Below are 56,147 nucleotides of genomic sequence, written 5' to 3'. Positions count from 1 at the left end.
TGGCGTCGCCGCGGCCGTCCTCACCGGGACCGTTGCCACCGCACCGCCTGCGCTCGCCGCGACCTCCTGGACCGCGGGCGTCTGTAAGGTCGCCGACACCACGAAGGTCACGGTGGTCATCGACGTGCAGAACCTGAACAACCCGCTGACGGCTCCCGTCGTCAGGTGCGTCAGCGGTCTGACGGCGACCTCGACCGGTCTGGCAGCGGTGCAGGCCGCCGGCGTCAATCCCGTCGGCACCGCGCAGTACGGCCTGGCGTTCCTCTGTCGGCTGCTGAACCGTCCGTCTGCCACCGAGTCGTTGACCGTCGGCGGGAAGCCGTACACGGAGAGCTGTGGACGGACCCCTCCCACCGCGGCCTACTGGGGGTACTGGCAGGCGACGAACGGCGGAGCCTGGGCGTACTCGAGCTACGGGGCCTCCACCGCGAAGGTGAAGCTGGGTGGCTTCGAGGGCTGGTCCTTCTCGTTGAACAAGTCCGCCTCCACGAACCCGGCACCGCGATTCACCGCGAAACGCGTCGGCTGACCACGGACACGGCGCAGGCTGAGCGGCGGCCGCACTCCGATGCCGGATTGACAGCTGACGACCGGAGATGTGTATGGTTCGGCCGTGCCCGAGCAGGGCACGTCCCGATCCGTTCTCAGGGAAGCCGGTGTGAATCCGGCGCTGTCCCGCAACCGTGACCACCGAGCAGTCGGTGGAAGTCGGATCACTGAGGATCGGGCTCGCTCTCTCTGTCGTGGAACGCAGGGTGGGCCCGAGCACCGGCTGTCGGTGCGCGTGCCGACCCCGCCCTCCGGGTTTCCGATTCCGTCGGAAGTGCCTGTGAGCAGCGGGGTTTCGTCGTCCTCCGCGGGCGCGGCCGCCGACGACCAGCCGCGCGCGGGACCAGTCGGCCTCCGCCCGCGAAAGGTCCGCCCGTGCTCAACGTCCGCAACCCCACCGTTCCGCGAGTGGGCAGCCACCGCGCCGCGCCGCACTGGGGTGCACCGCTGACCTCGCTGCTCAGCACCCTGGTGCTGATCGTCGGGCTGCTCGTGCCGTCCGGGCCGGCGAACGCCGCAGCCCCGTCGGACATCGCAGTCCCATCGAACGCCGCAGCCCCGTCGGATGTCGCAGCCCCGTCGGACGTCGCAGCCCCGTCGACCGTCGTGGGCGCCGCCTGCGCACCCGGCAGCGGGGTGACCGCGGTGGTCGACTTCGCGGTCACGGACGCCGACACCGCAGCGCCGGTGAAGATCGGCTGCGCGCCGGGCGCCCAGCCGAACATCCGGGCCGCGTTCGTCGCGGCCGGCTTCGACCTCGGGTCGGCTGCCTTCGTCTGCGAGATCGACGGGGCACTGCCGTCGCCGTCGGACTGCACGACCTACCGCGGCGCCTACTGGAGCATGTTCACCTCCACCGACACCGGCACCTTCCCCGGTGCGGAGGTCACCGGCTGGAACGACGCCTCCACCGGCGTCGACAACGGTGCACCCGTTCCCGTCGGCAGCGCAGTGCTGTTCCAGATCCAGCCGGACGCACCGAACCGCACCCCACGTATCGCGTTGGCCGAGCTCGGCGACCATGCGGCGGCGCCCCCATCGGAGGGATCGTCGGAGGCGCCGTCGACCAGCAGCTCACCGACGAGCAGCACATCCGCGAGCTCCGGTGCGTCCGCCGGATCCAGCACATCGAGCCCGCCCGACACCTCCAGCGCCTCCGACACCTCGAGCAGCGCCCCCAGCACTGCTCCGTCGATCGAGCAGTCCACTGCTGCGTCATCGGTCTCGAGCACCGGCACGACCTCGACGTCGCCCGTCACCACCCCCGGCACCTCGGCCACTGACCCGACCCTCCCGCCGACCACGACCACCACCGACGCCCGCCCGTTGGCCGCGGCGCACTGGCTCGGTCAGCAGCTGGCGAACGCTCCGAACGGGTTGTTCGGGAACGTGGACTACCCCGACTACGGCCTGACGATCGACGCCCTGCTCGCCCTGTCCGCAGCCGGCGTCGGCGGCAATCTGATCACCTCGACGGCCACCCGCATCCGGAGCTCAGGAGAGGACTACCTCGGCGCTGCGGACGACACCGCGAACAATTCCGGCCGCATCGCCAAGACCGCACTCGCTCTTCAGGTCGCCGGCCTGGACCCGACCACGTTCCCGTCGACCGCCGGCCCTCGCGACCTGATCGCCGAGCTGCGCGGCACCCTGAACACGGACGGCAGCTTCGGCAGCTCCGACTTCCCGTTCGTGCACTCGCTCGCCGTGCATGCCCTGGCCCGCACCCCCGAAGGCGTCCCGGCATCGGCCGTCAGCTGGCTCCAGGACACGCAGTGCAGCACCGTCGGCGACGAGAACTTCGGCGCCTACGGCTACGACGGCATCGATCCGTGCGCGGGTGTCGACGGCGACGGGACGGCGCTGGCGATCCAGGCTCTGGCGGCGGCGGACGTCCCGGCCGCCGACCCGTCGATCAAGGACGCCGGCGCCTATCTGCTGTCCATCCAGGGCGCCAACGGCGGCGTGCCGTCCAGCTTCGGCGGGATCAACACCAACAACACCGGCCTCGCTGCGCAAGCACTGGACCGGGTGCAGATCGCACCCGGAGCAACAGCCAGGATGACGGTCTTCGTCAGCTCGTTGCAGGTGCAGTGCGCCACGCTCGCCGGCACCGGCAATCGCTTCTCCGACAAGGATCTCGGAGCGATCGCCTACTCGAACGAGGGTGGCTTCGACTCACCCATCACCACGCCGGACTTCGACAACCGGGACCAGTGGATCCGCGCCACCACCCAGGCGATCTTCGCCTACCACCTGCCGTCCCTCGACCGGATCACCGCCGTCGCAGCTCAGCCGGCCCTGCCGGCTGCTCCGATCTGCGCGCCCACGACCACGTCCTCGGCCCCCAGCACGACTCCCACCACGGCCGGTTCGATGACAGCCCCGTCCACCGGTGCACCCGTCACCACCGCATCCTCCACCACCGCACCCGTCACCACCGCACCCGCCACCACCGCACCCGCCACCACCGCACCCGCCACCACCGCACCGTCGGCCACTGCGCCCTCCACCACCGCACTTTCCACCGCTGTGCCCTCGGCCACTCGGACGGCGCCGACCACCTCGAGCCCGGGTGGGGGGACCAGCAGTGCTGCGCCGTTCCCCGGATCGATCTCGCTCAGCACCGGCACGGTCGTCGCCGGCGGCTCGGTGACCGTCACCGTCACCGGTGCGTTCATCGGAACCCGGCACCGGGTGGAGTTGCACTCGACCCCGGTGCTCCTCGGGACGCTGGTCACCGACGCTGTCGGCGACGGCTCGCTGACGGTGCGCATCCCCGCGGGGACCGCCCCAGGACAGCACGAGATCGTCCTCACCGCAGGAGGTTTCGTCGCTGCCGTGGCGCTCACCGTCACGGCCGCGACTGCAGCGACGGACAGGATCGCATCATCGACGCCCGCCCCGATCACCACGCCCGTCGACCCGGCGAGCACCCCGCTGCCGAACACTGGAGTGTCGGAGGGGCTGCACACCCTGCTGATCATCGGAGGGCTGCTGGTGCTGTTCGGAGCAGCACTACTGGTGCTCGGCCGACGACGGACGCGCTCCCGCTCCGGTGGCCACCTGTCGTGATACTGGGGTCCTGCAACAGTTCTCCCGCATTCCCTCGGTGCGCGCGGAGGGCGTCCGGAGCCGCGCTCCGACTTCTTGCTGCTGCCGTGCTGCTGATCGCTCCCCTGCTCGCAAGCTCAGCAGGGCTCGGGCCCGTCGCCGTCGCCTCGCCGGTGCCGCAGGTGCGCGTGGCCGCCTCCTTCTCCGACGGGCGCTGCACATCCGGCGACACCTCCTCGGTGACGGTGGTGATCGACTTCCAGGAGCTGGGCGGCAGCACGGTCGTTCGCTGCGCGCACGGTCTGCAGGCGGACGCGAACGGCATCGCTGCGCTGCGTGCGGCAGGCATCGCCTTCGACGGCAACGCCCGTTTCGGTTCGGCGTTCGTCTGCCGGATCCTCGGTCGCCCCAGCGCTTCCGAGTCGCTCCCGGTCAACGGTGGCGGCTACCACGAGCAGTGCGTCAACACCTCGCCGGCGCGGGCGTACTGGGCGTACTGGCAGGCGTCGGAGAACGGCTCCTGGGCCTACAGCTCGTTGGGCATTGCCTCGTCCAGGGCCCGGCTGGGCGGCTTCGAGGGCTGGTCGTTCTCCCTGAACAGGACCGCCGACACGAACCCGCCGCCTCGCGTCGACACCACCCTGGCGGCTCCCGCGCCGCCGACGACGACGGCGCCGGCTCCCACCACCCGACCGGCTCCCACCACCCGACCGGCTCCGCCCGCGACGACACCACCGACGACGACACCACCCACGACGACACCGCCCACGACGACACAGCCCACCACCCCGCGCGTCACGACAGCGCTCCCCACCCCGGCACTCACCTCGACAGCACTCATCTCGACAGCCCGGCCCACGACTGCGCGCCCCACCACCACCTCCCGGACGACGATTCTGCAGCCGACGACCCGCGTCACGACCCCTCCCCGGGCCACGGGCGACCCCGGTGCAACACCGACCGCCCCGAGACCGACTCCGGACACCAGCGCTGGTGGCGCTGATCCGACCGCGGCCGCGCCGCCATCCGCCGATCCCCCCGACACCGACGCCCCGCCGACGATGACGAGCTCGCCGGGTGCGGTGACCAGGGCATCACCGACCGGCGGCTCCGCGACCGCAGCGCCGTCGCCGTCGCCGTCGCCGTCGCCGAACAGAGTCGTTCCCTCGGGTTCGGCGACCGACTCCGGTAACCCCTCCGACAGCACGTCGCTGTCGCGACCCACCGCCGACTCCGGCTCGGGAGCCCCGAGCCGCGGCGGAGTGCAACCCTCCACCGGATCGGGAGGTGTCTCCGGTACCACGCTTGCAGTCAGCAGAACCCCCGGTCCCGCAACGAATCCCGACCTGGCGGCCACCCGGACAGCGCCCGGGTCGTCCTCGCCCTGGCCGGTGATCGGTGTCCTGGTCCTTGCCCTGATCGCGGGCGGCGCAGCCTTCGTCATCGCCCGGCGGCGTCGCGGCGACGGTGCCTGAGTGTCGACAACGACCCTCGCCCGGCCGCTCCCACGTACCGTGCATCCCGGTGCGTGGTGGCTCTGGGCGTTGGGTTCGGCGACCGCCGCCAGTCGCACCACCAACCCGGCGCTGCTGCTGCTGATCATCGGAGTGGCCGGGCTGGTCGTCGCCCTGCGGCGCAGCAGCGCACCGTGGGCACTGTCGTTCCGGCTGTACGTGATGGCCGGGGCGTTCATCGTCGTGCTGCGGGTGGTCTTCCGGATCGTCTTCAGCGCCGACGGTGCCACGATCCTGTTCACCCTGCCCACTCTCCAACTGCCGCAGTGGTTCTGGGGCGCCACTCTGCTCGGCGATGTCAGCGCCGAGGCGGTCGTCTCCGCGGCGTACGACGGCCTGCGGCTGGCCACCATGGTGATCTGCGTCGGCGCGGCCAACGCGCTCGCCAACCCCAAACGACTGCTGGCCGGGCTGCCGGCGGCACTCGGCGAGATCTCGACCGTGCTGGTGGTGGCGATGTCGGTCTTCCCGCAGTTGGCCGAATCGGTGCAGCGGGTGGGTCGGGCCAGGGCCCTGCGCACCACCGCCGTCACTCCCGAAGGCCGCAGGGGCGGCCGGGGTCGCCGACGCCGGCAGGTGGTGCGGGCCGTCATCGTGCCCGTGCTGGCCGATGCGCTGGACCGCTCGCTGGCGTTGGCCGCCGCGATGGAGTCCCGCGGCTTCGGCCGCCGGCTGGCCGTCCCGCGCGCCGCGCGGCGACTGTCGGCGCTTCTGCTGACCCTGGGCGTGCTGGGCCTGCTCGTCGGCGTGTACGCGATCTTCGACACCGACGCACCCGCGTATCTCGGCGCCCCGATGATGCTGGGCGGCCTCATGATCGCGGCCGGCGGCATCCACTTCGCCGGTCTTCGTTCGCCGCGGACCCGGTACCGACCGGACCGGTGGCGACTCGCCGAGGCCGGTGTCACGGCCAGTGGCGTGCTGGTCGCGGCGGGGATGATCACCGTCGAGAGCAACGATCCGGTGCAGGTCCATCCCAGCCTCTTCCCGCCGGAGTGGCCGGTCATCGGCTGGGCATCGGTGCTGGCCGTTCTGGTGGGTCTGCTCGCGCTGGCCGCACCCCCGGCTCCCGATGCCCCGACCGGCGTTCCGCGGGCACGGACGCCGACCAGGATCGAGGAACTCGCCCGATGACGATCCGGTTCGATCACGTCACCCTGCAGCATGCCGAGGCTCCCACGCCCGTCGTCCGCGACCTCCACCTGGAGATCGGTGAGGGTGAGTTCATCCTCGTCACCGGTCGTACCGGCGCCGGCAAATCGACTCTGCTGCAGGCGATCAACGGACTGTTCCCACACTTCACCGGCGGCACGCTGCACGGTCGGGTGGTCATCGACGGCCGCGACACCCATCAGCATCCGCCGCGCGAGCTGGCCGATCTGGTCGGCATGGTCGGGCAGGACCCGCTCGCCGGTTTCGTCACCGACACGGTGGAGGAGGAACTGGCCTATGCCATGGAACAGATCGGCATCCCCCCGCAGGCGATGCGGACCCGGGTCGAGGAGACCCTCGATCTACTGGGTGTCGCCGACCTGCGGGACCGACCGCTGCGGTCGCTGTCCGGTGGCCAACAGCAGCGGGTGGCCATCGGGTCCGTACTCACCGCCGGTCCCCGGGTCCTGGTGCTCGACGAGCCGACGAGCGCGCTGGATCCGACGAGCGCCGAGGAGGTGCTGGCCGCACTGCTGCGACTCGTGCACGACCTCGGGGTGACGGTGATCGTCGCCGAGCACCGGATGGAGCGGGTGATCGGGTATGCCGATCGGATGCTCTCCCTGCCCGGTGACGGCACCGTCCTCGACGGATCCCCGGCGACGGTGGCGCTGACGGCAGCGCTGGTACCGCCGCTGGTCGGGCTCGGTCGCGCTGTCGGCTGGGATCCGTTGCCGCTCACCATCCGGGCCGCTCGGACGCGGGCGGCCGACGTGCGGTCCTGGCTGAGTGGTCTCGATCCGGAGTCCTTCCCCCGCCTGCTGGACGCTCCTGCAGCTCCTGCCGTCGAGCGGAACCTGCTGTCCGGGCGGGCGATCACCGTGACCTACGGCGCGGTCGTCGCGGTGCGCGGTGTGGACGTCGCACTGCACGGTGGTGAGGTCGCAGCGGTGATGGGGCGCAACGGATCCGGCAAGTCCAGTCTGTTCTGGGCGCTCACCGGTGTCGGTGCACGGCGCGCGGGCACCGTGACGGTGGACGGTGAACGCCTCGGCCCCGGAACCGGCCTGACCGGACGCGGCCGCGCCACCCGCGGGCTCGTCGGGCTGGTGCCCCAGACAGCGAGCGACCTGCTGTACCTGGAGTCGGTGGAAGCGGAGTGCGCGGCCGCCGACGTCGAGTCCGGGGCGACGCCCGGTACCTGCGCGGAGCTGATGCGCCGGCTGACGCCCGGCATCCCGCCGGCGCGCCATCCCCGCGATCTGTCCGAGGGACAACGACTGTCGCTGGTGCTCGCCGTCCAACTCACGGCGCGGCCACGGGTCATCCTGCTCGACGAACCGACCCGCGGGCTCGACTACCCCGCCAAATCCGCCCTGGCGCGCACCCTGCGGGCGCTGGCCGCCGACGGTCATGCGATCGCGGTCTCCACCCACGACGTCGAGTTCGCGGCAACCGTCTCCGACCGGACGCTGGTGATGGCCGTCGGCGAGATCGTCGCCGACGGCCCGACCGCGCAGGTGCTCGCCGCGTCACCCGCGTTCGCGCCTCAGGTGGCGAAGGTCCTGGCGCCGCAGCGCTGGCTGACCGTCGACCAGGTGACCGCAGCCCTGCACACCGTCGGAGCCCCCTCGTGACGACTCCCGACGTCCGCGCACGGGCCATCCGGATCACCGGACGGACCGCCAACCTCCTTGCCGTCGTCTCGGTCCTGGCGCTGGCGATGTTCCTCTGGCCGCTGTTCATCGGGGCGGCACCGTCGTCCAGTCAGCACACCAACGATGCACCGTTCATCTTCATGGCGATCCTGCCGGTGCTGGTGTTGATCGTGCTGGTGCAACTCTCCGATGGCGGGATGGACGCCAAGGCACTGGCCATGCTGGGCGTGTTGTCCGCGGTGAACGCCGCGCTCCGTCCGCTGGGCGCGGGGACCAGCGGTATCGAGACGGTGTTCTTCCTGCTGATCCTGGCCGGCCGGGTCTTCGGGCCCGGGTTCGGGTTCGTGTTGGGTTGCACCTCGTTGTTCGCCTCGGCGCTGCTGACCGCCGGTGTCGGACCGTGGTTGCCGTTCCAGATGATGACCAGTGCCTGGGTCGGGATGTTCGCCGGCCTGCTGCCGGATCGGATCGGCAGCAGGTTGATCCGCGGCCGGCGGGAGATCGCGATGCTGGCGGCCTACGGCGTCCTCTCGGCACTGCTGTTCGGCGCGCTGATGAACATGTGGTTCTGGCCTTTCATCACGGGCGGGACCATGGGCGACAACGCCGCCTTCGCCTACCTGCCGGGCGCTTCCATCGGCGAGAACCTGGAGCGGTTCCTGCGCTTCACCCTGATCACCTCGACCCTCACCTGGGACATGGGCCGCGCCATCACCAACACTGTCGCGCTGATCGTCCTCGGGCCCCCGGTGCTGGCAGTCCTGCGCCGCGCGGTCCGCAAGGCCCGCTTCGACCCGAGCCCGCAATTCCTGCCTGCCCTCCCCCGGTGACGAACTTCCACCGGTTCCGACACGACGCGGTCTCGGCCCCTGCGTCGCTCGACCGCCGTCACATCCGGTGATCGAGCAACCGGGGAACGAACGCGTCGAGATCCTCCTCGACCGTCGACGGGTCCCGTCCCTGCTGGGGGCCACTGTCGGACCCTGCGAGCACGATGTGGGGATGGCAGGCGAGCGCTTCATCGACCGGGATCCGGCCGCCCGAACGAGTGGCGGAGCGACGCTCCGTCACGGACCACCGCCCTCTCGGGCGACGGGGCGCACCACGGACAAAACGATGATCTTGGGGTGTTCCCAGTCCGGCACCACTAGGTGTAGTGTCATCCGGACCACCAAGCATGTAATTTCAGCGCTGTGATTCCAACGGGACCAGGCGCACGGGGACCGCACACTCGCACCGGCCAACACCAGTGTCGATACGCCGTCACCACCCCGGTTCGCTCCCACGGCCACCCCGCCAGCCAGCAGCACGCAGTCACCGAAAGGCTCTCCATCATGTCCATCACCGTCTTCACCAAGCCGTCCTGCGTGCAGTGCGACGCCACCTACCGGGCCATGGACAAGGCCGGCCTGAAGTACACCGTCGTGGACATCACCCAGGACGAGCAGGCCCTGGACTCCATCAAGGCCCTCGGCTACGTGAGCGCCCCGGTGGTGTTCGCGGATCGCGACCACTGGTCCGGCTTCCGCCCCGACCGGATCAAGGCACTCGCCGCAGTCGCTGCCCCCGCGGCTGCCCTCTCCGTCGCCTGACATCCGTCCCATGTCCGGCCTCGTCTACTTTTCGTCGGTGTCGGAGAACACCCGCCGGTTCGTCGACAAGCTCGACCTCGAAGCCCGGCGGATCCCCGTGCGCAGCATCGACGAGGAACTGCACGTCGATGACCCCTTCGTCCTCGTCACCCCCACCTATGGGGGAGGCGACGGGCGGGGTGCCGTACCCAAGCAGGTCATCCGCTTTCTGAACCACACCGGCAACAGAGCTCTGGTCCGCGGCGTCATCGCCGCGGGCAACACCAACTTCGGCAGTACCTACTGCCTCGCAGGCAGGGTCGTGGCGCACAAGTGCCAGGTCCCGCACCTGTACAACTTCGAACTGATGGGCACCCAGGACGACGTCCTGCGGGTCCGCGAGGGATTGGAACAGCTGTGGTAGCAACAACTGCGGTCGACAACACCGTCACAGACGTCACCACCGGTGGCTCGGCTTTCGACGGCGACACGATCGGCGACGAGACCGAAACCGTGGTGCCGGCCGCCATGGACTACCACTCGCTGAACGCGATGCTGAACCTCTACGGGCCCGACGGCAGCATCCAGTTCGACAAGGACAGGGAGGCGGCGCGGGAGTACTTCCTGCAGCATGTCAACCAGAACACCGTCTTCTTCCACAACCTCAAGGAGAAGCTGGAGTACCTGGTCGAGCACGGGTACTACGAGACCGAGGTCCTGGACCAGTACTCGCCCCAGTTCGTCCAGCAGCTCTTCGATCACGCGTACGGCAAGAAGTTCCGCTTCGAGACCTTCCTGGGCGCGTTCAAGTACTACACCTCGTACACGCTCAAGACGTTCGACGGGAAGCGGTACCTGGAGCGGTTCGAGGATCGGGTCTGCGTCGTAGCGCTCACCCTCGCGGCCGGCGACGAGGCGTTCGCCACCACCCTGGTCGACGAGATCATCTCCGGCCGGTTCCAGCCGGCCACCCCGACGTTCCTCAACTCGGGTAAGAAGCAGCGCGGCGAGGCCGTCTCCTGCTTCCTGCTGCGCATCGAGGACAACATGGAGTCGATCGCCCGCGGCATCAACTCCGCTCTCCAGCTGTCCAAGCGCGGCGGCGGCGTCGCGCTGCTGCTGTCGAACATCCGCGAGCACGGCGCGCCGATCAAGAAGATCGAGAACCAGAGCTCCGGCGTCATCCCGGTGATGAAATTGCTGGAGGACTCCTTCTCCTACGCCAACCAGCTCGGGGCTCGGCAGGGCGCCGGCGCGGTGTACCTGCACGCACATCACCCCGACATCATGCGATTCCTGGACACCAAGCGGGAGAACGCGGACGAGAAGATCCGCATCAAGACCTTGTCGCTGGGCGTCGTCATCCCCGACATCACCTTCGAGCTGGCCAAGAAGAACGAGGACATGTACCTGTTCTCGCCGTACGACGTCGAGCGCGTCTACGGGGTGCCGTTCGCCGAGATCAACGTCTCGGAGAAGTACCACGAGATGGTCGACAACAAGTCCATCCACAAGAAGAAGATCAAGGCGCGCTTGTTCTTCCAGACGTTGGCCGAGATCCAGTTCGAGTCCGGCTACCCGTACGTCATGTTCGAGGACACGGTGAACCGGGCCAACCCGATCGCCGGCAAGATCACCCACTCGAACCTGTGCAGCGAGATCCTCCAGGTCTCCACCGCCTCCACGTTCAACGAGGACCTCTCGTACTCGCACGTCGGCAAGGACATCTCCTGCAACCTCGGCTCGCTCAACATCGCCAGGACGATGGACTCGCCCGATTTCGGCCGGACCATCGACACCGCGATCCGCGCGCTCACCGCGGTCTCCGACCAGACCCACATCTGGTCGGTGCCCTCGATCGAGCAGGGCAACAACGACTCGCACGCCATCGGTCTGGGCCAGATGAACCTGCACGGCTATCTCGCCCGGGAGCGGATCCACTACGGCTCCACCGAGGGCATCGACTTCACCAACATCTACTTCTGCACCGTGCTGTTCCACGCGCTGAAGGCCAGCAATCAGCTGTCGATCGAGAGAGCACAGCGCTTCAAGGGCTTCGACGACTCGCAGTACGCGACCGGCGAGTTCTTCGACAAGTACACCGACCGGGACTGGGCGCCGGAGACCGACCGCATCCAGCAGCTGTTCGCCGAGGCCGGCGTGCAGATCCCGACGCGTGAGGACTGGGTTGCGCTCAAGGCGTCGGTCCAGGAGCACGGCATCTACAACCAGAACCTGCAGGCCGTTCCGCCGACCGGCTCGATCTCCTACATCAACAACTCCACCAGCTCCATCCACCCGGTGGCGTCGAAGATCGAGATCCGCAAGGAGGGCAAGCTCGGGCGCGTCTACTACCCGGCCCCCTACATGACGAACGACAACGCCGAGTTCTACGAGGACGCGTACGAGATCGGCTACGAGAAGATCATCGACACCTACGCGGCGGCCACCCAGCACGTCGACCAGGGCCTGTCGCTGACGCTGTTCTTCAAGGACACCGTGACCACCCGCGACCTCAACAAGGCGCAGATCTACGCGTGGCGCAAAGGCATCAAGACGCTGTACTACATCCGGCTCCGCCAGATGGCGCTGGAAGGCACCGAGGTCGAGGGCTGCGTCTCCTGCATGTTGTGACCGCAAGCAGGTCGTGATCCCGGTCGATCGGTGCCCGCGCACCGGTCGCTCCGGGCCCCCGGCTCCGTCTGCACCGCCATTGAGCTCTTCCGTCTCATCCCGTTCACCGCAAGGAGTTCCGTCCCATGTCCGAGAAGCTCGCCCTGGCCAGCAGCGTGTCTGCGATCAACTGGAATCGTCTCCAGGACGACAAGGACCTCGAGGTCTGGGACCGCCTCACCGGCAACTTCTGGCTGCCGGAGAAGGTGCCGCTGTCCAACGACATCCAGTCGTGGCACACCCTCAAGCCGCACGAGCAGCAGGCGACCACCCGGGTCTTCGCCGGCCTGACGCTGCTCGACACCCTGCAGGGCACTGTCGGCGCCGTCAGCCTGATCCCCGATGCGCTCACCCCGCACGAGGAAGCGGTCTACACCAACATCGCGTTCATGGAGTCGGTGCACGCGAAGTCGTACTCCTCGATCTTCTCGACGCTGATCTCCACCGGCGAGATCGACGAGGCCTTCCGCTGGTCGGAGGAGAACGAGAACCTGCAGCGCAAGGCCGCGATCGTCTCGGAGTACTACCGCGGTGACGACCCGCTGAAGCGCAAGGTCGCCTCCACCATGTTGGAGTCGTTCCTGTTCTACTCGGGCTTCTACATGCCGATGTACTGGTCGAGCCGCGCGAAGCTCACCAACACCGCTGACCTGATCCGACTGATCATCCGGGACGAGGCCGTCCACGGCTATTACATCGGCTACAAGTTCCAGAAGTCGTTGGAGCGCAGCAGTCCTGAGCGCCGACAGGAGCTCAAGGACTACACCTTCGAGCTGCTCTTCGAGCTCTACGAGAACGAGGAGCAGTACACCGAGGATCTCTACGATCCGATGGGTCTCACCGAGGACGTCAAGGCGTTCCTGCGGTACAACGCCAACAAGGCGCTGATGAACCTCGGCTACGAGGGTCTGTTCCCCAAGGATGCTGTGCAGGTCAACCCCGCGATCCTGTCGGCGCTGTCGCCCAACGCCGACGAGAACCACGACTTCTTCTCCGGCTCCGGCAGCTCGTACGTGATCGGCAAGGCCGTCGTCACCGAGGACGACGACTGGGACTTCTGAGCCCGAGCACCACGACAGCACCGCCCCACCTGCTCGACCACGGCCCGATCCGGTGGTCCCTTCGACTCCTTCGTCGCTCAGGACAGGCGACCTGACGAAGGAGTCGAGACCCCTGTAGGGGCGATGACCCCGGTCGGGCAACCGATTGCAGGCCCGTCACCGTCTTCCGGACGGATCGTCGGCCATCTCCGGTCGGTGGCCGGCCCGGACGGTGGGAAGTTCGACATGATGCCTCGCGCGGCTGTTCGCCTGATCGTGATGAGCGCGGCCACCGTTGTGGCGCTGGCCGGATGCGGCACGGCGCCTCCTCCCCAGAGCAATGGGGTCGCCGCCGCCTCTCCGAGTGCCGAGAGCGCACCTGTCGCGACCACCTCGATCGCGACGCTCACCACGAGCACGCCGGCGCGCACATCCTCCAGTCCGGTCCCGTCCCGCAGCACGCCGAAGTCGCGGGCCGACGAGGCGTTCGAGCACTGGACGTCGCAGGTGCCGGTCTACCCGGGAGCGGTGCCATGGGAAGCGGGATCGAGATCACCGGCGCTCGGCACCGCGCAGGTCGAGGGATTCTTCACCCTCACCACGAGCTGGAGCACCGCCGATGACGTGCTCGACGTCGTCAGGTGGTTCCGCAGCCGGGTGCAGATCATCGGCTTCAGCGGATCGAAGGACGGTCCCGTCCAGCGGTGGAGCCTCGCCTTCACCTCCACGCCCGCCGACAGGGACGCAACCACCGCGGTGAGCCTGTCGCTGCTGATCGGCACCGGAGCGCAGGGGACGCTCGTCAGCGTGGTCGCGGCCGGCGCGCCCATCCCGGATCGCAACGGTGCGAACCGGATCGATGCGGACCGGGTCGTCAGTGCAACTGTTCGCGTCACGCCGTCGGGCACGGTGCCCGACGGCTGGGAGCCCCGGCAGCCCAAGACCGTGACGCTCAGCCGGACCGACCGGAACAAGCTGATCTCCGTGCTCGACGACCTGCCGGTGCAACCATCGATGCTCTCGGGAGGAGTCCCGTTCGGCTATGCCTTCGTCGTGGCGCTGCGCGGCGACGACGGATCCGTCACCACGGTCAGCTCAGACACCAACCACTCGTTGCAGGGCCCGGTTGTGCACTTCGGCGACGGCCGCCAGGTACAACTCGACACAGCCAGGTCGGCGTATCCGTTGCTGCTCAACACCCTCTGCGGCGTGAGCATGCCCTGATGGGTCCTCGGTGTTCGACCGGCGGCGGACCGATCACTCACAGAATCGGTCGCGGGTGAACGAGAAAGCGTTCCAGGAGCCCGCGAACGCTCACTGGAGACCACTTCTGTGAGCAGACCCCGTGCGATCGACACCGCTGCCTCCGCCAGCGCGCACCCGGCCAGTGCCTGATCCGAGAGTGCTCGTCCGCAGGTCCCGCGCGCGGCGGTCAGGCGGACAGCCAGACCACTCCGGCCGCTTCACGGGTGATCAGGTAGGGCTTGCCGTCGCAGGTCACGGCCACGGCAGGCGGACCGATCAGGTCCACCCGCAGCCGCGTCCCGGGACCGATCCCGACGTCCCGCAGCGCGCGGAGCAGTTCCGGATCTCGGTCGCTGACCCGGATCACCTCCCCGGTGTAGCCGCTCTCGCATTCCAACAACGGTCGGGTGGCCGCCTGCCGGATCGCGCCGTCGGCGTCCGGGATCGCATCTCCGTGCGGGTCGACGTGCGGGTGTCCCAGGCGTTCGTCGATGGCATCGAGCAGCCGGTCGGAGATGGCGTGTTCGAGCACCTCGGCCTCGTCGTGCACCTCCTCCCAGCCGTAGCCCATCTCGCGCACCAACCAGGTCTCGATCAATCGATGACGTCGCAGTACCTGCAGCGCGTGCCGCGCACCGGCAGCCGTCAACCGGACCGCGCGGTAGGGCTCGTGGACCACCAGGTCCCTGGCGGCCAACTTCTTCACCATTTCCGTGACGGTGGACGGAGCCACCCCCAGCGTGCCGGCCAACTGCGACGGGGTGATCGGCTCGGTCTGCCATTCGGTGTGCGAGTAGATGGATTTCAGGTAGTCGTCGGCAGCGCGGGCGGCATCGGCCGTGCGCCGTTCCGCTCCCAGACCAGCGCTCGGAGCGCCTTCTGCACTGCTCATCTGTCCCCCGTCGGGATCAGTGATGCTTCGATGCGTGCGCCCCGCGACCTGCGCCGGATCAGTCCCCGCGGCCCGAACAGGTAGGCAAGCGTGAACATCGCACCCATGGCCAGCACCACGGTACCGCCGGGCGATGAGTCGAGGTAGTAGCTGATGTACACCCCGGCAAATGCACAGATGACGGAGATCAACGGCGACAGCCAGAGCATCGAGAAGAAGCTGCGGGTCAGCAGGAAAGCCGTGGCACCCGGCGTGATCAGCAGCGCCACCACCAACACGACGCCGACCGACTGGAGTGCGACCACCACCGTCAGCGCCAGCAGACCGAGCAGCAGCGCACCGATGCGTTGCGGCGAGATCCCGATGGCGTGCGCATGCGTCTTGTCGAAGGCGTACAGCGTCAGGTCGCGTCGTTTCGCGACCAGCACCGTCAGCGTCAGACCACCGACGATGAGCACCTGCCACAGATCCGGGATCCCGACGCCGAGCAGGTTGCCGAACAGGATGTGGCCGAGATCGATCTGACTGGGCGTCACGGACACCAGCACGATGCCGAGCGCGAACAATGACGTGAACACGACGCCGATGGTGGCGTCCTCCTTCACCTCCGTTGTCCCCCGGACCACCCCGATCAGCACCACCGCCAGCACCCCGAACACCAACGCGCCCACCGCGAACGGAGCGCCGGTGATGTAGGCGAGCACGACACCGGGCAGCACCGCGTGCGACACGGCGTCGCCCATCAACGACCAGCCGATCAGCACCAACCAGCAGCTCAGCACACCGCACACCAGCGCCGCGATCACGGCGACGATCACCGCGCGGGCCATGAACCCGTACTGCAGCGGCTGCAGGATCGCGTCGATCATGACGCCTCGCCCAGCTGGCGACGGCCGGCACCGGCCAGCGGATCGACCCCGAACGCGAGCGCCAGGTTCTCCGGTCGCAGAATGACCTCCGGGGTGTCGTGCAGCAGGATCCTGCGGTGCAGCAGCACCGCCTCGTCACACAGTTGACCCAACGCATGCAGATCGTGGGTGGCCACCAGAACCGTTGCGCCACCGGCTGTCAGCTCGCGCAGCAGCGACACGATCGTCGCCTCCGACTTCTTGTCGACGCCGGCGAACGGCTCGTCCAGCAGCAGCACGCTGGCTCCCTGCGCCAGACCGCGCGCCACGAAGGCCCGCTTCTTCTGCCCCCCGGACAGGGCGCCGATCGGACGGTGCGCGAGGTCCGAGAGCTCGACCCGCTCCAGCGCCTCCTGCACCCGTTGCCGGTCCATCGCTCTCGGACGCCGGGTGATGCCCTGGTGCCCGTAGCGACCCATCATCACGACGTCCCGCACCGACAACGGGAACGTCCAGTCGACGTCCTCCGATTGCGGCACATAGGCGACGGCACCTTCCTTGCGGGCGGCCAGCGGTGCCCGGCCCAGGATCCGCACACTGCCGCTGCGTGGGGTCACCATGCCGATGATCGACTTGATCAGGGTCGACTTGCCGGACCCGTTCATGCCGACCAGGCCGCACACCGTCCCGCGTTCGAGGCTCAACGATGCCGACTGCAGCGCAACGGTTTCCCCGTAGGTGACGGTCAGGTCGGTGACCTCGACCGCGGGTGCAGGCTGATTCATGTGAGCGTCCTTCCGGTGAGACCGCTGACGATGGTGGCCGCGTCGTGACGCAGCAGGTCGAGATAGGTCGGGACGAGTCCGTCGGCCTCGGACAGCGAGTCGACGTAGAGTGTCCCCCCGAACCGGGCGCCGGTGGCGCTGACCACCTGCTCCATCGGCTTCGCCGACACGGTGGACTCGCAGAACACGGCAGGAACGTCGTTCTTCTCTACGAACTCGATCGCCCCGGCGATCTGCTGCGGGGTGCCCTGGCTGTCGGCATTGACCGGCCACAAGTACTTCTCGCTCAGGCCGACATCCCTGGCCAGATAGGAGAACGCCCCCTCGCAACTCACCAGTACCCGTTGCGGAACCGGCAGCCCCCGCACCTCGGCGCGCAACTGCTCGGTCAGCGAGACCAGCTCGGAGTTGTACCGTGCCCCGTTGGCCGCATAGTCGGCGGCGTGCGCCGGGTCCAGCTCGGAGAACGCCCGCACGATGTTGCGGACGTAGATCTGCGCGTTGACCGGCGACATCCAGGCATGCGGGTTGGGCTTGCCGACGTAGGCGTCCTCGGCGATCGCGATGGGAGTGATTCCGTCGCTGACCACGGCGTGGGGGACGTCGATGTCGCGGACGAACCGGGAGAACCAGCGCTCCAGGTTCAGCCCGTTGTCCAGGATCAGCGCGGCACCGCCGGCCCGCACGAGATCGCTCGGTGTCGGCTCGTAGCCGTGGATCTCCGCGCCGTACTTGGTGAGCGACTCGACCGTCAGGTGGTCGCCGGCGATGTTCTGCGCGATGTCCTGCAGCACGGTGAACGTGGTCAACACGATCGGCTTGCCGTCGGCGCTCGTGCGGCGTGCGGAGGCATGGGTGAACGCCGCGCAGCCGGAGAGCACGAGCACCAGCAGCAGCGCGGTGCCCGACACGACCCCACGACGAAAATTCGGCACACCGAAAACATAGCAGCTGATTTCGGTCTGCCGAAAGATTCGGTTCCTGTTTCACCCGGTCGGGCACGGATACCGTCATCCTGTGGCTGATTCGATCCTGTGGTTCCGGCGCGATCTGCGCCTGTCCGACCATCCCGCGCTGGTAGCGGCGGCGGCAGACGGAGCGGTCCTGCCGCTGTTCGTGCTCGACGACACGTTGCTGCGGACCGCGGGCGACACCCGCCGCAACCGACTGCTGGCGTCGGTGCGCGCACTGCACGAAGCCACCGACGGCGCCCTGGTGATCCGGCGAGGCAAGGCCGAAGAGGTGGTTCCTGCGGTGGCACAGGAACTCGGTACGTCTGCGGTCCACATCACCGGCGAGCCGTTCCCCTATGGCCGGCGTCGGGACGATGCGGTTCGGAAAGCACTGCAGAGCACCGACATCGAACTGTTGACGACCGGCACGCCCTATGCCGTGGGCCCAGGACGGATCGTCAAGGGTGACGGCACGCCGTTCAAGGTGTTCACCCCGTTCTCCCGTGCCTGGCGCGACCGCGGCTGGCATTCCCCGGCCGGACGGCCCACCGGCCTGCGGTGGGTGCGTCGCATCGACGGTGACGCCCTCCCGGACACAGCACCGGACGAGCGTGCCGGTGAACAGGCAGCCCTGGACCGTTGGAACGACTTCCGGGAGTCCGACCTCGGCGAGTACGACGACCAGCGGGACCGCCCCGATCGCGACCGCACCAGCCGACTGTCCGAGCACCTCAAGTACGGCGAGATCCACCCCCGCACGCTGCTGGACGCCATGAAGGGCACGCGCGGTGACGGGGTCGAGCGGTTCACCACCGAGCTGTGCTGGCGGGAGTTCTACGCCGACGTGCTCTGGAACCGACCCGACTCGGCCTGGGGTGATCTCAACGACCTACCGATGAAGTACGACGATCCGGACGAGAAGTTCGAGGCGTGGCAGCAGGGCCGCACCGGATTTCCGATGGTCGATGCCGGCATGCGTCAACTGCTCGCCGAGGGCTGGATGCACAACCGGGTCCGGATGATCACCGCGAGCTTTCTGGTCAAGCACCTGCACGTCTGGTGGCCACACGGTGCCCGGCACTTCCTGGACCACCTGCGGGACGGCGACCTGGCCTCCAACAACCACGGCTGGCAGTGGGTCGCCGGGACCGGCACCGATGCCTCGCCCTACTTCCGGATCTTCAACCCCCTCACCCAAGGTCTGAAGTTCGACCCGCAGGGCGACTACGTCAGGCGATACGTCCCGGAGCTGCGGCATCTCTCCGGGCGCGCCGCCCACGAACCATGGACCCAGGACGACGGTTACGCGCAGGGCTATCCCGAGCGCCTGCTGGATCTCGGCGCCGAACGCGAGGAGTCGTTGGCGCGATACGCCGCCGCACGACGCTGACCACCCCGGCTCGTAGCCGTCGCCCTGACGGGGCGGGCGAATTCGTAGGTCTCTACGAAGACGACGACGCCCGCACCATCTACCGTCGAAGGATGACGACACAGGTGCTGTTGCGTGGTGGCCGGGTGATCGACCCGGAGGCGCGCACCGACGGGACCGCCGATGTGCTCGTCACCGGCGACACGATCACCGACGTGGGCCCGGATCTCCCGGCGCCGGACGGCGCCGTCGTCGTCGACGCCCGCGGACACGTCGTCGGCCCCGGGTTCGTCGACCTGCACAGTCATGTGCATTCCGTTGCAGGGCAACGGCTCCAAGCGATGGACGGGGTGACCACAGCACTCGACCTGGAAGCCGGTCTGATGCCCGTCGAACGGGCCTACGCCGACGCGGCGGCCCAGGGTCGACCGCTGCACTACGGGTTCTCGGCGTCCTGGGGTGGTGCCCGCGCCCAGGTCCTGCTCGGCGTCGACCCCGATGCCGACATCCGCACCAGCCTTCATGTGCTGGGTGATCCCGGCTGGCAACGCAGCTCGACGCCCCGTGAGCTGGACGCGTGGTTGACCCTGCTGCGGGGCGAGATCGCCGACGGCGCACTCGGGATCGGCGTACTGATGGGGTACGCACCCCGCTCCGACCCCGCCGAGTTCCTGGCGGTGGCACAGCTCGCCGCGGATGCCGGCGTCCCGGTCTACACCCACGTGCGGGAGCTCGTGGAAGCCGATCCGTCGACACCGATCGACGGGTCCGAGGAGATCGTGCGGGCCGCCGAGGAGACCGGCGCCGCCATGCACCACTGCCACGTCAACTCCACCTCACGCCGCCACGTCGACCGGGTGCTCGCGACGCTGGACCGCAGTCGCTCCGCAGGAAGTCGGGTGACGGTGGAGGCCTACCCCTACGGCGCCGGGAGCACCGGTATCGGCGCCTTCTTCCTGGCCCCCGACCGGCTTTCCGTCTGGGGCCTCACCCCGGGCAACATCGTGATGCTCGCGTCCGGGGAGCGCGTCGCGGACGAGGCCCGGCTGACGGAACTGCGGCGGATCGATCCGGGAGCACCGTGCATCGTGCAGTACCTGGACGAGGACGACCCTGCCGATGCTGCCCTGCTGCACCGTGCCCTGGCGTTCCCCGACTCGATCGTCGCCAGTGATGCGATGCCGGTGACCTTCGCGGACGGCAGTTGGGACAGCCGGCTCTGGCCACTGCCGGCCGGTGGTTCGACGCACCCGCGTACCGCAGGGACGTATCTCCGCAGCCTGCGTCAGATGGTCCGGGAGACCGGGGCGTGGAACTGGGTCGAGGCGTTCCGGCGCTGCTCGTTCCTGCCGGCCAGGGTGCTGGACGCCACCACCTCCGCTGCCACCCGGAAGGGCCGCCTCGCTGTCGGCGCCGATGCAGACATCGTGGTGCTGGACCCGGAGCAGATCACCGACACTGCAACCTATCTCGATCCGGTGCGGCCGTCCGTCGGCGTCCGGCAGCTCCTGGTGGCCGGGACCTTCGTGGTCCGCGACGGGGAACTCGACCCCACCGCCTACCCAGGTCGCGGACTGCGCGGCGAGCCGCGCTGAGGGCGGGTCTGAGTGCGCCTTCAGCCGCGACCGACGACCAGCCGATCAACCGGGTCTGCATCCATCAGCAGGGCATGGCTGTTGTCGACGACGAGCACCACGAGGTGGTCCGTCAGCAGCTCCGCGCCGGCGGCAACGATTCGGCACGGCTCAGCGGGGTACCGGAACCGGCATGGCTGATCCCGATCTCACTGCCCTCGTCCTGGTCTGCTCGCTCAAGGCCTCCCCCGCCCGATCCAGCTCGGAGTTGCTGGGCACCCAGCTGCTCGCAGCGATGGCCCCGCACGGCGTCACCGGTCGCGTCATCCGGGTCCTGGATCACGACGTGAAGCCGGGGGTCGAGACCGACATGGGCGACGGCGACGAGTGGCCGGCGATCCGGACCGCGATCCTGGCATCGGACATCCTGGTCATCGCGACGCCGACCTGGATGGGCCAGCACAGCAGCGTCTGTATGCGGGTGCTGGAACGATTGGACGCCGAGCTGTCCGAGCTCGACGACGAGGGCCGACCCCAGGTGTATCCGCGGGTCGCCGCGCTCGCGGTGGTCGGCAACGAGGACGGTGCGCACCATGTGTCCGCGGATGTGTTCCAGGCACTCGACGACGTCGGGTTCACCCTGCCCGCGCAGGCCGTCACGTACTGGAACGGCGCCGCGATGCACAAGACCGACTACCAGGATCTCGACGAGACCCCGGAGGAGACAGCGGCGGCCACGAAATTGGTGGCGACCAACACCGCCCACCTGGCCCGGGTGCTGCGCGATCACCCCTACCCGCCGGTCGGCTGATCGTCCCGTCCGCCGCGGTGGGCGAGCGGGCGGGTTCTGTTCGGTTCAGTTCTCCTGAGTGCTGCGGCGCTGGACCAGCTGTTCGAACTGCGTCTCCAGCTGTCCGATCCGGCGGATCACACCGCGGAGTTGTGATTCCAGATCCTGCTGCTCGTGCGCGGCAACGTCCGCCTCGGTGGCGTCGAGGTTCGCCGGCGAGGTCCGTCGCAGGGCCATCGCATCGCTGACCCACCGATGGACGGTTCCCACGCTGACGCTGAACTCCCGACCGACGCTGGCGGCGCTGTGTCCCTCGGCGGAGACGAGTCTGATCGCCTCGCTCCGTTGGTCTTCGGTGTACTTCCTGTTGGCCACGACCGCTTCCTTCCCTGGGGTGTCCGCGAAACGGACGGCTACCGGCCGGACGGGACCGGCTGTCGGAAAGCTACGGCCGCACGATACCCCAGGGCAATACGTTCCTTCGAAAGGGGTTCATGTGCTTTCGCTCCGTGAGCATAGCGGCCCGACCGGACGTCGGTCACCAGCCGGTGGAGTTACGCCGAGCTGTCTGACCCCCGTTACGGGGACTACGAACATCTGTTGTCCGACAACAGGATCGCACAGTCGGTCGTTCGCGGCGCCCTCGACTCCGGCCCGATCCACCAACGATGGGACCGAAAGGTTGCGCAACCCTCAGGGCAGCAGGACGACCTTCACCTGACGCCCACTGGAGGCCTCGGCAAATGCCGCTGCGGCCTCGCCCAGCGGGTAGCGCGCTGTCACGATGTCCTCGTGGCGGACCGCCCCGGATGCCAGTATCTCGATCGAGGTCGCGAAGTCCGCCCGGGTGAACGTCGCGCTGCCCTGGATCCGCACCTGGAGGTCCTGGATCTCCGGAAGGGCCACCGTCACCGGCGCGGCAGGCACTCCGACGATCACCACGGTGCCGCCCTTCAGTGCCATCCCGATCGCCTGGTCGACCGTCGCCTGCACGGCGACGCAGTCGAAGACCACATCCGCGCTGGTCCCCAGGAACTCCCGGATCTGCTGCACGACGGTCGGATCGACGGAATCGAAGACGGCGTCCGCCCCCAGTTGTCGCGCGAGCTCGCGCTTGGCCGGCAGCACGTCGGTCACCGCGGTCCGAGCGGCGCCGGCGCGGCGGGCAGCTGCCAGCGTCAACAACCCGATGGTCCCGGCTCCCAGGATCGCGACGCTCTTGCCGGTGAGATCGGGACCGGCCAGGCTGACCGCGTGCACCGGAGTCGACAACGGCTCCACCAGTACCGCCTGCAGGTCCTCGAGCTCCTCCGGCACCGGGACCAGCCGATCGGCCCGGATCACGAACAGGTCCGACATGCCACCGACCGGCGTTCCGCAGCCGAAGAACCGCATGGTGGCGCACAGGTTGTACCGGCCGTCCAGGCAGTACTTGCACGCACCGCAGGCGTGGATGGGTTCGATCACCACCCGGGTACCGACCGGAACATCGGCGGCGACTTCGGCAGCGACGTCCGCTCCGAAACCCACCACCACGCCCAGGATCTCGTGACCGGGGTGATACGGCAGCGGGACGAACGGGTGCCGACCGTGGGCAGCGTGCACGTCCGATCCGCAGATGCCGACAGCGACGAGCCGCACCAGCGCCTCCCCGGCTGCGGGGACGGGCGTCGGCACGACCTCGATCGTCACCACATCGGGCTCACGGACCACCACCTGACGGACGGAATCGGGCAGCGCAGATTCGGACGGGATGCTCGGCGTGACTGTCATCGGAGTCTCCTGGTCGCAGGTGGAACGGTGCTCTGGCGTTCGATCAGCGTCACGGGGAGGACCACTGCACGCCGCAGGCGCGCTCGCGGTCGGTCCAGGCGCACCAGCAGTCGCTCTGTCGCGGTGCGCCCCAGGGTGTCCGGGGCCTGATCGACGGCGGTCACCGACGGCTGCAGCAGCGCAGCCATCGGGAAATCTCCGAAGCTGACGACGGCGAGGTCGGTGCGTCGTCGTTGGTGCAACTGGGCCACCACGTGCATCGCGGTGGCCGAGTCCAGCACGAACACCGCGGTGATCGGGTCGACCCCGTCGAGGACGGCGTCCAGGAAGCCCGGCAGCGTGTCCGCAGGCCTGGAGGTCAGATGCAGAAGGTCCGCATCCACCGGGACGCCGGCGTTCTCCAGCGCGACCTGGTACCCGGCCCACCGACGCTCGATGGTGGGCACGGTGCGGTCCGCACCGACGGCGGCGATCCGGCGATGTCCGTGATCGATCAACAAACCGGTCGCGGCGACGGCGCCGCCGCGGTCGTCCTCCATCACGCTGTCTGCGGTGAGCGAACAGGCAGGGCGATCGACGAACACGACCGGCATCTCGTCGATGGAAGCGCGCAGGTACCGGTGGTCGTCGGCGACCGAAGCGAGTAGCAAGCCGCTCAGTCGCCGCCGGATCAACGATTCGACCACCTGCTGCTCCCGAGCAGGATCGTCGCCTGCCGTGCTGACAAGCACGGCCAACCCGGCGTCGGCCGCGGCGCCGGCGGCCGCCTGCACCACGGCGGCGAAGAACGGGTCGGACAGGTCCGGAACCACGATGCCGATCGCCCGGTCGCGACCACTGCGGAACGCCTGCGACACCATGTTCGGGATGTAACCCAGGGCGGCAACCGCTTCCAGCACCCTGGCCCGGACGTCGTCCGACACGTACGCCTCGTCGTTGATCACCCGGGACACGGTCTTCCCGCTGACCCCGGCCAGAGCCGCGACGTCGCGCATGGTGGGCACGACCACGACGGTAGCGCAGTTTCTGTCACCGGTGACACATTCGCCACTTGTCACCGGTGACATACGGCCGTGCGGTCCTCTACTGTCGGGGGACGAGGGCAGATACTGCGCCCGGCAACCCCCGCTCCTGGAAGGCGCCCCCCATGAAGGCCGTCCTGTACACCGGTCCACGCGAGTTCAGCGTCACCGACATCCCGGTACCGGACGTCGGGCCGTCCGACGTCCTCATCGAGATCGACCGGACCGGCGTCTGCGGGACCGACCTGCACCTGCACGAGGGCGGGTTCGGTGCTGTCTTCCCGCTCACCACCGGACATGAGACGGTGGGAACCGTTGCAGCACTGGGTGATCAGGTCGGCGACCTGACGCTCGGCGAGCAGGTGACGGTCAACCCGAACATCCCGTGCGGCCGGTGCCAGTACTGCCTGTCCGGACGAACGATCCTGTGCGGGAGCGCCGGCGGTCTGGGCGCCAACCTGCCGGGATTCTTCGCGGAGTACGCCTGCGTCGATGCCCGTCAGGTGTTCTCGGTCGAGGGTCTCGATCCCGACACCGCCGTGTTCACCGAGCCTGCTGCCTGCGCGATGCACGGCCTGGAGACCCTGGATGTCCGCCCCGGCAGCAGCGCGCTGGTCATCGGCGCCGGCCCGACCGGCCAGCTCCTCGCCCAACTCATCGGCTCGGGTGGCGCGTCGTCCGTCACGGTTGCCGGTCCGAGCGCCTTCAAGCTGGCGGCGGCGACCGCGCTCGGAGCGAGCGCCACCGTGCAGATCACCCGCGACGACCCGGCCGGCAACATCGCCGCGCTCACGGCCGCGTCCCCACGGGGCGACGGGTACGACATCGTCGTGGAGGCGACCGGCGCCACCGCGGTCGGCGACATCTGCGTGCCCCTCACCCGCAACGGGGGCACGGTGCTCGTCTACGGCGTCACGGGGTACGACGACCTGGTGCACTTCAGCCCGTACGACGTGTTCCGTCGGGAGATCACCATCAAGGGGTCCTTCGCCGAGATGACGTCCTTCGGCGCCACGATCGACGCCCTGCGGGCGGGACGGGTCCGCACCGACGGTCTGATCACCCATCGGTTCGGTCTCGACGACTACGGCTCTGCCCTGGAAGCCCTGCGGTCGGATCCCACGGCCCACAAGGTGATCATCAGCAGCAAGTGACCCTCTCGACCCCGCCGCACGGCAGCAGATCGACTGCATCGGCGACCGTCGCCGTGGTGCACGATCAGCGCATGCGCACACTTCTGGGCATCGACCTCGGGACGAGCTCGGTCAAGGTCGTCCTCACCGACGAGACCCTGCGGGTCCTGACCTCGGCAACCCGCGAGTACCCGGTGGATCGCCCCCGGCCGGGGTGGTCCGAGACAGATCCGCAGCTGTGGTGGGCGGCCACCGTCGAGGCCACCCGACAGGTGCTGGCCGCGGGACACCCCGCGCCGGCCGCGATCGGCTTCTCCGGCCAGATGCACGGCGTTGTGCTCTCCGATCGCCACGGTCGAGCAGTGCGGCCGGCCATGCTCTGGTCCGACACCAGGGCCGTCGACCTGCTGGACGTCTACCGGGACCTGCCGGACGAGGTGCTCCGAGGTCTGGGGAATCCGTTGAGCCCCGGCATGGCCGGACCACTCCTGGGCTGGCTGGCCCGCCACGAAACGGCGACGCTCGCCGCGGCCCATCGTGCGCTGCAACCCAAGGACTGGCTGCGGTCGCGACTGACCGGCGAGTTCGCCGCAGAACCCGGCGACGCCTCCGCCACCCTGCTGCAGGAGCTCGACACCGGGTCCTGGTCGACGGAAGTGGTTGCCGCGCTGGGTGTCCCGGAGAGCTTGCTCCCGGAGATGCTGCCGTCCTCGACCACTCTTGCCGGAACACTGATCTCCGCGGCCGCCGCCGAACTGGGCATCCCGGCCGGTACCCCGGTGGCAGCTGGAACCGCCGATACTGCCGCTGCCGCACTGGGTTCCGGTCTGACGACCCCGGGGATCGTGCAGCTGACCATCGGCAGTGGCACCCAGACCATCACCGCGGTCACCGCCCCGCGGCCGAGCGCCCTGCCCCTGCATCCGGTGACACATCTCTACCGCGGCGCCCTGCAGGACAGTTGGTACGCCATGGCCGCCACCCTGAACGGAGGGCTTGCGCTCGACTGGGTGCGCCGGACCCATCAGGTGTCGTGGGAGCAGCTGTATGCGGCGGCCGGCGACGAGCCCCATCAGGACGATCCGTTGTTCCTGCCCTACCTGGGTGGTGAACGCACGCCGCTGCTCGATCCGCTGTTGACCGGCAGTTGGATCGGCCTGACCGCGCGCCACGACACAGCGACCCTGCTGCGCTGCGCTCTGGAGGGCGTGGCCGGCTCGATTGCCGATGCCCTGGATGCACTCCCGGGGCCGACACCCGACGTGGTCCGGTTGGCCGGCGGCGGCACCGTTGTCCCTGCCTGGCGTCAGCTGCTGGCCGACGTTCTCGGCGTCGGTCTGGACGCCCTCGAGGTGGCCGGCGCCTCAGGCGTCGGAGCAGCCGCGACGGCGGCTCCGGCCGGCGGCGTGTGCGACGAGAGCGAGCTGCTCGAGCTGCTGCAGCCGGCGCTGCAGCGGGTCGCCGAACCCGTCGATGCAGCGCACCACTGGTACCGGGAGCGGCGGGACCGGCGATCGGACATCCTGGACCGACTCGGCGCTGCGCACTGAGCAGACCCCGTCATTCGAAGGGCGTGGGATCTCCCGCTCCGCGGCGCACGATCTCCGGGAATCCTTCCGAGAAGTCGATGACCGTGGTCGGTTCGGTGCCGACCTCACCGCAGTCGATGACCAGGTCGACCTGGTGGTCGAGTTCCTCCTTGACCTCCCAGCCGCTGGTGGGCGGCTCCGCCTGACCCGGCAGCAACAAGGTGGAGGTGAGCATCGGTTCGCCCAGTTCCTCCAGCAGCGCACACACGACAGGGTGGTCGGGGATGCGGGCGCCGACCGTTCGCTTCTTCGGGTGCAGCATCTTCTTGGGGACCTCGGCGGTGGCCGGGAGGATGAAGGTGTACTGCCCGGGGGTGGCGGCCCGGACCGCCCGGAACACCGCATTGTCCAGGTGCACGAACTGCCCGAGCTGGGCGAAGTCCTTGCACATCAACGTGAAGTGGTGCTTCTCGTCGAGTTGCCGGATGCGGACGATCCGGTCCTTGGCCTCGCTGTTCCCGAGCTGGGCACCGAGGGCGTATCCGGAATCGGTGGGGTAGGCGATCAGCCCACCGTCGAGGATCACGGCGACGGCCTGCTTGATCGACCGGGACTGCGGGTTCACCGGGTGCACGTCGAGATACCTGGCCATCCGCGCAGCTTATGCCGCTGTCGACGATGGGGCCCCGGTCGTGTCCGAGTGACGCCGACAGCTCCCGTCGTGATCGCCGTCCAGCGACGATCGGGAGAACTCCTGTGCTCAGCCGCCGGCGACCCGTCAGGACTGGGAACCGGCACCTTCCAGCAGCAACCGTCGGAGCTTGGCGAAGGTGGCTCGCAGCAGTCGGGAGATCTGCATCTGGCTCAGTCCGATGCGATCACCGATCTCCTGCTGACTGAGATCCTCGAAGAACCGCAACGCCAGCAGTTGACGCTCCCGATCGCTCAGCCCGTTGATCGCGGCGCGCAGCGCCCACCGGTCCTCGGCGGACGTCCGGTCGTTCTCAGCTCGGACGCACAGCAGATCGGCACGATCGTCGACGTTCTGGATCACCTGCAGCGACTGCGGATGCGAACGGCCGTGCGACATCGCATCCTCGAGCACATCGCTCACCCCGACACCGGCGGCCTGTGCGATGGCGCCCACCGTGCTGGTCCGCCCGCTCCGTTCGAGCGCGAGACGGGCATCCATGATCGTCGGACGCAGTTCGTGCACCCGCCGGGGAAGCCGGATCGGGGCCGATCGGTCCCGGATGTGCCGCTGGACCTCCCCGAGCATCATCGGACCGGCGTACTGGAGAAATCCACCGGACGGTTGGGGCTGCCAGCGGCGGACGGCCTTCACGAGCCCGACCCTGGCGACCTGCACGAGGTCTTCGACCTCGACACCACGCCCACGCTGGCGTCGGGCGATCCGAGTGGCGACTCCGATGAACTCGAGGACGAGCGCACTCTCTGCTCTGGCGATGCGGTGCTCGCAGCCGCTGGTGCGCGCTTCGACCAGCTCGTCCAGCAGGTGGGCGGAAGAATCCGTCGAACGGGTGTCGACGGAGGAGGGAACAAGATCAAGCACGGTCATGGCCGGCTACCTTCTCAAGGCAATGACGCGGCTCGCACCTGAACCGTGGTCATCCAGTACCCAGCGGATCCCGGCCTACACCCCTCCCGGGAATCTGAGCGTGGAGTCGCCCGGGGCGCCGCCTCGCGGCGCGGTCGCCCGCCAGATCAACGCACCGGACCGATCAGGAGCTCCGCGAGGTGCGGACACACTGCGACCCCGCACCGTCGACGGGTGCGGGGTCGCAGGGAACGAGGCGGATCAGCCCTGGATGGCGACCGGGGTGCTGCGTCCGGCGACCCGGTTCTCCGCGTCGATCATCCAGGCGAGCTGCTCGAGCCGCAGCAGGATCGCGTGCAGCAGGTCGGCAGTGCTCGGGTCTTCGGCGTCGACATCGTCGTGGATCTTCCGCGCGGTGCCGGCGACGGCGTACAGCGCAGCAACGGCGAGATCGACCGTGGTGGCGGTGTCCACCTCGGTGGCCGGGAACGCGGCCAAGCTGGTCTGCGCTGCCACCGTGGCGGCGCGACCGTCCGGCACCACGTAGACGGCGCGCATCCGCTCGGCGACGTCGTCGGAGAACCCCCGAGCGGCGTCGATCATCTCGTCGAGCTGCAGGTGCAGGTCACGGAAGTTCTTGCCGACGACGTTCCAGTGCGCTTGCTTGCCCTGCAGGTGCAGGTCGATGAGGTCGACACTCAGCTGCTGCAGGTGCGCTGCGACCTTCTCGGAGGCCTTGTAGGCCGGGTGCGAGTTGTGGGCGGCGGTGGTCTGGGTCAGGGTCTCGCTCATCGAACACTCCTTGGAAGCAATCGTCATCGGTTCGGATCCGGGGCGATGCGGCCCAGCATTCGGCTCGTATCCAACCCCTCGGGTACATCTCTACCAGCCCCTCCGCGGTCGCACCAGCAAACGCAGGCTTACCTCACCTCACCCCATCTACCGGTATACCCGTTGCGCTGCAACGACAATGGCCCAAGCCGGGGCTCGCCGGACGTCTGCGGAACATCGCCAGTCCGATCGTTGTTGGTCAGGAAGGACGACCGGTCCACCCCGCCGGCCGCGACCCATCCTCAGGAGAGCCATGAAGGTTCCAGGCCACGATCACCCGATCACCGTGACTGCCAATCCCCACCGCATCCGGGTGCGGATCGGTGATCGACAGATCGCCGACACGACGGCGGCGCTCACCCTGCAGGAGAGCACCTACCCCGCCGTGCAGTACGTACCGCTGGCGGACGTCGACCCGGCCTCGCTGCGGCCGTCGGACACCAGCACGCACTGCCCGTACAAGGGTGACGCTTCCTACTACGACCTCGTCGATGGTGACGTCACGATCCCTGATGCCGTGTGGTCGTACCGGGAGCCACATCCCGCGGTCGCCCCGATCGCCGACCACGTCGCCTTCTACCCACAGCACGTCGCGCTCGACTCCGAAGAGAACTGACTGGTCCCGGACCAGACAGACACGAGCACCGACAGACGCGGGCTCTGACAGACACGAGCACCGACGTGGCTGATGAGCGCTCTCGGGCTGGGGAGACCCGTGTCCACCCGGGGTGTCGGACCCGAGTGCGACGATGTCCCTCATGACGGGAGTCCCGGGCGGTTCGGCAGACAAGCCGGCTGTGTTCTTCGACGGGCCAGCGTCCTTCCGTGCTTGGTTGCAGGAGAACCACGACGCATCCGCCGAATTGTGGGTCGAGTTGCGCCGCAAGGGATCGCAGGATCGCGGGCTGACCTGGGAGCAGGCGGTCGAGGAGTCCCTGTGCTTCGGCTGGATCGATTCCCGAGCCGAGGGCGTCGACGAGATCCGTCGTCGCCAGCGCTTCACTCCCCGCAAGAAGACGTCGAACTGGAGCGCCATCAACATCGCGCTGATGGAGCGCTTGCAGCGCGAGGGTCGGATGACGCCGGCCGGGCTGGCCATCTTCGAGGCCCGCGACCGCGCCAAGGACGCGGTCTACTCCTACGAGCGAGAGGCGGCGGAGTTCGAACCGGTGCTGGCCCGTCAACTCACCGATCACGCGCAGGCATCGGCGTTCTGGGCGCTGGCAGCACCGTCCTACCGCAGGCTCGCCACCTCCTGGGTGATGACGGCCAAGCAGCCCAAGACCCGCGAGTCCCGGATGACGTCGCTCGTCGCCGATTGCGCCGCCGGGCTGCTGATCAAGTCCCAGCGCTACGGCGCAGAACCTGCATGGGCGCGCAGGGCTCGGGAGCAGCTGGGGCTACCGGCTCGCTGATCGCGACCGTGCGAAACGAGATCCGTCCCGCCCGCCGACGAGAGTGCCCGCGGGAAGAGATCTCGGCGACCGCCGGCTCTCAGCTGACGTCGGCCCTGCCCCGCGGCAGGATCGCCACGCAGGCGATCAGCAGCACGGCGGCGATGGTGGCGCCGATGAAGACAGGGTGCAGGGCATCGGCCAGGCGGCCGGGCTCGACCGAGTCCGGTGACACCGCCTGGCTGCCGACCCGGACACCGAGCGAGGCGTTCACCACCGCACCGAAGATGGCCACCCCGACCGCACTGCCGATCGACCGGGCGAACATGTTCATTCCGGTGACGACTCCGCGTTCGGTCCACCCGACCGATGACTGCGCGGAGATCAGCGTGGGGGCAGCGACGAAACCCAGCCCGAGCCCGACCACGAAGCTTCCGCCGGCCACCGTCCAGATGCTGCTGCCGGCACCCAGGAACAGCAGGCTGAGGGCGCCGACCAGCGCGATACCGCTGCCGATCAGCGAGCAGTTGCGGAACCCGATGGCCAGGTACACCCGTCCCGCGTTGGAGGCCGCGATGGGCCAGCCGATCGTCATCGCCGCCAGCGCCAGGCCGGCGACCAGCGCTGAGGTGCCCAGCACGCCCTCACCGAAGAGCGGGATGTAGGAGGTCAGCCCGATCAGCAACGCACCGACGAGCAGGCTCACCAGATTGGCCCCGTTGAGCAGGCGGCTGCGGAAGATCCAGCCGGGGATCACCGGCTCGGCGGCGCGGCGCTCGACCGGGATCACCGCCAGCAGCAGCAGCACGCCGCCACCCAGCACTGCGATGCTCTGCCACGAGTTCCACTCCCACAGCACGCCACCCTCGAGCAGACCGAGGATCACCAGTGCGCTGCCGACAGCGACCAGGATCGAGCCTGCGTAGTCGATGGAATGCTTGGTGCGCACCACCTTCTCGTCGAATTTCCGGGTCAGCATCCACGCCGCTGCCACCCCCAGTGGCACATTGATGAAGAATATCCAGCGCCAGGTCGCCAGGTCAGCGAAGACACCGCCGAGGGTCGGACCGACCACGGCCGCGATCGCCCAGACGCTGGCGACGTAGCCCTGCACCTTGGCGCGTTCCTGCAGCGAGTAGATGTCGCCGACGATCGTCATGCCCATGGGTTGAACCGCACCGGCCCCGAGGCCCTGGATCGCCCGGAAGGCGATCAATGCGGGCATGCTCCAGGCGAAGCCGCACAGGATGGAGCCGATCACGAACAGCGCGATGCCGAACAGCATCACGGCCTTGCGCCCGACGATGTCGGCGACCTTGCCGTAGATCGGCACTGCGGCCGCCTGGCCGAGCAGGTACACCGAGAACAGCCAGGGGAACTGGGCGAAGCCGCCGAGGTCCCGCACGATCGCCGTGACGGCGGTGGCCAGGATCGTCGAGTCGATCGCCACCAGGCCGACCGACAACATCACCGACAAGAGGATCGGCCCACGATCGGAGCGCAGGCCGACGGAGGCACGGGTGATCTCGGGGGCTGCCACGCGCTGTGCCAACCCGCGTCCAGGTGAATTTGTTCCCCGGGGCATCGATCACACCCGCTGATCGAGCGAGCGACGAGGGAGCCGGCCGAGATCCCGTCGCGGTCCCACCCACTGATCGAGCGAGCGACGAGGGAGCCGGCCGAGATCCCGTCACCCGATCGTCATCCGCGCGGTGCTCCCTCACTCGCGGTCGGGGAACGGACGATGACGTCAAGGGTGTCCGCAACGGTCACCGGATCCGCCAGCGCCACCAGGTGTCCGCCGGGGATGACGTGCAGCGCAGGGTCGGGCAGGCGCTCGGCGATCACCCGGCGCTGGAACTCGAGCGGGAAGAACCGGTCACCCTCGGCCAGGATCACTTCCGTCCGCACCTCCGGCCAGCGCGACAGCGGCCAGGGCTGGGCGAACACCCCGTCCAGCTCCGCGACCCCGCCCGAGGCCATCGCCTCCGCGGTGACGTCCTCGGGAACGTCATGGAAGAACCCGGTCAACAGGTCGAACTCCGTCGGATGGCCGTGCTTCAGTGCGGCGGCCACCCGTGCCTGCTCCTGCCCGGTTGCGTCCCAGAATTCGCCTGCCGTCTCGCCAGGAGCCGGGATCATCGGGTTGATCAGCACGATCCGTTCCACCGCCAGCCGGTCGACGAGCAGCGGAGCGGTGTACGCGCCGAGTGATTGCCCGACGACAGTGAGCCGACCGGGGTCGGGCACGGCGGCGACCGCGGCCAGCGCGGCGTCCCGGTAGTCGTCCAGGGTCGCGGCCGGCTCCAGAGGAAGCTCGACCGGGATCCCCCGATGTCCACGGGCAGCCAGTTCGGGGACCAGCCGGTGCCATGACCACGCTCGTCCGTCGGCGCCGGGTATCAACAGCAGATCAGCCATGGTCAAGGATTGTCCGCTCTCCGGATCCGAGCCGACGCATCTGATCGGCACGATTGCGTGCTCCCAGCACCCGTTCGGCGTTTTTGCGCCGACCAGATGCACCCGACGCATCCGATCAGCGGGGAGGGGATGCGCGGCTCAGGATCCGGTCGACACCTGCTGGCGCCAATCGGGATCCCGGCCGATGAATCCGATCAGCCGGTCCTGGGCGGAGGCGCCTGCCGGGACGTCGACCCGTGGCCCGTACTGCCCGCTCGAGCGGAGGATCTCATCCATCTGTTCCATCCCGATCAGCATCTCGGCGCAACGGGCCTCGTCGAGGGCTGGTTCCTGGTCGGTCGCCCTGGCCAGGTCCCAGGTGTGCAGGAACAGGTCGCCGGTGTAGAACCGGTCGATGGCGACCTCGAGGGGAAGGTCACCGATGTGCGGGTTGCTGAACGGTCGCGCTGAGCTCTCCGGATCGGCGAGCAACGCCTGTACCGCGTCCGCGTGCGTCTGCCAGGCGGCGACCGGGTCGTCGTCCACCGAAGGACCCGACGGCAGTTCGATCCCGGCCCCACCCTGCAGAAATCCCGGGAACCAGCTCAACGGATGACGGACCACGTCGCGGGCGGTCCATCCGGGCACCGGCGAGGGCGCGTCCCACAGCTCGGTCGGAGCCGAACGCACCAGCTCCCCGAACCGGCCGGCGATGTCGCGGTGCTGATCGGCGGCCGTCATCGGGACCCGCCGGCGAGCAGAGCATCGAGCTTGCGGTAGCCCTCGTTGACGCCGACGTCCATCCCGCTGCTGAGCATGCCGTCCCGCGCGGCGAACGAACCGTGCAGGCTGGTTGCCTCGAGTCGGGTGCGGCCGTCGCCGATGGTCTGAAATGTCATGGTCTCCAACGAGACCTGGTCCGCGTTGCCGTCCCAGGTGAAGGTCTGTACCAGGCGATCGGGACGGATCTCGTGGAACGATCCGAAGAAGGAGATGGTGAGGTCATCGCGCCTGCTGGTGTAGGCCCAGCTCCCGCCGGTCCGGCAGTCCCAGCTGTCCAGCGTGGTGGTGATCGAGTCCGGCCCGATCCACCGGACGAACAGCTCGGGATCGGTGTGCGCCAGCAACAGCTGCTCGGGGCTGGCGTCGAAGTCGCGGACCATCCGGATCACCGGGAGGTCCTCGACGGCGGTGATCTCGGTGTCACGCTGCACGGTGTCGGTCATGATGCGCCTCGTTCCAGGTCGGCTGTGCGGGTGCCGCTGGGTGCGGACACCTCGCGATCCATCCGTGCCAGCAGGTCGTCGAGACGGCGGAACCGTTCCTCGGCCTCCCGGCGGTATCGCTCGATCCATTTCGTCATCAGGTCGAACACCTCTGCTTCCAGGTGGACGGGCCGGCGCTGGGCATCGCGTGACCGGCTCACCAGCCCCGATTCCTCCAGCACCTTGAGGTGTTTGGAGATGGCCTGGACGCTGACGTCGTAGGGCTCGGCCAGCTCGCCGACCGTCGCGTCCCGCCTGGCCAGCCGGGCGACCATGTCGCGGCGGGTGGGATCGGCCAGTGCCGCGAACACCTTCGACAGCTCGTCCGCCATCAGATCCCCTTCCGCAACCATGTGGTTGAACACAGTGTGCCGCCCCGGGACGCCGTTGTCAACCGACGAGTTGCAGATGAATCGGTACTGCGCGAGCCACCGACTCTGGGGCAGACGACGAAGTGGGCCCACCACAGGGGTGGACCCACTTCGAACGGAACGGGCGGGGGTGCTGCGACCCCGGTCGGATCAGCGGCCGCCGCGCGAGCCGATCTTCGAACGCGAGGAGATCGAGGCAGCGCCGCCACCGGTCGAGCTGGAGTAGACGGTCGAGGAGCCGCCGGACCGGCCGCCACCGGAACGCTGGCCACCCTGCGATGCGCCGCCCTGCGACTGACCGCCCTGGGACTGACCGCCCTGGGTACGTGAGCGACCACCCTGACCTGCGCCGGAGCGGGCACCTGAGGTCTGACCCTCGCCGTCCCGTGCCGGTCGCTGACCGCCACCGGAACGAGCCGGAGCGCCCGAGCGGGCCGATCCGCCCGACCGCGTTCCGCGACCGCCGCCGCCGCGACCCGGGCCGTCGTCGCCACGCCGCACCTGCGAGGTGATGACCTGAGCGGCCTGCTTCTCCGCCGCCGTGGCGGCGACGAACGTGCGGTCCCCCGGTGCCAGCTTCTGCAGCAGTGCGTTGCCGGGCTCGACGCGGGTGACGGTCGGCTTGATGCCGGCCTTGCGGGTCAGGTCGCGGACGTCGCTCTGCTGCTCGTCGGTCATCAGCGTGATGACGGTGCCCTCGGCGCCGGCCCGCGCGGTACGACCCGAGCGGTGCGTGTACGCCTTGTGCTCGATCGGCGGATCAGCGTGGATCACCAGCGCGACGTCGTCGACGTGGATGCCGCGAGCGGCGATGTCGGTGGCGACCAGGGTGCGGGCGACACCCGAGTGGAAGTCGTCGAGGTTGCGGGTCCGGGCGTTCTGGCCCAGGTTGCCGTGCAGCTCGACCGCCGGCACGCCGTTGGCGATCAGCTGGCGGGTGAACTTCTTGGCACGGTGCTTGGTGCGGGCGAACACGACGGTGCGCCCGGGGGCGGCCGTCAGATCCACCAGCACCGGCAGGTGACCGGCAGCGCTGACGTGCAGCACGTGGTGCGCCATCGTCGAGATCGGCGATTGCCCGGAATCGGCGTGGTGCGTCACGGGATCGTGCAGGAAGCGCTTGACGAGCACGTCGACGCCGGCGTCGAGGGTCGCGGAGAACAGCATCCGCTGGCCGTCCTTCGGCGTCTTGTCCATGATCCGACGGACACCGGGCAGGAATCCGAGGTCGGCCATGTGGTCGGCCTCGTCCAGGACGGTGATCTCGATCGCATCGAGGATCACGTGCCCCTGGTTGATGAGGTCCTCGAGACGACCCGGGCAGGCGACGACCACGTCGACGCCTCGACGGAAGCCGTCGACCTGCGGGTTCTGACCGACGCCACCGAACACGGTGAGCGAGGTGATGCCGAGGGGCTTCGCCAGCGGCGCCATCGCGGCAGCGATCTGGCTGGCCAGCTCGCGGGTCGGCGCCAGGATCAGGGCCCGCGGGCGCTTCGGCGTGCGGCGCTTGTTCGAGGCCGCGAGCCGGGTCAGCAGCGGCAGCAGGAAGCCGTAGGTCTTGCCCGAGCCGGTCCGGCCGCGTCCGAGGACGTCGCGGCCGGCCATCGAGTCGGGCAGCGTGGCTGCCTGGATGGGGGTGGGGATGGTGATGCCGTCGGCCGACAGGACGTCGACGAGAGCGGCGGGGACACCGAATTCGGTGAAGGTCTGGGCGCGCGAGGGCGCAGTGGTGCTCATGTGGTTCGGAGACTCCGATGATGCGCGGCAGAGATGCCGGGGTGGATGTTCCGCCCGGCGCGACCCGAATGGTCGCGGCGCAAGAAACTGCACGAAAGATGTGTTCGAGGCGAAACTGGGCGAACACGTGCATCCACCAGCATACCCACACCACGTCGGCAGTCCGAGAGCTGTCCACACCCGGCGCGGCCCCCGCACGGTGGAGATGTTGGTCTCTCGGACCCGGACCCGGTGCACCGCAATGGTTTCCGGCCGACCCGGCGCGATCCGCGACGCGGCCCGAGTGATCACTGTCACCGGCCGGCCGGTGACCCGTCCCCCGTCGCTTGCCGTCCGCCGCCTGCGGCTCGCCGCTCGCTGCCCGCCGCCCGCTGCCCTGCCGCCCTGCCGCCCCGCCGCCCTGCCCCCGGGTATTCTGGAACGAACAGTCAAGAATCTGCTATCGTGTGCCCGTGGCACGAACTCGAGCCTTCGACACCGACCGGGTGCTGGCGATCTCCGCGGATCTGTTCTGCCGGAGGGGATTCGAAGGCACCTCGGTCGACGACCTGGTCACCGCCACCGGTGTCCAGCGAGGCAGCCTGTACGGCGCGTTCGGCAGCAAGCTGGGTCTGTTCGTCGCCGTCCTGGACTCCGATCCGGCCGAGCAGCCCACCACGGTCACCCTCGACCTGCTGCTCGTCGCACTGCTGGAACTGGCCCATCGCGACGAGAAGGTCCGCCTGATCTGTGCCGCCCGCCTGCAGCGCCACTCGCAGCCCGGCCCGGTCCTCGGCGACCGGTTGCTGCAGCGCGCTCACCTGTAGAACCTTTGTCCACCAACCATTCTCACCCAGCCAAGACCGATCGGGAGCAGGAGAACAACCATGAACACCGTCAGCATCATCGGCGCCGGGCTCGTCGTCCGTCCACACGGACTGGATCGCCTGTGGGCGTTCCGGCGGAAGATCGACATTCCGCTGACGCACGTGCGCGGCGCCACCGTCGATCCGGAGGCCCGGCACGAACGCCGTGGAATCCGCGCACCCGGGCTCGCCTTCTTCGGCAAGTATGTCGGCAGCTTCCACCGGGACGGCGAGCGCACCTTCTGGAACGTCTCCGGCCACGGGACGGCGATCGTCATCGAGCTCACCGACGAGCACTTCGCGCGCTTGATCCTCTCGGTCGACCCGGCCGGCGGGGTTGCCGATCTCGTCGACCGGATCAACAACTCCACCTCGGTCTGACAGCGTTGATGACCGTCAGTTCCGGCGCTGTTCCTGACGGTGTCGCCGTCGCCAACTTCGCGATCGCGGAGGTCGCGCGGTGCAGCCCTGCGCACGATCCCGCCTTCACGGGTGGATTGCACCTGCGGCGAGCTCAGACCGCCCACACGCGCAGCGGCCCGACCTGGGAGAACCCAGCCGCACGTGCGGCCACCAGGTCCTTTCCCTGCTCGTAGCCGACGAGATCGTGGGCTGGGAACAGTGCTGACGCCAAGCCTGCGATCAGCTGCCAGACCTGCTCAACGCTCGCTCGCGTGCAGGCCAAGTTGGAGACGCCAACGGCGCCCGGGGACCGGTTCAGGGCCGCCACGCCGACCGTCTGATCACCCTCGACCATACGGACGAGCCGGACGTCGGAATCGTGCAGCAACGCGGGCATGAACAACCGCCCACCGTCCTCCCCCCAGCCCCGGATCCATTGCTGGAGACCATGCTCGTCCTTCACCACCTCAGCTCGCCACCCCGACACCGCCCCGTCGATCCGACCGGCGGCGCCCAGGGCCGGACGATGGATCCAGTCGGCCTCGAACAGCTCGTGGAAGCCGGCGGCAGTCAGGTCGAGGGTTGCGAAGCTGTCCTTCACCGAGCAGCCTGTCGAGGTGTCGACCTCGGCCAGCACGTCGCCGATGCTCAGCGCCGGGTCGAGGGTGACGACGTCGGGGTAGTACAACGGGGTCCGGCTGGTGCTCCACCACCTCTGCCGGTCCTGGTGGGGTTCCAAGCCGTGCGCCCGACACATCGAGGTGCACCAGGCGGCATTGTTCGTGGTGGCCAGCAGGACCCGGGGATCGGTAGTGCCTCCCACCGGAGGCTCGATCCGGCTCATGGCACGCGATTGGTCCACTCGGCTGTCCCGAACTTGCTGCGCACCAATGCTTCTGCGCTGTCCAGCTCCGACGCGGTGTACACCGAGTCCTGAGTCGCGTACCGACGACGGAAGGTCTCACCGAAGACCCGGAGGATCTCGGCGCGGGCCAGCCCGGTCTGCGAGCGCATCGGGTCCACGCGCTTGTTGGCGCTCTTGGTGCCCTTGTCCGACATCTTCTCCCGGCCGATCCGCAGCACCTCGAGCATCTTGTCGGCGTCGATGTCGTAGGCCATCGTGACGTGGTGCAGCACGGCGCCATCGGCGAACCGCTTCTGCGCCGCGCCGGCGATCTTGCCCTGGTCGGAAGCGATGTCGTTGAGCGGCACATACCGGGCGTTCTGCACCCCGACCTCCGTCAGCGCCTCCATCACCCATTCGTCCAGGAACGCGTAGGACCGCTCGAAGCTCAACCCCTCGACCAGCGAGTTCGGCACCACCAATGAGTAGGTGATGCAGTTGCCGGGCTCCATGAACATGGCGCCGCCGCCGGAGACCCGTCGCACCACGTCGATCCCGTACTTCGCGGCACCCTCGGGGTCGATCTCGTTGCGGACGGACTGGAACGAGCCGATCACCACCAGCGGCGAGTCCCAGTCCCAGAACCGGAGCGTCGGCGGCCGGGTGCCGTCCGCGACCTCGTGGGCAATCACCTCGTCCAACGCCACGTGCATGACCGGCGGCAGCACCACCGGATCGATGACGTCGAAGACGTGGTCGGCCCACCCGGTGGCCTTGCCCAGCGCCCGCCGGACCGCGATCGCCACCGACTCTGGTGCGAAGCCGACCATCTGCACGTCGTTCCGCAGCGCGCCGCGGATCGCCTGGGTCAGATGATCGACACCGGCCTCCACGGACAGGCCGACGATGGCCGCGTCGATGTCCGCCAGCGCCTCGTCCGGTTCGAGGAAGAAGTCGCCGGAGACGGAGGCAGTCGTGATCCGCCCGTCTGCCGCCTCCAGATCGACCGCAACCAGCTTGCCCCCGGGAACCTTGTACTCACCACGCATCATGCTTCGACCGTATCCCCACGGCGATCGAGCGAACGGAGTGCGTCGAGATCTCGTCAGGTCACCACCGGTCCCGGTGATCGTGCAACCGAGGAACGAGCGCGACGAGATCCCGCCACATCACCGATCAGCGGCGGCGCAACGAATGCCCAGCCGGCCCGTCCCCGCGCAGCGGCGGCAGCTTCCAGGACACGGCAGCCGTGCCGGTCGCGGGATCGGCGTCGATCTCGATGCGGTGCGGCGTCTGGATCATCCGCAGCTGCGCACGCCAGTGCCCGTCGTCCCCGACCCCTGCCGCGCTGACGAACGGCACCGGATCATGGCCGTCGTCCGCGGCGGGCCAGGCACTCTCGATCCACCCGCCGCGGCCCAGCTGCAACGACACCTCGACGCCGCCCAGGTCGAGCGTCCAGCCGTCCTGGCTGTCGGTGATCCGCACGGTGGTGAGGCCTGGGATAGCCACCCCGCCGAAGAAGATCGTCGGCGGGAGGCCCTCCTGCAGTGCGGTGAACTCGCCCGAGAAGTCCGCCCCGGAATCGCCCGGCGCCGGCAGTGCCAGCAGCGAGAGTCGTTGCACCAGAGCAGCTTCGATCGCAGCCTCGGCCATGGTTCCGGATGTCATCGCGGGCAGCAGATGCTCGGTCAGGATGTTCAGCAGCTGCTGCATCTCCGTGGTCTCGGCGGTGGTGACGATCACCGCGTCCTCCTCCGGCCAGACGATCACGAACTGGCCGTAGGCACCGTCACCCCGGAAGCCGTGCCGACACATCCAGTACTGGAAGCCGTAGCCCTGCTGCCAGTCGGACTCTGGGTCTCCGACGGCGCCCGGGCCGAGGTGGGTGATGTCGTTCGGGGTCTGGATGCTGGTCGCGGTACCGACCCAGTCCGGAGAGAGGATCTGCTGCCGGCCCCACCGCCCGCCGTCCAGCACCAGCTGGCCGGTCTTGGCCAGGGTCTCGGTGCGGACGTGCAGACCGGAGAATCCCTGCTCGAAGCCGTCGACCTCCATCCACTGCGCCTCGTCGATGCCCAGCGGCTCGAACAGCCTGGGCTGCAGGTAGTCCAGGAGGCCGCCGCCACTCGTCTTCCCCACCAACCGGCCGACACCGTAGATGGTCGGCTGGTTGTAGGCGAAGATCGAACCCGGCTCCTGTTCGGGCGGCACGGCGAAGAATCCGCCCAGCAGATCGCCCGACCCCGGCATCGCGGCCGCGGCCCGGTCGAGGGTCTCGGCCTCGTGCCCGCTGCTCATCGACAGCGCGTGCCGGACGAGATAGCGGGCGTACTTGCCGTCGACGTCGGCCGGAACCAGCTCGGGGAAGTGGTCGGTCATCACGTCGTCCAACCCGAACAGCCCTTCCCCCACCGCGATTCCAGCAGCAGCCGAGGTGAAGGTCTTGGACAGCGAATAGACGAGGTGCTTGCGGTCGGCCGTGTACGGAGCCCACCAGCCCTCCGCGACGACGTGTCCGTGCCGCAGCACCATGAGGCTGTGCACCTCGATACCTGAGGCATCGATCCCGTCGAGCAGAGCGTGGATGCCCGCGGCGTCGACCCCCTGCTCCGACGAGGAGCTGCGGGGCAAGGGGCGGTCGGCCGACGTCGACGAGGTCATGACATCCATCGTAGGGACCACCGATCCGCAGGGATCACCGGCAGAAGGCCCGCCGGACCGTGAGCGCCAGCGCATGGCGGCGGCGATCGTGCTCGGCGGCCGGCTGTCCCTGTTGGGCGGTGTGGACGATCGCCGCCTGGGCCCAGGTACCGGCAAGGGCAATGAGCATCGACCAGAGATCAGCCGTCGGGATGTCGTCGAAGAGCAGTCCCGTCTCCTGCGCATGCTCGAGCGCGGCGAGCACCGGGACGTCGTGGTCGGGGACGTGTCCGAAGAGCTCGCCCAGCGGGGTGCGTTCCAGACGCGCCCAGGTCGACAGGCGGACCAGTGCTGGATCAGCCAGGTAGGCGTCGTACAGACCGACCGCGTAGCGGGGTAGGTCCTCGGCTGTCAGCGGTACGGCATTGACGTTGTCCGCGACCTGGGCGGCGAAGATCGCATCGAACAGTGCGTCCTTGTTGCCGAAGTAGCTGTACAACTGCGCCTTGTTGGTCCGCGCGGCGGCGGCAATGCGATCCACCCGAGCGCCGGCGATGCCGTGTTCGGCGAACTCGGCGGTCGCCGCCTGGAGGATCCGCTTCCTGGTGGCGGCTGCGTCACGCATGCAGCCCAGGTTAGCAACCGACTGGTTGGTTGCATCGATCGTTCGAGCCCATTATCGTCGGGGCAAGCAACCAACCAGTTGGTTGGCACCAGGAACGCGAGGAGAATCCATGACCACGACGACGGGCTACCGGGCCACCACCACGGGCGGGCCGCTCGAGCGGTGGACCTTCGATCGACGGGACCTCCGACCCGACGACCTCGCCGTCCGGGTCACCCACTGCGGCGTCTGCCACACCGATCTGCACGCCCTGAACACACCGGCGGACACGCCGGGGGCGTTCCCGGTGGTTCCCGGTCACGAGTTCGTCGGGGAGGTGACCGCGATCGGCGTCGACGTCACCGACTTCGCGGTCGGAGACCCGGTGGCGGTCGGCAACATCGTGGATTCCTGCGGGATGTGCGACCCCTGCCGGGCGGGGCAGGAGAACTTCTGCCGCGACTTCCCCACGCTGACCTACGGTGGCGTCGACCGGCACGACGGCAGCCCCACTTTGGGTGCGTACTCGGACAGCTACGTAGTCCGCGAGCGCTTCGCCTACCATCGCCCTACCGAGCTCGATCCGGCCAGCGTCGCGCCGCTGATGTGCGCCGGGATCACCGTCTGGGAACCGTTGCGTCGCTGGGAGATCGGACCCGGCAGCTCGGTCGCGGTGGCGGGCCTGGGTGGACTGGGTCACCTGGCCGTCAAGCTCGCTCACGCGCTGGGCGCCGACATCACCGTGTTCACCACCTCGGAGGCGAAGGCGAGCGACGCATACCGGCTGGGTGCTGATCAGGTCGTGGTGTCCACTGACGAGGTCGCGATGGCTGCGGCCGCCCATCGCTTCGACTTCGTCCTCGACTGCGTCCCGGTGGCACACGATCTGTCTCCTTACCTGCGCACCGTCGCCATGGACGGCACGCTGTGCGTCGTCGGGTACCTCGGCGCGATCGAGGTCGACACCCTCGACCTGTTGGTGGGACGCAAGAGCCTCGCCTCGGCCGGGAGCGGCGGCCACCGGTACACCCAGGACCTGCTGGACTTCTGTGGCGAGCACGGGATCGTCGCCGACGTCGAGGTGGTTCCGTCGGCGCAGGTGATGACGGCTCTCGAACGGTTGCGACGCAACGATGTCCGCTACCGGTTCGTGCTCGACCTGGGCGACCTCTGATTCGTCAGCAGTCCTGCGGCGGATCTCCGGGTGACGGCGCCGGTTCCCGGCGGGAGTCGTGGGTCCGCACCTCGGCACGGGCCCGGTGGGCAGCGGGGTGCCACAGTTCCTCGAACGGACCCAGCGCATCGCCGCCGCGGCCAGATCGCCGTACTCGACGCCCGAGTGCCATCAGCAGCACTGCGATCAGCGCATACGACAGCAGGACGACAGTGACGACGAGCACTTTGTCCACCCGCCCAGCACAGATCGGTGTCAAGGACCGGATGCGGCACGTTTTCGACGGGTCGTGTGCGAAATTGCGCCGCCGAGGAGCACCTCTCGGCGTTGAGCCGTCGATTGCGTGCAGCACCACCGGATGCCGAGATCGACCTGGACCACGCGGCGCTGACCGGGGATCAGCGGAAGGCGTCGATACCGGTCAGCGCCTGGCCGAGCACCAGGGTGTGCATCTCGTGCGTGCCCTCGTAGGTGAGCACCGTCTCGAGGTTCACCATGTGCCGGATCACCGGATACTCCAGCGAGATCCCGTTGCCGCCCAGGATGGTCCGCGCGGTCCGGCAGATCTCGAGGGCCGCCCGGACGTTGTTCATCTTGCCGAGGCTCACCTGTGCGGGCAGCAGCGTGCCTGCGTCCTTACGAAGCCCCAGGTGCAGTGCCAGCAGGGATCCGGTCGACAGGGAAGCGGCCATCTCGGCCAATTTCGCCTGTGTCAGTTGGAATCCGGCGATCGGCCGGCCGAACTGGGTACGGTCGGCCGCGTACGACAGCGCAGCCGAGAACGAGGCGCGAGCGGCACCCATCACCCCGAAGATGATCCCGAACCTGGCCTCGTTGAGACATGACAGCGGACCACGGAGGCCCTGCGCGCCAGGCAGTTCCGCGGACACCGGGACCCGGACCCCATCGAGTACCAGCTCGCCGGTGATCGACGCACGCAACGACAGCTTGTGGTGGATCGTCGGCGTCTGCAGGCCCTCGCCGCCGGTCGGCACGATGAACCCGCGGATGCCGCTCGGGTCGTCCGTCGTCTGCGCCCACACCACGGCGATGTCGGCGACCGGGGCATTGGTGATCCACATCTTGCGGCCGGTGATCAGCCAGTCGTCACCGTCGCGGGTTGCGCGGGTGGTCATCGACCCAGGGTCGGACCCGGAATCCGGTTCGGTGAGACCGAAGCAGCCGATCGTCTCCCCGGCGGCCATTCCGGGCAGCCACTGCTGCTTCTGCTCCTCGCTGCCCCAGCGGTGGATGGCGTACATGGCCAGCGATCCCTGGACCGACACCATCGACCGGAACCCTGAGTCGGTGGCCTCCAACTCCGTGCAGGCCAGGCCGTAGGCAGTCGCCGAGACTCCGGCGCAGCCGTAGCCCTCCAGGTGCATCCCGAGCAGGCCGGTGCGGCCGAGTTCAGTGAACAGACCGCGCACGTCGGGCACCGTGCCGTCCTCGAACCATCCGGCGATGTGCGGCTGGACCAGCCGATCGGCCACCTCGCGGGCCGCGTCCCGGACCGCGCGTTCCTCGTCGGACAGCAGGTCGGCGATTCCCAGCGGATCCAGCGGCTGCAGGGCTGCTCGACTCATCACGCCACCGTACGCAGGTGGAGCGCCTGCAAGCCGCGGATGACGAAGTACGGCTGGTATTCCGGCTCCGCTGCCGCGCTCAATTCGGGGGCCGCGCTGCGGATGCGCTCCAGCGACACGTCCAGCTCCAGCCGTGCCAACGGAGCACCGATGCAGAAATGGGTGCCGGCACCGAATCCGATGTGCGCGGCGTCACCGCGGCCGACGTCGAACGCGTCCGCATCTGGAAAGCGCTGCGGATCGCGGTTGGCCGACCCGAACAGCATCGCGATCCGGTCCCCGCGGGTGAACGTGCGCCCAGCCAGCTCGACACCGTCGTCGAGCACCCAACGTTCGAAGAGCTGCAGCGGGGCGTCCCAGCGCAGCATCTCCTCTGCGGCGTCGGCTGTCGACACCTCACCCGTCACGATCCGCTGCCACTGCTCCGGATGCCGCAGCAGCGCACGCATCCCGTTGCCCAAGGTGTTGACGGTTGCCTCATGACCGGCGTTGAGCAGCACGATGACGGTGCTCACGATCTCGGCGTCGGTCAACCCGCCGCCGTCCTCGCGCACCTGCACCAGCCGGGTCACCAGATCGTCCAGCGGTTCGGCTCGCTTGCGGGCGATCAAACCTTGCGTGTATTCGATGAACTCTGCCGAAGCCTGCTCGGCAGCCGACCGCTCGGCGGGGGTCGAGTGCAGCTCGTACATCTTCACGATGGCGTGCGACCAGCGCAGCAGGTCGGGACCGTCCTGGACGGGGACCCCGAGCAATGCGCAGATGACCGTGATCGAGAACGGCTGCGCATAGTCGGCGATCAGCTCGACTTCGCCGCCGGAGCCGGCAGCGTCCCACTGGTCGCTGGCGGCGCGTTCGATCACGGGCCGCAGCCCGGCGACGGCTTTCGCGGTGAACACGCTGCTCACCATCCGTCGGATCCTGGTGTGGTCCGGCGGTTCCAGGTTCAGCAACGACCACCGCTCCGATTCCGCCCAGCGGGGGTGCTGCTGCTCCGTCGCCGGGCGACCGAACTCCTCGTCGGTGAAGCGGTGCTGGTAGATCCTGCCGAGTCCGCGGTGCCGCAGCGCCGCATGGACATCGGCGAAGTGCGGGAGGTACCAGCGCCCGCTGTCGTCCGGCAGGGCACGCCCGGCGGCCCGCAATCGGGTGTAGACCGGGTACGGGTCGGCGAGGAAAGCCCGATCGGTCGGGTCGAACCCCAGCTCGGCAATGTCCATGATTTTCCTCCCACCCACCCTGCCCACCATGTACCCGCTCTCGTCCTGCGGCTCCGACGGTTCCGGCAGAACCGTCCCACCCCTACAGTCTCCCCATGCGAGCTCTGGTGCTGCACGGACCCCTGGATGCCCAGATCGACGACGTCCCGGTGCCCGACCCGCGAGCAGGTCAGGCCGTGGTGCGCATCCACCGGGTCGGTCTGTGCGGAACCGACCTCGCGTTCTTCCGCGGCACCATGCCGTACCTGCAGACCGGCGGGGCGCGCTATCCGCTGCGGATCGGTCACGAGTGGGTGGGCACCGTGACCGCTGCGCCCGGCGACCCCGACTGGGTGGGCGCCCGGGTCACCGGTGACACCATGTTGGGTTGCGGCACGTGCCCGCGCTGTCGCGGGGGCCAGCAGCACGTCTGTGCCGAGCGGTTCGAGATCGGAGTGCTCGGTGGCTGGCACGGCGCGGCTGCGGACGAACTTCTGGTGCCGACGACCTGCTTGCATCGGATCCCGGACGGGGTGGACGATTCCGCGGCCGCACTGGTCGAGCCGGCGGCCAACGGTGCGCGGGCGGTGCGCGAGGGTGGAGTTGTTGCAGGTCAACGGGTCGCGGTGATCGGCCCCGGGGCGCTCGGCTCGATGGCGACGGCGTTCGCGGCGAGGCTTGGCGCAGAGGTCGAGGTGATCGGTCGGTCCGACAGGGGCCTGGACCGCGCGATCGGGTTCGGGGCTCGAAAGGCCTGGCGACGCGATGACCTGACGCGGCCCGGCGGAATCCCCAGTGATTTCGACGTGGTGATCGAGGCATCCGGCGGTGCCGGCATGCCGCAGCTGGCGTTGGAACTCGTCCGACCCGGCGGCACCGTCGTCTGCGTCGGCATCAACGGTGATCCGACCCCGATCGACACCCGCGACCTGGTGACCAGGGACATCCGGTTGATCGGCAACCTGTCCGGATCACCCGCGATGGCCGAGACCATCGCCGCGTTCGCCGATGGCTCGATCGATCCGACGCCGCTGGTGGACACCACTGCACCGCTCGAGGACGGCCCTGTACTGCTCGCCGCCGCCGACGCCGGGAAGATCCACTTGACGGCCTGATGCGCGACTGACCTCACGGTGATCGAGCAAACGACGAAGGGGCACGACGAGATCCCGTTGCGATACCACCGGTCCCACCACCAATCGGGTCTGGACTCCAGCGTCACCAGGCCACCGGAACTCCGGTGATCGAGCGAACAGAGTGAGTCGAGATCCCGTTGCGATACAACCGGTCCCACCACCAATCGGGTCTGGATTCCAGCGTTGCCGGGCCACCGCCGGGCACTCAGCGGCGGATCGCGCACCCGATTCCGTCCGAGAACCGCTGCGGTACATCGGGAATGCTCTCCGCGGTACCGGCAGCGATGCGGCGCGCCGTCCAGGCAACCACCGCTGCGTCGAGCACATCATCGGACGGCACGGTGGCCGCGGGTCCGGGCGCATCGGGAACCACGATGCTTTGCTCCGCGAGCAGCGCCAGCCGGCGCCGCAGCCCCGCCCAGGTCTTCTTCGACTCGGGGAGCACGGACCCGGCGATCGCCGCGAACGACAGCTCGGGGTGCACCTCGTGGACCGCCAGACCGGCGCGCGTCGCGGCCGGGTACCACCGATCGATCTGCAGGATCTTGCCGCGCAGGCTCCAGGCCTGGCGCGAGAACCCTCCGCTGCCCTGCTCCCGGCTGATGATCAGCGCTTGCTGGTAGTCCTCGCACACCAGCGCATCCCGGGTCGGCACCGGGAACAGGGTGGCTCGCCGGGACCCGAGCAGGAGACGGCCCGCCAGGTCGCACGCCCGCACCCCCTGGTCGGCGAGACCGATCGGCATGTCGATCCCCACGACGGTGACATCCGGGCAGCCGGCGACCAGCTGGTCGATCTCAGCGGCGACGTGGGTGGCGACAACGCCCCGGTCATCGAGTTCGACCCCGACCCAGCCCCCGGTCCAGCCGTCGACTCCGAGCACCGTCATGCCGCCAGGGTAGGTCCGGCTCGTGAACACCCCGGAGAAACGGGGCGCGCTGGGAGCACGGATGGGCTGGCCGGTTCAGATTCGCAGCGGAGGCGATACCGCGCGTTGACGGGGTAACCCCAGGTCCGCCGAGACCGTTCGGTCGGGTGGTGCTGGGCGTCGTGTCGGTCGGTAGGAACCGGGTCTGCGATCCCAGACCACCTGTCCCGCAGTGACTTCGCCGTTCAGTTCGTCGCGGTGGACGATGGTGTGGTGGGCCGGGCAGAGCAGTGCGGCGTTGTCGAGGTCGGTGGGGCCGCCGTCGATCCAGTGGACGAGGTGGTGCGCGTCGCACCACTGGGCGGGGATGTCGCAGCCGGGGAATGTGCAGTGCCGGTCGCGGGCCCACAACATCCGTTTCTGAGCGAGGGTGAACAGTCGCTGTTCCTTACCGCAGTCCAGGACGGCGCCGTCGGCGCCGAGGACCATCGGGATGATCCCGGCGTCGCAGGCGAGTTTGCGGGCGGTGTCGGGTGCGAGCAGGGTGCCGTCGGCGATGGTTCCGGTGCAGGTTGCGGCGCCGGTTCGTTGCTGCAGATCATCCAAGTGCATCGTGACGTTCACGGTTGCAGTCACGGCTGCGGTGGCGCCCTGTCCTTGAGCGAGGACGGATCGGCGGAGGGCTTCGATGAGGGCTTCGCCGCGGCGCCGGTCGGTGGGCCGGTTGTCCCGCTCGCCGGTAGCCGCATCGGGTCGGGGTGCTGCGAGGGTTTGGATGGCTGCTTCCAGGATGCTGAGGCCTTCGTTGTCGACGACAAGGCGGTATTCGTGCAGCCCGGTGGACGTTTCGGTCGGCGATGACAGTGAGATGTGGCGGCGGCAGCGGTCCTGGAAGTCAGCGAACTCGTCGGGCTTGCTGTGGTGCGCGATGATCCACTGGCGCAATTCCCGAACGCCGCGGGGTCCGTGTTCGGCGCCGTGGTTCACCAGTTGCTTCAGCACGATGGGGTGCGCGCCGGGCAGCAGCTCGGGCGCCAGTTTGTCGTACTCGCCCTGCACCACCACAGCGGTCGCCAGGTCGATGTCGGCGGTGCGGATGGAGTCGGCGATCTCTGCGAGTTCCGGGCGGCGCAGGATGTGCGCGGCTTTCGCGATGGTGGTTGCTTCGCGGCGGGAGTGCCAGCCGTGTTCGGCGACCCAGCCGCGGGTCGACGCCGACTGGGACGCTTCCACCACACCGCGGGTCTCGGCGTCCGCGGTGACGATCACACTGGCAGCGCCCGCCAAGGCGCGGAGTTCGGCGAGCTCACTCAGGAAGTCACCCAGCTCGCCGGTGGGGCACTGGAACAGGTTGGTGTGCAGCGTCTTCAGCCCGACATTCAGCGCGGCGATGTGTGCGCGGGTGTCCGCGACGCTCGTCCCGCTGGTGCTGTTCATGAGGGTAACGCTACTCAACGGGTCCGACAGTCGAGGCTTGGAAAGTCACTGTGGGACAACAGATGCGATCACGATCCGGTCACGATGTCATCGGTCCCGTTGGCGGTTGCTGGGGTTGCGATGCGCACCCGGTGCTGGCGTGACGGGATCTCGACGCGCTCCTTCGTCGCTTGCTCGATCACAGAAAGGTGCGGTAGCCGAGCGACCAACGAGTCGGGACCTTCGGTGCGCCAGCCGGATCTCGACGCGCTCCTTCGTCGCTTGCCCGATCACTGAAGAGTGCGGTGGTCGAGCGACGCAGCGAGTCGAGACCTTCGGTGCGCCAACGGGATCTCGACGCGCTCGTTCGTCGCTTGTTCGATCGGTGAAATGTGCGGTGGTAGCGATGCAGGAGTCGAGACCTTCGGTGCGGCAACGGGATCTCGCCGCGCTCCTTCGTCGCTTGCCCGATCACCGAAGAGTGCGGTAGCCGAGCGACCAACGAGTCGAGACCTTCGGTGCGGCAACGGGATCTCGCCGCGCTCCTTCGTCGCTTGCCCGATCACCGAAGAGTGCGGTAGCCGAGCGACCAACGAGTCGAGACCTTCGGTGCGCCAACGGGATCCGGACGCGCTTCTTCCTCGCTGCTCGATCACCGAAGGGTGCGGTGGTCGAGCGACGGGGGTCATGTGCAGATATCGACTGCTGCGTCACTCGATCCCGGTGACGTCCTGGTCACCGACCGGCCAGACAGCCAGCGCGAGCACCTGCGGGTCGATGTCGTTGGCCTCACCGGGCGCCAGGATCTGCACGTCCAGCACCTCCCGGTCGATCCCGGTGCCGCCTGCCATCAGGTAGAGCACCGAGCTGCCGAGCGCATCGACCACCCGGTCGACGGCGGGTCCCCCGAAAAGGGCATGACGCTCCGGCGTCACGTCCTGCGAGGGCCATCGGGGGTGCTCATGCGATGACGGGCCCTGGCGCGTTCGTGGGGTCGATCCGGCGTCGCGAGACGAGGAAGGAGGCCACCGCGTCCTCGTCCACCTCGACGCCCAGGCCAGGTCCGGTCGGCACCCGCAGATGACCGTCCTCGAGCACGAACGGCGCGGTGATGTCCTGGTGGTAGAAGCGAGCCGAGGCCGACGTGTCGCCGGGCAGGGTGAATCCGGGCAACGCGGCGAGGGCGACGTTCGCAGCCCTGCCGAGGCCGGTCTCGAGCATCCCGCCGCACCAGACGGGGACCCCGGCGGCGCGGCAGATGTCGTGCACCCTGCGCGCTTCGAGGTAGCCACCGACCCGCCCTGCCTTGATGTTGACCACGCTGGTGGCGCCGAGCGCGATGGCGTCCGAGGCGTCCTTGGCCGACTCGATCGATTCGTCCAGGCAGATCGGAGTGGTCAGCCTGGCCGCGAGCTTGGCGTGTTCCGTCAGGTCCTCGTCCTGCAGCGGCTGCTCCATCAGCAGCAGGCCGAACTCGTCCAATCGGGCCAGATGGCCGGCGTCCCGCAGCGAGTACGCGGTGTTGGCATCGACCTGCAGCAGCACCTCGTCGCCGAATGCCTCCCTGACTGCGCGCACCGGTTCGATGTCCCAGCCGGGCTTGATCTTCAGCTTGATCCGCAGGTAGCCCTGTTCGAGGTAGCCGCCGACGGCGGCGAGCAGTTCCGGGATAGACGGCATGATCCCGACCGAGACTCCCGCGGGCACCCGATCCTTGGTCGCGCCCAGATACGTGCCCAGCGACATCTGCGCGGCCCGCAGTTCGGCGTCCAGGACGGCGAGCTCGACTGCCGCCTTGGCCATCCGGTGTCCCTTGAACGGCTCCAGCACATGCCCGACGGTCCCCCCGGAGAGGTTCTCGGCGGCGAACAAGGGGTGCGCGAAGTGGTCGGCGATCACCAGCTCGGCGGCGGCATTGAACTCCGAGGAGTACACCGGGGACGACATTGCGACACATTCGCCCCAGCCGATCCCGACGGAGGTCTCGGCGCGGATCAGGATCACGTGCCGGGAGCTCTGCGATCCGAACGACGTCTCGAAGGGACTGACCAGGGGGATGGCCAGGGTGAGCAGGTCGAGTCCGAGCAGCTTCAACTGAGTTCTCCTTGTCGGTACTGCGTCTGTACGGGGTCGCCCGCGCCGGCCGGCGCAGTCAGCTCGGGCGGCTCCGGCGACTCCATCAGATACCCCTGGTCCCTGCTGACGTCGACCACCCGCCACCCGAGATCCATCAGGCTGCCCAGGGAATGCCGGACGACCGCACGCCAGCGTGCCGCAGTCACCGGATCGGCGGCTCGCAGCGCCTCGACGTCGGCCGGCAGGGTGATCGACAGTCGCATGCGACCGGCTCCGGGGGCGGCACGCTGGTCGGCGGCCAACACCTCGGTTGCCACCGAACGGGGATCCTCCGACAGCACCGGGATCCCGTCGACGACCGTGATCAGCTCCCGAACCGGAGCTGATGACGGCCGGGATCGGTGTGGCTGCAGCAGGTCCCAGCGACTCAGCAGCCGATCGCTGCCCTGCCCCGCGTTGATCGCGTCGTTCATCTCGCCGTAGAAGTCGACGAGGTACTCGACCGGCAGCGCGCCCAGCTTGACGGCGTTGAAGTAGGCGTTGCGTCTGATCAGCGGGTCGTAGGTCCAGGTGATCACCTGCAGCCCGCGCTGCAGTGCCCACCACCGCTGGTGCAGCTTGATGGCGCGACCGACTCCGCTTCCCACCCGGTCGGGCAGGACGGCGGTGATGTGCGAATGCAGCAGCGGCTCCGGCAGCAGCCCGAGGAAGCCCATGCTCGCCGCCACCATCCGGTCGCCGACGAACGCTGCGCTGCAGTAGTTCCCGCAGTGCACCAGGGCGTTGAGCAACCCTCGGGTGACGGGCTCGTCACCCGGGTCAGGTTGCCAGACCGCATCGAAGAGCACCCGGACGTCCTCGAAGCCGTCGACGTCGTGCACGTCGACGATCCGGACGCCGGCAGCTGCGGCAGCGGCTTCGGCATCTGCAGCGGCTTGTTCGGTGTGGCGGTCGACCAGCAGCTGGTGCCCTCCGCGGAGATGCGTCATCGCGATCCTTCCGCAGGGCTGTGCCCGAGTGGCCCGGACAACGGTAGGTCCTCCGGTGTCCGGAGTGCACCGCCGGTGGGGATCGCCGGTGAGGATTCGCCGGCAGGATGGGACGGCCGCGATCAGCGGCCGGGTGTGGTCCTACTCAGTGTGAATCACCGGATCTCGCCGGGCATCATTCGATCCCACTACTACAGACAGGTCAGTTTGTGCCACGCGACAAGTAGCTGGAGGTCGACAGGGCGGCTGCGAACCCCGCCCGGCCCCCTCGGAGCCTCCGGATGAGCCTGCCGAGCAAGGGCGCCAGATGACCGCCATCGTTTCAGTTGACACGTCCTCGGGTACCACCCCGGTGTTCGAAGGCGTTGTCCCCCAGCATGAATGGAGTCCATTGTGTCTGTTCTGACGGTTAGATCCGGAGATGTCGCTCTGCATGTCGAGGACACCGGCGGGGCCGGTCGTCCCGTCGTGCTGATCCACGGCTGGCCGCTGTCCGGCAAGTCGTGGAAAGACCAGGTTCCCGCGCTCACCGCAGCCGGCCACCGCGTCATCACCTACGACCGTCGCGGCTTCGGTGAGAGCGACAAGCCAGTGACCGGCTACGGCTACGACACCCTCACCGAAGACCTGCAGGCGGTCCTCGAGCAGCTCGACCTGCGTGATGTCACCCTCGTCGGCTTCTCGATGGGCGGCGGCGAGGTGGCCCGCTACGTCTCGAAGTTCGGTGAGGAACGCCTGCACAGCGTGGTCTTCGCTTCTGCCGTGCCCCCGTTCCTGATGCAGGGTGCCGACAATCCTGACGGCCCGCTGACCAAGGCTGCTGCCGCGAAGATGGAGGCCGGACTGCTGGCGAACCGCGACACGTTCTTCGACGGGTTCACCACTGAGTTCTTCTCGGTCGACGGCGTCCTCAAGGTGTCCGAGGCACAGCGCCAGGAAGCACTCGAACTGTGCGCGCTGGCTGCCAAGCCCGCCGCCATGGAGTGCATGGCCTCGTTCGGCATGACCGACTTCCGTGATGACCTGCCGAAGGTCACCGTGCCGACACTGGTGATCCACGGTGACGGCGACGGGACAGTGCCCTTCGAGGGCTCCGGCAAGCGCACCCACGCTGCCATCCCGCAGAGCAAGCTGGTTGTTCTGCACGACGCGCCGCACGGGTGCAACGTCAGCCACGCGGCCGAGTTCAACGCCGCGCTGGTCGACTTCCTGAAGGTCTGACCCCCAGGACCCTGCCGACACAGTCGGCGGTCGTCCTCCACTCTGCGGCTGAGCCGCTGACCAGAACGCCCGGTGTCCCCTCGAGAGGCGCCGGGCGTTCGTCGTCCCCGGTGGTCGAGCGTCGCAGGCAACGAGACCCCGACTGATGAGAACCGATCGTGTCATAACGGGATCTCGACGCGCTCCTTCGTCGCTTGCTCGATCACCGCAAGTTCGATGGTCGAGCGACGCAGGACTCGAGACCCCACCCCCTACGGTGGTCCCATGACCTCTCTCTCCCGTGGAGCCAACGCCCCCCTCGAGACCACGTCCGTCCGGATCACCGTCAGCGGCGCAGCGCCGGGCTCGGTGGATCTGCTGGTGTTCCAGGTGGCGGAGGACGGCAAGGTCCGCTCGGACGCCGACATGGTGTTCTTCAACCAACCGCGGTCGCCGGAGGGTGCCGTCCAGCTCAACGGGGCTGCCGTCGACATCGATCTCGGCAGGGTTCCGCCGCAGATCGCCCGGCTGGTGGTGTCGGTCGCGCTCGACGACTCGGTCACCGGTTCGCTGGCGACCATCGCCGGGCTGGGCGCCTCCGTCCAGGCCGGTGGTGCGATCGACTGTCCTGCAACATCTCTGACGAGCGAGCGGGCCGCTGTGCTGGCAGAGATCTACCGCCGCGGTGACGCCTGGAAGGTGCGCAACGTCTCCGCGGGATGGGACCGAGGGTTGGCGGCTCTGGCCATCGAATTCGGCGTCGAGGTGGACGATCCCGCACCGCCTGCCGCACCTCCTGCACCCGCCGGGATGCCGACCGTCGCTCCGCAGACACCTCCGGCGTCGACGCCCTCGGTTGCTCCTGCCGCGCCGCCGGTCACGATGCCGACGTACGCCCCGCCGAGCGGGCAGCCCGTCCCCGGACCCGATCCGCAGAACCCACGCTCGGTGCCGGGCGAGGAGAAGCTGTCGCTGGAGAAGCGTCAACAGCTCGATCTGCGCAAGAAGCAGGTGCACTCGGTCCTGCTCACCAAGAACGCCGTCGGCGTCCGGGCCAGGGTGCTCGTCGTGATGGACAAGACCGGTTCGATGAGCCGGGAGTACAAGAAGGGCGTCGTGCACCGCGTCATCGAACGCATGGTGCCGGTCGCGATCCAGCTCGACGACGACGGTGCCCTCGAGTGCTACCTGTACGCGGAATCCTTCTACAAGTTGCCGGACCTGCGCGTCGAGAACCTCAGCGAGTGGATCGCCGAATGGGTCCACCTGAGCGGCAAGCACGGTGGGTTGAACTATGCCCGGATCGGCGCCGTGAACGATGAGATCCCGATCCTGAACGAGATCATCGGCGGCCTGCGGCGGGGTGACCCGCTCCCAACGCTGGTGCTGTTCTTCACCGACGGCGGGTTCCACAAGAAGGTCCCGATCACCGAGCTCATCAGGAAAGCGGCTGACTTCCCGGCGTTCTTCCAGTTCGTCGGCATCGGCTCCGCCGGCCGGTTCGGCGTGCTGGAGAGGCTGGACGACCTGGAGGGGCGGACCGTCGACAACGTCGGCTTCTTCCCGGTCAAGGACATCGACGCGCTCGACGACGCCGAGCTGTACCGACTGCTGCTCAGCGAGTTCCCCGACTGGCTCCAGCACGCACGCCGGCTGGGCATCGTCGGCTGACGGTCGCCCGCGATCAGCGCAAGAATCGGTGGTCGAGCGACCGACGAAGGAGGCAGTCGAGACCCCGCCCTCTCGCAGCCGGTCGAAACACGAAGGGATCTCGACTCACTCCGCTCGCTCGATCAGCATAGAAATCGGTGGTCGAGCGACCGACGAAGGAGGGAGTCGAGACCCCGTCAGACGCGGACCGGCCTGAACCCCACTCCGCTCGCTCGATCAGCATAGAAATCGGTGGTCGAGCGACCGACGAAGGAGGGAGTCGAGACCCCGTCAGACGCGGACCGGCCTGAACCCCACTCCGCTCGCTCGACAACCGCCCGACGAGCATTGTGGAACGAACTGTCCAGAACCTGCTACCGTCTCCCGCATGGCCAGGACCCGCGCGTTCGATCACGACACCGTGCTCGCCGCCGCCATCGAACAGTTCTGGAGCTCGAGCTACCGCGGAAGCTCCACGGAAGACCTCTGCGCCACGGCCAACCTGTCGCGCAGCAGCCTCTACAACACCTTCGGCAGCAAACGCGCGCTCTACCTCGAGGCGCTGCTGAGCTACATCGCCGGCAAACGCAGGGCCCGCGGCGAGCTGCTGGACCGCGAACTGACCGGCCGCGAACTGACTCACGCCGTCGGCGCGGCAGTCCTGGACGAGCAGTGGACCGATCCGGGCCGCCGCGCCTGCCTGGCGCTGGCTGCCTGCATCGAGGTCGGCCAGCAGGATCCGGAGATCACCACCGTGCTGGAGACCAACGCAGCTGATTTCGACGCCGTGCTCGCGCTGGCGATCAGGCGCGGCCAGCAGGACGGCACCATC

Annotated in this window: 54 protein-coding genes and 1 riboswitch (2 of these 55 running past the window's edge); of the genes, 25 read left to right on the top strand and 29 right to left on the bottom strand. The window is 68.7% G+C overall.

Features of this window, described 5'->3' with window-relative positions; genetic code table 11:
* The 6 genes from ABLG96_RS01555 to ABLG96_RS01530 all read left to right on the top strand — a co-directional run.
* On the top strand, positions 1 to 529 hold the 3' portion of the coding sequence (locus ABLG96_RS01555) for a flagellar hook-length control protein FliK (protein ID WP_353649673.1). The gene continues 26 nt to the left of window position 1, outside the view; the window shows 529 of its 555 coding nt (coding positions 27-555); its start codon lies beyond the left edge, outside the window; the stop codon is at positions 527 to 529.
* A gap of 119 nt (positions 530 to 648) precedes the next feature.
* A riboswitch (cobalamin riboswitch) is annotated at positions 649 to 717 on the top strand.
* Between the two features lie 207 nt (positions 718 to 924).
* The gene (locus tag ABLG96_RS01550; protein WP_353649672.1) at positions 925 to 3,624 is read left to right on the top strand and encodes an LPXTG cell wall anchor domain-containing protein; all 2,700 of its coding nucleotides are present in this window, start codon (positions 925 to 927) and stop codon (positions 3,622 to 3,624) included.
* 86 nt (positions 3,625 to 3,710) lie between these two features.
* Positions 3,711 to 5,078, top strand: a complete 1,368-nt coding sequence (locus tag ABLG96_RS01545) for a hypothetical protein (RefSeq protein WP_353649671.1) — start codon at positions 3,711 to 3,713, stop codon at positions 5,076 to 5,078.
* The gene (locus tag ABLG96_RS01540; RefSeq protein ID WP_353649670.1) at positions 5,079 to 6,251 is read left to right on the top strand and encodes an energy-coupling factor transporter transmembrane component T; all 1,173 of its coding nucleotides are present in this window, start codon (positions 5,079 to 5,081) and stop codon (positions 6,249 to 6,251) included.
* Positions 6,248 to 7,906, top strand: a complete 1,659-nt coding sequence (locus ABLG96_RS01535; RefSeq protein WP_353649669.1) for an ATP-binding cassette domain-containing protein — start codon at positions 6,248 to 6,250, stop codon at positions 7,904 to 7,906. The genes ABLG96_RS01540 and ABLG96_RS01535 overlap by 4 nt, the downstream gene beginning before the upstream one ends.
* Positions 7,903 to 8,757, top strand: coding sequence for an ECF transporter S component (locus ABLG96_RS01530; RefSeq protein WP_353649668.1), 855 nt, complete (start codon positions 7,903 to 7,905; stop codon positions 8,755 to 8,757). The genes ABLG96_RS01535 and ABLG96_RS01530 overlap by 4 nt, the downstream gene beginning before the upstream one ends.
* Positions 8,758 to 8,815: 58 nt before the next feature.
* Here the strand turns inward: ABLG96_RS01530 and ABLG96_RS01525 are convergent, their stop codons facing one another.
* Complete coding sequence (locus ABLG96_RS01525) at positions 8,816 to 8,998, bottom strand: hypothetical protein (protein WP_353649667.1); 183 nt, start codon at positions 8,996 to 8,998, stop codon at positions 8,816 to 8,818.
* A 263-nt stretch (positions 8,999 to 9,261) separates the two neighbouring features.
* Between ABLG96_RS01525 and nrdH the strand changes: the two genes are divergently transcribed.
* The 5 genes from nrdH to ABLG96_RS01500 all read left to right on the top strand — a co-directional run bounded on the left by nrdH (position 9,262) and on the right by ABLG96_RS01500 (position 14,435).
* Positions 9,262 to 9,519 carry a glutaredoxin-like protein NrdH gene (gene nrdH, locus ABLG96_RS01520; RefSeq protein WP_353649666.1) on the top strand — a complete coding sequence of 86 codons (258 nt, stop codon included), beginning with the start codon at positions 9,262 to 9,264 and terminating at the stop codon, positions 9,517 to 9,519.
* A 10-nt stretch (positions 9,520 to 9,529) separates the two neighbouring features.
* Positions 9,530 to 9,922 (top strand): class Ib ribonucleoside-diphosphate reductase assembly flavoprotein NrdI, encoded by a 393-nt coding sequence (nrdI, locus tag ABLG96_RS01515; protein WP_353649665.1) that lies wholly within the window; start codon positions 9,530 to 9,532, stop codon positions 9,920 to 9,922.
* 104 nt (positions 9,923 to 10,026) lie between these two features.
* Positions 10,027 to 12,132, top strand: coding sequence for a class 1b ribonucleoside-diphosphate reductase subunit alpha (gene nrdE / locus ABLG96_RS01510; RefSeq protein ID WP_353651349.1), 2,106 nt, complete (start codon positions 10,027 to 10,029; stop codon positions 12,130 to 12,132).
* A 125-nt stretch (positions 12,133 to 12,257) separates the two neighbouring features.
* On the top strand, positions 12,258 to 13,232 hold the full coding sequence (gene nrdF / locus ABLG96_RS01505; protein WP_353649664.1) for a class 1b ribonucleoside-diphosphate reductase subunit beta: 975 nt from the start codon (positions 12,258 to 12,260) through the stop codon (positions 13,230 to 13,232).
* Between the two features lie 225 nt (positions 13,233 to 13,457).
* The gene (locus ABLG96_RS01500) at positions 13,458 to 14,435 is read left to right on the top strand and encodes a hypothetical protein (RefSeq protein WP_353649663.1); all 978 of its coding nucleotides are present in this window, start codon (positions 13,458 to 13,460) and stop codon (positions 14,433 to 14,435) included.
* Between the two features lie 208 nt (positions 14,436 to 14,643).
* Here the strand turns inward: ABLG96_RS01500 and ABLG96_RS01495 are convergent, their stop codons facing one another.
* The 4 genes from ABLG96_RS01495 to ABLG96_RS01480 are packed head-to-tail and all read right to left on the bottom strand — an operon-like array spanning position 14,644 to position 17,862.
* On the bottom strand, positions 14,644 to 15,348 hold the full coding sequence (locus ABLG96_RS01495) for a metal-dependent transcriptional regulator (RefSeq protein ID WP_353649662.1): 705 nt from the start codon (positions 15,346 to 15,348) through the stop codon (positions 14,644 to 14,646).
* On the bottom strand, positions 15,345 to 16,217 hold the full coding sequence (locus ABLG96_RS01490; protein WP_353649661.1) for a metal ABC transporter permease: 873 nt from the start codon (positions 16,215 to 16,217) through the stop codon (positions 15,345 to 15,347). The genes ABLG96_RS01495 and ABLG96_RS01490 overlap by 4 nt, the downstream gene beginning before the upstream one ends.
* Positions 16,214 to 16,981 (bottom strand): metal ABC transporter ATP-binding protein, encoded by a 768-nt coding sequence (locus tag ABLG96_RS01485; protein ID WP_353649660.1) that lies wholly within the window; start codon positions 16,979 to 16,981, stop codon positions 16,214 to 16,216. Before ABLG96_RS01485 ends, ABLG96_RS01490 begins: the two co-directional genes overlap by 4 nt.
* Positions 16,978 to 17,862 carry a metal ABC transporter substrate-binding protein gene (locus ABLG96_RS01480; RefSeq protein ID WP_353651348.1) on the bottom strand — a complete coding sequence of 295 codons (885 nt, stop codon included), beginning with the start codon at positions 17,860 to 17,862 and terminating at the stop codon, positions 16,978 to 16,980. Before ABLG96_RS01480 ends, ABLG96_RS01485 begins: the two co-directional genes overlap by 4 nt.
* A gap of 136 nt (positions 17,863 to 17,998) precedes the next feature.
* Between ABLG96_RS01480 and ABLG96_RS01475 the strand changes: the two genes are divergently transcribed.
* The 3 genes from ABLG96_RS01475 (at position 17,999) to ABLG96_RS01465 (ending at position 21,688) form a co-directional block, all read left to right on the top strand.
* On the top strand, positions 17,999 to 19,324 hold the full coding sequence (locus ABLG96_RS01475; RefSeq protein ID WP_353649659.1) for a deoxyribodipyrimidine photo-lyase: 1,326 nt from the start codon (positions 17,999 to 18,001) through the stop codon (positions 19,322 to 19,324).
* Between the two features lie 92 nt (positions 19,325 to 19,416).
* The gene (locus ABLG96_RS01470) at positions 19,417 to 20,898 is read left to right on the top strand and encodes an amidohydrolase family protein (protein WP_353649658.1); all 1,482 of its coding nucleotides are present in this window, start codon (positions 19,417 to 19,419) and stop codon (positions 20,896 to 20,898) included.
* Positions 20,899 to 21,070: 172 nt separating this feature from the next.
* Positions 21,071 to 21,688 (top strand): NAD(P)H-dependent oxidoreductase, encoded by a 618-nt coding sequence (locus tag ABLG96_RS01465; RefSeq protein ID WP_353649657.1) that lies wholly within the window; start codon positions 21,071 to 21,073, stop codon positions 21,686 to 21,688.
* 45 nt (positions 21,689 to 21,733) lie between these two features.
* Here the strand turns inward: ABLG96_RS01465 and ABLG96_RS01460 are convergent, their stop codons facing one another.
* From ABLG96_RS01460 to ABLG96_RS01450, 3 genes are all read right to left on the bottom strand, one after another.
* Positions 21,734 to 22,042, bottom strand: coding sequence for a transposase (locus ABLG96_RS01460; protein ID WP_353649656.1), 309 nt, complete (start codon positions 22,040 to 22,042; stop codon positions 21,734 to 21,736).
* Positions 22,043 to 22,360: 318 nt separating this feature from the next.
* Positions 22,361 to 23,440 carry an alcohol dehydrogenase catalytic domain-containing protein gene (locus ABLG96_RS01455; RefSeq protein ID WP_353649655.1) on the bottom strand — a complete coding sequence of 360 codons (1,080 nt, stop codon included), beginning with the start codon at positions 23,438 to 23,440 and terminating at the stop codon, positions 22,361 to 22,363.
* Positions 23,437 to 24,435 (bottom strand): LacI family DNA-binding transcriptional regulator, encoded by a 999-nt coding sequence (locus ABLG96_RS01450; protein ID WP_353651347.1) that lies wholly within the window; start codon positions 24,433 to 24,435, stop codon positions 23,437 to 23,439. Before ABLG96_RS01450 ends, ABLG96_RS01455 begins: the two co-directional genes overlap by 4 nt.
* A 152-nt stretch (positions 24,436 to 24,587) precedes the next feature.
* Between ABLG96_RS01450 and ABLG96_RS01445 the strand changes: the two genes are divergently transcribed.
* Positions 24,588 to 25,616 (top strand): zinc-dependent alcohol dehydrogenase family protein, encoded by a 1,029-nt coding sequence (locus ABLG96_RS01445; protein ID WP_353649654.1) that lies wholly within the window; start codon positions 24,588 to 24,590, stop codon positions 25,614 to 25,616.
* A gap of 71 nt (positions 25,617 to 25,687) precedes the next feature.
* Positions 25,688 to 27,145 carry an FGGY family carbohydrate kinase gene (locus tag ABLG96_RS01440; RefSeq protein WP_353649653.1) on the top strand — a complete coding sequence of 486 codons (1,458 nt, stop codon included), beginning with the start codon at positions 25,688 to 25,690 and terminating at the stop codon, positions 27,143 to 27,145.
* 10 nt (positions 27,146 to 27,155) lie between these two features.
* Here the strand turns inward: ABLG96_RS01440 and ABLG96_RS01435 are convergent, their stop codons facing one another.
* From ABLG96_RS01435 to ABLG96_RS01425, 3 genes are all read right to left on the bottom strand, one after another.
* The gene (locus tag ABLG96_RS01435; protein ID WP_353649652.1) at positions 27,156 to 27,776 is read right to left on the bottom strand and encodes an L-threonylcarbamoyladenylate synthase; all 621 of its coding nucleotides are present in this window, start codon (positions 27,774 to 27,776) and stop codon (positions 27,156 to 27,158) included.
* A 126-nt stretch (positions 27,777 to 27,902) separates the two neighbouring features.
* Positions 27,903 to 28,703, bottom strand: coding sequence for a sigma-70 family RNA polymerase sigma factor (locus ABLG96_RS01430; RefSeq protein WP_353649651.1), 801 nt, complete (start codon positions 28,701 to 28,703; stop codon positions 27,903 to 27,905).
* A gap of 240 nt (positions 28,704 to 28,943) precedes the next feature.
* Positions 28,944 to 29,474, bottom strand: coding sequence for a DNA starvation/stationary phase protection protein (locus tag ABLG96_RS01425; RefSeq protein WP_353649650.1), 531 nt, complete (start codon positions 29,472 to 29,474; stop codon positions 28,944 to 28,946).
* Between the two features lie 292 nt (positions 29,475 to 29,766).
* Between ABLG96_RS01425 and ABLG96_RS01420 the strand changes: the two genes are divergently transcribed.
* Positions 29,767 to 30,129 (top strand): DUF427 domain-containing protein, encoded by a 363-nt coding sequence (locus ABLG96_RS01420; RefSeq protein WP_353649649.1) that lies wholly within the window; start codon positions 29,767 to 29,769, stop codon positions 30,127 to 30,129.
* Positions 30,130 to 30,271: 142 nt separating this feature from the next.
* On the top strand, positions 30,272 to 30,928 hold the full coding sequence (locus tag ABLG96_RS01415) for a YdeI/OmpD-associated family protein (protein WP_353649648.1): 657 nt from the start codon (positions 30,272 to 30,274) through the stop codon (positions 30,926 to 30,928).
* A gap of 79 nt (positions 30,929 to 31,007) precedes the next feature.
* On the opposite strand, the gene ABLG96_RS01410 is transcribed toward ABLG96_RS01415, so the two are convergent.
* The 6 genes from ABLG96_RS01410 to ABLG96_RS01385 form a co-directional block, all read right to left on the bottom strand.
* Positions 31,008 to 32,492: an MDR family MFS transporter gene (locus ABLG96_RS01410; RefSeq protein WP_353649647.1), complete on the bottom strand. Its 1,485-nt coding sequence runs from the start codon at positions 32,490 to 32,492 to the stop codon at positions 31,008 to 31,010.
* Between the two features lie 116 nt (positions 32,493 to 32,608).
* Positions 32,609 to 33,328, bottom strand: a complete 720-nt coding sequence (locus ABLG96_RS01405) for an alpha/beta hydrolase (RefSeq protein ID WP_353649646.1) — start codon at positions 33,326 to 33,328, stop codon at positions 32,609 to 32,611.
* Between the two features lie 138 nt (positions 33,329 to 33,466).
* Entirely contained in the window at positions 33,467 to 34,048 is a 582-nt protein-coding gene (locus ABLG96_RS01400) for a TIGR03086 family metal-binding protein (protein ID WP_353649645.1), read from the bottom strand.
* Positions 34,045 to 34,533, bottom strand: a complete 489-nt coding sequence (locus tag ABLG96_RS01395; RefSeq protein ID WP_353649644.1) for an SRPBCC family protein — start codon at positions 34,531 to 34,533, stop codon at positions 34,045 to 34,047. Before ABLG96_RS01395 ends, ABLG96_RS01400 begins: the two co-directional genes overlap by 4 nt.
* Complete coding sequence (locus ABLG96_RS01390; RefSeq protein ID WP_353649643.1) at positions 34,530 to 34,904, bottom strand: metalloregulator ArsR/SmtB family transcription factor; 375 nt, start codon at positions 34,902 to 34,904, stop codon at positions 34,530 to 34,532. The genes ABLG96_RS01395 and ABLG96_RS01390 overlap by 4 nt, the downstream gene beginning before the upstream one ends.
* Positions 34,905 to 35,093: 189 nt before the next feature.
* Positions 35,094 to 36,683 carry a DEAD/DEAH box helicase gene (locus ABLG96_RS01385; RefSeq protein ID WP_353649642.1) on the bottom strand — a complete coding sequence of 530 codons (1,590 nt, stop codon included), beginning with the start codon at positions 36,681 to 36,683 and terminating at the stop codon, positions 35,094 to 35,096.
* A 452-nt stretch (positions 36,684 to 37,135) separates the two neighbouring features.
* Between ABLG96_RS01385 and ABLG96_RS01380 the strand changes: the two genes are divergently transcribed.
* Positions 37,136 to 37,489 (top strand): helix-turn-helix domain-containing protein, encoded by a 354-nt coding sequence (locus tag ABLG96_RS01380; protein ID WP_353649641.1) that lies wholly within the window; start codon positions 37,136 to 37,138, stop codon positions 37,487 to 37,489.
* Between the two features lie 60 nt (positions 37,490 to 37,549).
* A complete protein-coding gene (locus ABLG96_RS01375) occupies positions 37,550 to 37,909 on the top strand; it encodes a hypothetical protein (protein ID WP_353649640.1) in 360 nt (119 codons plus the stop codon).
* Positions 37,910 to 38,042: 133 nt separating this feature from the next.
* On the opposite strand, the gene ABLG96_RS01370 is transcribed toward ABLG96_RS01375, so the two are convergent.
* From ABLG96_RS01370 to ABLG96_RS01355, 4 genes are all read right to left on the bottom strand, one after another.
* On the bottom strand, positions 38,043 to 38,753 hold the full coding sequence (locus ABLG96_RS01370; protein WP_353649639.1) for a hypothetical protein: 711 nt from the start codon (positions 38,751 to 38,753) through the stop codon (positions 38,043 to 38,045).
* A 17-nt stretch (positions 38,754 to 38,770) separates the two neighbouring features.
* Positions 38,771 to 39,823, bottom strand: coding sequence for a biotin/lipoate A/B protein ligase family protein (locus ABLG96_RS01365; protein WP_353651346.1), 1,053 nt, complete (start codon positions 39,821 to 39,823; stop codon positions 38,771 to 38,773).
* Between the two features lie 127 nt (positions 39,824 to 39,950).
* Positions 39,951 to 41,438 carry a serine hydrolase domain-containing protein gene (locus tag ABLG96_RS01360; protein WP_353649638.1) on the bottom strand — a complete coding sequence of 496 codons (1,488 nt, stop codon included), beginning with the start codon at positions 41,436 to 41,438 and terminating at the stop codon, positions 39,951 to 39,953.
* 34 nt (positions 41,439 to 41,472) lie between these two features.
* Complete coding sequence (locus ABLG96_RS01355) at positions 41,473 to 42,042, bottom strand: TetR family transcriptional regulator (protein ID WP_353649637.1); 570 nt, start codon at positions 42,040 to 42,042, stop codon at positions 41,473 to 41,475.
* 109 nt (positions 42,043 to 42,151) lie between these two features.
* Between ABLG96_RS01355 and ABLG96_RS01350 the strand changes: the two genes are divergently transcribed.
* Positions 42,152 to 43,195, top strand: a complete 1,044-nt coding sequence (locus ABLG96_RS01350) for an NAD(P)-dependent alcohol dehydrogenase (protein ID WP_353649636.1) — start codon at positions 42,152 to 42,154, stop codon at positions 43,193 to 43,195.
* A 4-nt stretch (positions 43,196 to 43,199) separates the two neighbouring features.
* Here the strand turns inward: ABLG96_RS01350 and ABLG96_RS01345 are convergent, their stop codons facing one another.
* From ABLG96_RS01345 to ABLG96_RS01335, 3 genes are all read right to left on the bottom strand, one after another.
* Positions 43,200 to 43,430: a hypothetical protein gene (locus ABLG96_RS01345; protein WP_353649635.1), complete on the bottom strand. Its 231-nt coding sequence runs from the start codon at positions 43,428 to 43,430 to the stop codon at positions 43,200 to 43,202.
* A 163-nt stretch (positions 43,431 to 43,593) separates the two neighbouring features.
* Positions 43,594 to 44,781, bottom strand: coding sequence for an acyl-CoA dehydrogenase family protein (locus ABLG96_RS01340; RefSeq protein WP_353649634.1), 1,188 nt, complete (start codon positions 44,779 to 44,781; stop codon positions 43,594 to 43,596).
* Entirely contained in the window at positions 44,781 to 46,001 is a 1,221-nt protein-coding gene (locus ABLG96_RS01335) for a cytochrome P450 (protein WP_353649633.1), read from the bottom strand. The genes ABLG96_RS01340 and ABLG96_RS01335 overlap by 1 nt, the downstream gene beginning before the upstream one ends.
* A gap of 95 nt (positions 46,002 to 46,096) precedes the next feature.
* On the opposite strand from ABLG96_RS01335, the gene ABLG96_RS01330 reads away from it, so the two are divergent.
* On the top strand, positions 46,097 to 47,095 hold the full coding sequence (locus tag ABLG96_RS01330) for an alcohol dehydrogenase catalytic domain-containing protein (protein ID WP_353649632.1): 999 nt from the start codon (positions 46,097 to 46,099) through the stop codon (positions 47,093 to 47,095).
* Positions 47,096 to 47,321: 226 nt separating this feature from the next.
* On the opposite strand, the gene ABLG96_RS01325 is transcribed toward ABLG96_RS01330, so the two are convergent.
* The 5 genes from ABLG96_RS01325 to ABLG96_RS01305 form a co-directional block, all read right to left on the bottom strand.
* The gene (locus ABLG96_RS01325) at positions 47,322 to 48,005 is read right to left on the bottom strand and encodes a DUF429 domain-containing protein (protein ID WP_353649631.1); all 684 of its coding nucleotides are present in this window, start codon (positions 48,003 to 48,005) and stop codon (positions 47,322 to 47,324) included.
* A gap of 75 nt (positions 48,006 to 48,080) precedes the next feature.
* Entirely contained in the window at positions 48,081 to 49,421 is a 1,341-nt protein-coding gene (locus tag ABLG96_RS01320) for a DUF222 domain-containing protein (RefSeq protein ID WP_353649630.1), read from the bottom strand.
* A gap of 689 nt (positions 49,422 to 50,110) precedes the next feature.
* Positions 50,111 to 50,335, bottom strand: a complete 225-nt coding sequence (locus ABLG96_RS01315) for a hypothetical protein (RefSeq protein ID WP_353649629.1) — start codon at positions 50,333 to 50,335, stop codon at positions 50,111 to 50,113.
* Positions 50,336 to 50,360: 25 nt separating this feature from the next.
* Positions 50,361 to 51,494, bottom strand: coding sequence for an o-succinylbenzoate synthase (menC, locus tag ABLG96_RS01310; protein ID WP_353649628.1), 1,134 nt, complete (start codon positions 51,492 to 51,494; stop codon positions 50,361 to 50,363).
* The gene (locus ABLG96_RS01305; protein WP_353649627.1) at positions 51,491 to 52,465 is read right to left on the bottom strand and encodes a GNAT family N-acetyltransferase; all 975 of its coding nucleotides are present in this window, start codon (positions 52,463 to 52,465) and stop codon (positions 51,491 to 51,493) included. Before ABLG96_RS01305 ends, menC begins: the two co-directional genes overlap by 4 nt.
* Before the next feature lie 393 nt (positions 52,466 to 52,858).
* Between ABLG96_RS01305 and ABLG96_RS01300 the strand changes: the two genes are divergently transcribed.
* The 3 genes from ABLG96_RS01300 to ABLG96_RS01290 all read left to right on the top strand — a co-directional run.
* Positions 52,859 to 53,686, top strand: a complete 828-nt coding sequence (locus ABLG96_RS01300) for an alpha/beta hydrolase (protein WP_353649626.1) — start codon at positions 52,859 to 52,861, stop codon at positions 53,684 to 53,686.
* A gap of 264 nt (positions 53,687 to 53,950) precedes the next feature.
* Positions 53,951 to 55,336: a VWA domain-containing protein gene (locus ABLG96_RS01295; protein WP_353649625.1), complete on the top strand. Its 1,386-nt coding sequence runs from the start codon at positions 53,951 to 53,953 to the stop codon at positions 55,334 to 55,336.
* Positions 55,337 to 55,703: 367 nt separating this feature from the next.
* On the top strand, positions 55,704 to 56,147 hold the 5' portion of the coding sequence (locus tag ABLG96_RS01290) for a TetR/AcrR family transcriptional regulator (protein ID WP_353649624.1). Its footprint extends 135 nt past the window's final position; only the first 444 of its 579 coding nucleotides appear in the window; the start codon lies at positions 55,704 to 55,706; its stop codon lies off the right edge, out of view.

Source organism: Nakamurella sp. A5-74 (assembly GCF_040438885.1).
In the GTDB taxonomy this organism is placed as follows: domain Bacteria; phylum Actinomycetota; class Actinomycetes; order Mycobacteriales; family Nakamurellaceae; genus Nakamurella.
The sequence above is the reverse complement of the archived record's forward strand: the minus strand, read 5'-3'. Positions and strand labels throughout refer to the sequence as shown.

What these genes read in the sequence shown, in the direction of transcription:
- ABLG96_RS01535 (WP_353649669.1), top strand. Translation starts at nt 6,248, where the DNA reads ATGACGATCCGGTTCGATCACGTCACCCTGCAGCATGCCGAGGCTCCC.
- nrdH (WP_353649666.1), top strand. Translation starts at nt 9,262, where the DNA reads ATGTCCATCACCGTCTTCACCAAGCCGTCCTGCGTGCAGTGCGACGCC.
- nrdI (WP_353649665.1), top strand. Translation starts at nt 9,530, where the DNA reads ATGTCCGGCCTCGTCTACTTTTCGTCGGTGTCGGAGAACACCCGCCGG.
- nrdE (WP_353651349.1), top strand. Translation starts at nt 10,027, where the DNA reads ATGGACTACCACTCGCTGAACGCGATGCTGAACCTCTACGGGCCCGAC.
- nrdF (WP_353649664.1), top strand. Translation starts at nt 12,258, where the DNA reads ATGTCCGAGAAGCTCGCCCTGGCCAGCAGCGTGTCTGCGATCAACTGG.
- ABLG96_RS01500 (WP_353649663.1), top strand. Translation starts at nt 13,458, where the DNA reads ATGATGCCTCGCGCGGCTGTTCGCCTGATCGTGATGAGCGCGGCCACC.
- ABLG96_RS01495 (WP_353649662.1), bottom strand. Translation starts at nt 15,348, where the DNA reads ATGAGCAGTGCAGAAGGCGCTCCGAGCGCTGGTCTGGGAGCGGAACGG.
- ABLG96_RS01490 (WP_353649661.1), bottom strand. Translation starts at nt 16,217, where the DNA reads ATGATCGACGCGATCCTGCAGCCGCTGCAGTACGGGTTCATGGCCCGC.
- ABLG96_RS01485 (WP_353649660.1), bottom strand. Translation starts at nt 16,981, where the DNA reads ATGAATCAGCCTGCACCCGCGGTCGAGGTCACCGACCTGACCGTCACC.
- ABLG96_RS01470 (WP_353649658.1), top strand. Translation starts at nt 19,417, where the DNA reads ATGACGACACAGGTGCTGTTGCGTGGTGGCCGGGTGATCGACCCGGAG.
- ABLG96_RS01465 (WP_353649657.1), top strand. Translation starts at nt 21,071, where the DNA reads ATGGCTGATCCCGATCTCACTGCCCTCGTCCTGGTCTGCTCGCTCAAG.
- ABLG96_RS01455 (WP_353649655.1), bottom strand. Translation starts at nt 23,440, where the DNA reads ATGACAGTCACGCCGAGCATCCCGTCCGAATCTGCGCTGCCCGATTCC.
- ABLG96_RS01450 (WP_353651347.1), bottom strand. Translation starts at nt 24,435, where the DNA reads ATGCGCGACGTCGCGGCTCTGGCCGGGGTCAGCGGGAAGACCGTGTCC.
- ABLG96_RS01445 (WP_353649654.1), top strand. Translation starts at nt 24,588, where the DNA reads ATGAAGGCCGTCCTGTACACCGGTCCACGCGAGTTCAGCGTCACCGAC.
- ABLG96_RS01440 (WP_353649653.1), top strand. Translation starts at nt 25,688, where the DNA reads ATGCGCACACTTCTGGGCATCGACCTCGGGACGAGCTCGGTCAAGGTC.
- ABLG96_RS01435 (WP_353649652.1), bottom strand. Translation starts at nt 27,776, where the DNA reads ATGGCCAGGTATCTCGACGTGCACCCGGTGAACCCGCAGTCCCGGTCG.
- ABLG96_RS01430 (WP_353649651.1), bottom strand. Translation starts at nt 28,703, where the DNA reads ATGACCGTGCTTGATCTTGTTCCCTCCTCCGTCGACACCCGTTCGACG.
- ABLG96_RS01425 (WP_353649650.1), bottom strand. Translation starts at nt 29,474, where the DNA reads ATGAGCGAGACCCTGACCCAGACCACCGCCGCCCACAACTCGCACCCG.
- ABLG96_RS01420 (WP_353649649.1), top strand. Translation starts at nt 29,767, where the DNA reads ATGAAGGTTCCAGGCCACGATCACCCGATCACCGTGACTGCCAATCCC.
- ABLG96_RS01415 (WP_353649648.1), top strand. Translation starts at nt 30,272, where the DNA reads ATGACGGGAGTCCCGGGCGGTTCGGCAGACAAGCCGGCTGTGTTCTTC.
- ABLG96_RS01410 (WP_353649647.1), bottom strand. Translation starts at nt 32,492, where the DNA reads ATGCCCCGGGGAACAAATTCACCTGGACGCGGGTTGGCACAGCGCGTG.
- ABLG96_RS01405 (WP_353649646.1), bottom strand. Translation starts at nt 33,328, where the DNA reads ATGGCTGATCTGCTGTTGATACCCGGCGCCGACGGACGAGCGTGGTCA.
- ABLG96_RS01400 (WP_353649645.1), bottom strand. Translation starts at nt 34,048, where the DNA reads ATGACGGCCGCCGATCAGCACCGCGACATCGCCGGCCGGTTCGGGGAG.
- ABLG96_RS01395 (WP_353649644.1), bottom strand. Translation starts at nt 34,533, where the DNA reads ATGACCGACACCGTGCAGCGTGACACCGAGATCACCGCCGTCGAGGAC.
- ABLG96_RS01390 (WP_353649643.1), bottom strand. Translation starts at nt 34,904, where the DNA reads ATGGCGGACGAGCTGTCGAAGGTGTTCGCGGCACTGGCCGATCCCACC.
- ABLG96_RS01385 (WP_353649642.1), bottom strand. Translation starts at nt 36,683, where the DNA reads ATGAGCACCACTGCGCCCTCGCGCGCCCAGACCTTCACCGAATTCGGT.
- ABLG96_RS01375 (WP_353649640.1), top strand. Translation starts at nt 37,550, where the DNA reads ATGAACACCGTCAGCATCATCGGCGCCGGGCTCGTCGTCCGTCCACAC.
- ABLG96_RS01365 (WP_353651346.1), bottom strand. Translation starts at nt 39,823, where the DNA reads ATGCGTGGTGAGTACAAGGTTCCCGGGGGCAAGCTGGTTGCGGTCGAT.
- ABLG96_RS01360 (WP_353649638.1), bottom strand. Translation starts at nt 41,438, where the DNA reads ATGACCTCGTCGACGTCGGCCGACCGCCCCTTGCCCCGCAGCTCCTCG.
- ABLG96_RS01355 (WP_353649637.1), bottom strand. Translation starts at nt 42,042, where the DNA reads ATGCGTGACGCAGCCGCCACCAGGAAGCGGATCCTCCAGGCGGCGACC.
- ABLG96_RS01350 (WP_353649636.1), top strand. Translation starts at nt 42,152, where the DNA reads ATGACCACGACGACGGGCTACCGGGCCACCACCACGGGCGGGCCGCTC.
- ABLG96_RS01340 (WP_353649634.1), bottom strand. Translation starts at nt 44,781, where the DNA reads ATGAGTCGAGCAGCCCTGCAGCCGCTGGATCCGCTGGGAATCGCCGAC.
- ABLG96_RS01335 (WP_353649633.1), bottom strand. Translation starts at nt 46,001, where the DNA reads ATGGACATTGCCGAGCTGGGGTTCGACCCGACCGATCGGGCTTTCCTC.
- ABLG96_RS01330 (WP_353649632.1), top strand. Translation starts at nt 46,097, where the DNA reads ATGCGAGCTCTGGTGCTGCACGGACCCCTGGATGCCCAGATCGACGAC.
- ABLG96_RS01325 (WP_353649631.1), bottom strand. Translation starts at nt 48,005, where the DNA reads ATGACGGTGCTCGGAGTCGACGGCTGGACCGGGGGCTGGGTCGGGGTC.
- ABLG96_RS01320 (WP_353649630.1), bottom strand. Translation starts at nt 49,421, where the DNA reads ATGAACAGCACCAGCGGGACGAGCGTCGCGGACACCCGCGCACACATC.
- ABLG96_RS01305 (WP_353649627.1), bottom strand. Translation starts at nt 52,465, where the DNA reads ATGACGCATCTCCGCGGAGGGCACCAGCTGCTGGTCGACCGCCACACC.
- ABLG96_RS01295 (WP_353649625.1), top strand. Translation starts at nt 53,951, where the DNA reads ATGACCTCTCTCTCCCGTGGAGCCAACGCCCCCCTCGAGACCACGTCC.